We start from the raw sequence: 57671 nt of genomic DNA on the forward strand, positions 1-57671 counted from the left end.
CGTGCTCAGCCACCGTGCCTTGGCCGGAACGTTCATGAGGATGTCGCTGATCTGCGGCTTGGGCTGCTGCACAGGTGGCGGCTTGGGTGCCTCTCCACTGCCGCTGCTTTCCACACCCGCAGCAGCTGCCGCCATGACGCCTGGCTTGATGCGCAGCGCAATCGGCGGCGTGCGTGCGGCCACGTATTTCTTCTGCGTAGGACTGAAGTAGCTCAGCTCAAACGGTGGCAGCTCGGGATGCACTTTCTCCGGCACAAAGACCATCGAATATCCAATGCGGCGCTGCATCGCGGGCGTGAGATTGGGGTCGATCGGGCCGTCCACATTGTAACGCCGCGGAGGGTACGCCTTCCATCCCTCTGGGGGCATAAGGCCGGGTGCGTTGAGGGCGTCGAAATTGCCTGAGCCATCGATGGTGATGTCCACAGCCAGCGGATCACCCACGCTGAGTTCATTGGGGGTGGCGGTGGCGCTGATGCTGAAATCACCGACCGCACCGCTGAAGTTTGCGGGTTTGCCCTCGGTCGGAAGCGGCAGAACCTTGATCTTCACCTCCTGGCTTTTCACCACCTGCTTGCGTGGCTCTGCTCCACCCATGATCATGCCAAACGGCAGGCCCCGGCTCATCTGCCTCTGGGTGGCTTCGTCAAAAACCTCGTACAACAGTTCACAGGTGGCGGGGCCCACTTTCAGATCGCCCGCGTGGAGCGCGGAGAGCGTGCTCCGGTAAGTGATGACGATGTAGTCAATGTCGTTAATGCGCTGCGGGTTCTGGTCGGCCTGCTGAGGAAAGCGGGCGATGGCAAAATCACTCTTGTTCACTTCGATCAGGCCGACCCGGCGCAGCATCACACTGCCGCGCGGCACAAACAGGCTGGCACTGATGGGAACGACCTCGCCCTGATAAACCTCCGTCTTGCCCACTTCGATCTGAAACAGCGGTATGGTGGGATCTTCGGCTGCAGTGGGAGCGGCCGTTGGCGATTCACTGACGATCAGGCGAACCTCGTTGGTTTTGAGGATCTCACCATTAACAAGCACCTCCTGCGGTGGAATGACAAACTCGCCGGGTTCATTGCTGGCGACACCCCAGACGAACTGCGAGGAGATGATCTGCTGCGCACCTTGGATGTCGATTTTCTGCCGGGTGGAAAGAGCAGTGGTCAAGCCTACTTGCACCGGGAGTCGCAGTTCGGGCTCTTTTTGGATGATGCCGTTTTGCACGGTGATGACGTAACTGACTTCCTGCCCGGTGCGCGCATGGTCTGGCTGGAGATAAGCGCGCACCGTTGCTGCAGAGGCACTGGAAATGAGGAAAGTCAGGAAGAGCAGAGCCTGCATCAAGATGGAATGAGGGATGAGCTTCCAAGGACGAACTCCCGGAATACCGGTCATGACTGCGGACCGCGCCTGGATTGAGTGGGGATGGAGGCTTTGAATCATTCGAGCTTGGAAATTTCGTTCGTCATGGCCGAAGGCGGCTGCTCACCAGTCTTTTTTGTTCGGCGGCGGAGTGTGGTAGCGGCTGGTCGGCGGCGCAGTGATCTCGTCCATGTACTGACGGATGATCCCTTCCGCTTCGCCGGGGGTGTAACCGGTGCGCGGGTTGCGTTGGTCGGACAGACCTTCCTTGGCCGTTTTTTTCTGATCGTCTCCGCCAGGCTTTTCGCCTTCTTTGCCCTTCTGGCCTTCTTTGTCGCCAGGGTTGCTGCCTGCGGCCTGGAGCCGGCCTTCGGGCAATTCTTTGGCATCCTTGCCGCCGATGCCGTCATCAGCCTCCTTCTTTTCACCTTTGCCCTCTTTTTGTTCTTTGGGTTCACCTTCACCGTTCGGGTCGCTGCCTTCGTTGCCAGCATCTCCCTCTTCGCCCTCCTCACCTTGCTGGCCTTGACCCTTGTCGCCTTTTTGCCCCTTCTTGCCTTTGTCGCCTTTCTTGCCCTGCTTTTCTTCCATCTGCTTCATCACTTGGCGCAGTTGGGCCAGCATTTTGTCCACGTGTTCGCGGTTTTCGCGCAGTTCCTTGTTTTCAGGGTCGAGGTCTTGAGCCGCTTCCAGATGGCGCAGCGCGTCGGTCCAGCGTTGCAGCGTGATCTTCGGCTGCTGCTGCAGGCCCCGCACGCCTTGATCATACAGCGTCTGGCCGAGTCCGCAGTGCGCTCGTGCGCGCAGGGACTTGTCCTGCGTGTGGAGCACTTCGCTGAAATTCTTGACGCTGCCATCGTAGTTGGTGAGGTCATGCTCTGCCGTGGCCAGACCGTAGAGGAGTTCCTCCCGGGAATGCGCGTCGAAGTCCTCGCGTTCCAGCAGCGTTCCATAGAGGTCACGAGCTTTTTTGAATTCCCCGCCCTTGAGTGCCTTGAGCGCATCATCCGGTGTGGGCCCGCTCGTTGCAAAGAGAGCGGCCAGCACCCCTCCTGCTCCAGCGGCTTGCGCAGGTGGTGCAGGTGCAAAGGCGGCAACAGCCAGTGCCAGCACGACCGGGCGTGCGGCTGGGCGGGGCAGGGCGCTGATGATCCAGGCGAGCATGAGCAGGAATATACCCAGACTCAGCGGCCAGGCAAAGCGCTCAATCGGCCTCGAAGTCTGCCGGTTGGCGGACTCCTGCTCCGTCAGACGGTCGAGCACGGGCTGGATGGACTGTCGGCTGAGCGGACGGGTATCAAGTTTCAGGAAGCGTCCGCCGGTGGCGGTGGCCAGTTGTTGCAGCACACCGCTTTGCAGTTGTGACCGCACCACATTGCCGGCCTCGTCTCGGATGTAATCACCTTCCACCTCAGGGTTGGGAATGAGCGTGCCTGTTTCGGTGCCTACCCCCACGGTGACGACAACGATTCCCGCTGCGGTGAGTCGCTGGAGGTAAGGAACGAGGTTCGCATCGGCATCCCCACCGTCGCTGAAAATGACCAACGCGTAATTGCTCTTGGGCAGGCCTTTGATGGCACGCAGCGTTACCTCCAGCAGGTCAGCCAGATTGCTCCCACCCCATTCGATGATCGTGTGGTCGAAGGCCAGCAACGACTCAATGATGGCGTCATGGTCGGTCGTAAGCGGCGCCTGTAGGTAGGCTCGGCCGGCAAAGGCCAGCAGGCCCACTCGCTCTCCGCTGAGCTCCATCACAAGGTCATGCGCTGCCAGCCGTGCCCGCGTCAGGCGGTCAGGGGGGACATCGCGCGCGAGCATGGATCGTGAGGTGTCGATGGCGATGAAGATGTTGCGCCCCTTGTCAGGAACCTCGAGCTTTTCCTCCCCCCAGCGCGGTTGGGCCACAGCGACGACGAGGCAGGCCATGGCCATGATGTACAAACCATACACCAGCCATGAACGCCACAGCGAGCGGCCCATGACGAGCGCCGGGCGCAGACGCACCGCAGTGAAAAGGCGCTCTGCCTTGGAGGCATGTCCATCCACCAGCAGCTTCATTCCCACCAGCGCGGGAATGATCAGCAGGAACCAGAGCAGATGTTGATGGGCAAAACTCATGACAATCAGGTGGCGACTGGCTCAGGGGCCGAGTGCAAAACGGTCAAAGACAGCAGCAGCGCGAGAAACAACGCGATGGCGGAAACGGCGAGCGGCCAGGGAAACAGCTCTTCGGTTTCGATGATTTTGTGATGCTCGATTTTGGTTTTTTCGAGCTTGTCGATGGTGCCAAACACATCGCTGAGCGAACTCAGGTTTTGCGCCATGTAGAACTGTCCGTTGCCGATGGCCGCGACCTCTTTGAGCGTCCCTTCATCAAACAACTGCTGCCCCACCGGTGTGAACGTGCCGCGCCGGGGATCAGGAATGCTATGAATGCCCGGCGTACCGATGGCAATGGTGTAGATCTTGATGCCGAGCGTCGCCGCCAGCTTCGCTGCATCCTGCGGGCTGAGGCGCCCGGAATTGTTCGCGCCATCCGTCAGCAGCACGATGACTTTGCTCGGCGATTTTTCACGACGCATGCGGTTGGCGGCGGATGCGATGCCAGACCCGATGGCGGTGCCGTCGCCCACGCGCTGGGTCTGCACACGGTCGAGATTGTTGATCAGCCAGTCGCGGTCCAGCGTGAGCGGGCAGGGCAGGTAGGTTTCCCCGGCAAAGGCCACGATGCCGATTTTGTCACTGCGGCGCCCTTTGATGAAGTCCGACATCACGCGCTTGGCCGCTGTAAGTCGGTTCACGGGCTGCCCCCCGATGTAGAAGTCTTCGATCAGCATCGACAGCGAGACGTCCACCGTCAGCATGATCGAGATGCCATCCGCTTTCTCCTCTTCGTACGACAAGATTTTCTGCGGCCGCGACAGCGCCACGATGCCAAAGATCAGGCTGGTTAAAATCAGTCCAAAGATGAAGCCGCCAAGGCTGCTGCGCGCCGGCCTCCCGAGTTCACCCAGCAGGGAGGCTGTGGGAAATTTGATGGCAGCCCGTTTGCCGCGTGCACCACGCAGCATCGCCAGCAGTGGCACCAAGGGCAGCAACAGCAGCCACAGCGGGTGGAAAATCTGAAATGCAGGAAAGCCCGGAATGATCATGGTTTCTCCTCCTGCATGCGTGCGAGCGCTTGATCGATGAGCATCGTCGATTCCTCTTCCGTACGTGGGGCTGGCATGAAGGAAATCTCGTCACACAAATGAGCCACCGGCTCAAATCGTTCGCGCCACATTCCCTGGGATCGCGGCACCGGCATGCCGGGCTGCCTGTCTGTTTTGCCTTCAAAGAGTTCGCGTGTTGTGCGGGCTGGCGCGGGCACGGAGTAGCGTTCCTGCAGGTAGCGCCTCAGGATCTGCGAGATCCGGTGGCTCATGTCCTGCGGCGGGATGGTTTGAATGCGTGCGCGCAGTTCATTCAAGGCACGAAAGGCTGAGCTCCATGGCTGCCGCAGAGGCGCTGATGGCGTCTCTTTCGGGCGCACCAGCAGCCAGATGATCAGGGCGATCAAAAGACAAAGCAGCAGCACGGTCGCCCAGGGAATCCACCAGGGCGGCGGCAGTTGCACGCTGTCAGGCGGTGGCAGATCAGGATGCGGCAGCGGGGGCGGCCCCTGAAATTGCGCCAATAGAATAGGCAGGAAGTGCAGCGCTGGCTTCATCCGCGTTTCCTCCTTTTGCGCGAACGGAAATAGGCTTTCAGGGCAGGCGCGTAATCCTCGTCAGTGCGCACGGTGATGCGCTCGACGCCGCAGCGCCGCAGCAGGTGCACCAGCGCGTTCTGTCGTTCCGCCAGACGTTGTTCATACTGCTCGCGGACGGCCGGATGGGAGGTGTTGACGAGAAATTGCTCACCGGTCTCCGGGTCTTCGAGGCAGACGCGGCCTGCGTCCGGCAGCGTGATTTCACGCGGGTCCAGAATCTGCGCCGCCACCACGTCATGTTTGGCTGACACAGCCCGCAGGCTTTTCTCCCAAGCATGGTCAGGGGTGATAAAATCAGAAACCAGGATCACCAGTGCCCGATGGGCGATGCGTTCGAGCGCAAGATCAAGCGCGGGCTTGATGTCCGTGCCGTGCCTCTTGGGTTCATTGTTTAAAATGTCACGCAGGATGCGCAGGGCATGCGGCGCTCCTTTTCGTGCTGGCAGGTAGTGCTCGATGCCGTCGGAAAAGAGCGTGAGCCCCACCTTGTCCTGGTTCTGCACGGCGCTGAAGGCAAACACCGCCGCAATCTCCGCCGCACGTTCGCGCTTCGAGTCCTCCTGGCTGCCGTAGTCGCCCGACCCGCTGACATCGACGCAGATCATCACCGTCAGCTCACGTTCCTCGACATACTTGCGCACAAACGGATCGTTCATGCGCGCAGTCACATTCCAGTCAATGAAGCGCACATCGTCCCCGGGTTGGTACTCCCGGAAATCATCAAACTCAATGCCCTGGCCCTTGAATCGGGAGTGATACTGGCCGCCCAGCATCTCCTTCACCATGCCTCGCGTGAGCAGTTCGATGCGCCGCACGCGCTTGAGGATGCGCGTGAGTCTGGCGTCGTTATCGTTCTGCACAGTTTCCCCGTTCACAGTGTGGGCGGTGTTAAGGAACAGGCAGCTTGTCCAGGAGTGTCTTCACCACATCATCCGTGGTCACTCCCTCCGCCTCGGCTTCATAGGAAAGCAGAATACGGTGGCGCAGGATGTCTGGAGCGAGGTCTTTAATATCCTGTGGAATGACGTAGTTGCGGCCGTTCAGGAAGGCCAGCGCCTTGGCCGCCAGCGCCAGATTGATCGTGCCTCGCGGCGAGGCGCCGCAGCGGATGAGCAGCTTCAGGTGCGGGGCCAGTGCCTCAGGGTGGCGCGTCGCATGGATCAGGGCCACGATGTAATCGCGGATCTTTTCATCCATGAACAAGTCATTCACCACCACGCGGCTGGCGCTGATCGCCGTCACGTCGGTGACTTGGTTCACATCGAGTTTCGGCGCAGAAGTGGCCATCGCATCCAGCACCATGCGTTCTTCCACGGGGGTCGGATAGGTGACGCGGATTTTGAGCAGGAAGCGGTCGAGCTGGGCTTCTGGCAGCGTGTACGTCCCCTCCTGGTCGATCGGGTTCTGCGTGGCCAGCACCATGAAGGGGTCGGGCAGCTTGTGCGTGTTTTCACCGATGGTGACCTGCCGCTCCTGCATGGCTTCCAGCAGGGCGCTCTGCACCTTGGCCGGTGCGCGGTTGATTTCATCTGCCAGCACCAGATTGGCAAAGATCGGCCCCAGTCGCGGTGTGAAGGTGCCGTCTTTCGGATGGTACACCATGGTTCCAATGACATCCGCAGGCAGCAGGTCGGGAGTGAACTGAATGCGCTGGAACTTGGCCTTCAACGTTCCCGACAGCGTGCGCACCGCCAGTGTCTTGGCAATGCCCGGCACACCTTCCAGCAGCACGTGGCCGTTGGTCAGCAGTGCCACCAGCAGGCGGTCCACCAGGGCCGTCTGCCCGATCAGCACGCGGGCGATTTCGGTTCGGAGCGGAGCCACCCAGAGGGAGGCTTTGGCGATGGCTTCCTGATCAGGAACAGCAGGGGGGGCGACGGAGGCGGGCATGTGTTTGTGCGGTACTGGTCAACGGGGGTGTTCCCCACGTCAACTCTCAAGGATCAATGTATTAACGCCCCATGGGCCGGTTTATGTTGCTGGAATTGTAAGACGTTTGGGCTTTCTTGCCTTCAATGACCCTCCAAGACCTCCGCCAACAAGTCTGTGAAGCCAACCGTGCCCTGGAACCCAGCGGCCTCGTACGCCTCACCTGGGGCAACGTCAGCGGCATCGACCGTGCCTCCGGTCTTTGGGCCATCAAACCCAGCGGCGTGGACTATTTGGAGCTCAAGCCTGCCGACATCGTCGTTCTCGACCTGGATGGCCGGGTGGTGGAGGGCAGCCTCAGGCCCTCCTCCGACACGAAAACACATCTCGTCCTCTACCGTGAATTTCCCGATATCGGCGGCATCACACACACACACAGCCTGCATGCCACCATGTTTGCGCAGGCGGGGCGCGAGATCCCCTGCTTCGGCACCACGCACGCGGACCACTTTCACGGCACCGTTCCACTGGTGCGTGCGCTCACACCCGCTGAAGTGACCCAGGACTATGAACATTTCACCGGGGTCGCCATTGTCGAGCGCCTGCGCGAGCTGCAACTCAGCCCGCTCGAAATGCCCGCTGTGCTGCAAATCCATCACGCGCCATTCACCTTCGGCAAAAGCGCCATGGATTCGCTCAAGAACAGCATCGCCCTCGAAATGTGCGCTCACATGGCCCTCGGCTCTGCCACCCTGAATCCCGCCTTGGGTCCCATCCCCGGGCATATCCTGGAAAAGCATCATTTGCGCAAGCACGGCCCGGGCGCGTATTACGGACAGAAATAACCCAGCCTTCTTCACTGATGAAAACCCGCAAACCTCTCTCCCCCATTCGTTTTCAGCGCCTGCTTCTGCTCCCAGGGCTGCTGGCCGCTTATCTCCTGACTGGATGTTCCAGCGAAAGACGGGACAGGCTCTGGCAGACGATCGATCCAGCTGGTTATAAGCATGCTCACAGCGAAAGCTTCAATGGTGACAGGGCTCTGCGCAGGCCCGAGCCCAGCAGATTCTCGGAGTCCGGCGATATACCTTTGGAACTCAATTAATAAAAACGAGAATTGAAAGGGGCTGCGGCACTAAGCGGTTCGGTCGTACTAAATAAAGCATGGCTTAGTTGGGGGGCTTTGGAGCTGACCCTTATGTTTAGGGGTGATCACCCCCGTTTTGCCAAACCCAGTTCATTCGACGCCCTCACCTGACAAGGTGATTGGGTCAGGGCGCTTTGGTTCTGCTGCATTGAAAACCAGCACCTTTGCCGTGGCGTGGCTTGTGGTGGTTCTGACGGGAAGCTTGCTGATGGCTCAGTATTCCCAAACCGCCGGTGCCATAGGCGCTCCGCCTGTGCAATGGCCAAAAAACAGCCGGGCACATCGTCATTCAGGTCAGTCCCAGCTCGTGATGTTTCTTCATCCACGCTGCCCCTGCTCCCGCGCTACCCTCGGAGAACTGGAACAACTCGTGGCACACTGCCAGGGAAAGTTCAGTGCTCAAGTGTGGTTCATCCAGCCGCAGGGCATGGAGGACGAATGGGTGAAAACCGACCTGTGGCATGCTGCCGCAGCCATCCCTGGTGTTCAGGTAAATGTCGATCATGAAGGCAATGAAGCCCGCCTTTTTCAGGCGGTCACCTCAGGCCAGACACTGCTCTATGATTCCGCAGGCGGGCTGGTTTTCCAAGGCGGCATCACCCTTTCCCGCGGCCATGCCGGGGACAATCCCGGGCGGGATGCCGTCGAGAGTTTGTTGAAACAAAAAGTCCCCCCTGCCATCAGCCCCCCTGTTTTCGGCTGCGCTCTCGGACGGGTAAACAACCAAAAGGAATGCACAGTATGTCAGCCGTAGCCGCGAACAACCTGCCACAAGGTCTCCCCTTGAATCAAGCAACCGCATTGTTGCGTGTTTCCTCCAGCGGGGTGTGTCAGCAAACCAGCCCGCTGGTCGATGAAACTGCGGCCTCTCCATTGGCCAAGACAGACTCAGCACTGCAACAACGTGCGGCAGAGTTGTTTCGCGCCGCAGAGAATGACTTGCACCGGCACACCGATCAGCTGTTTGCGCGGCTGATGATCGTGCAATGGCTGGCGGGAATTGCAGCCGCCTTGTGGATTTCCCCCCTCACGTGGATTGGAGACTCCAGCCAGGTCCACGTCCATGTCTGGGCAGCCATTCTGCTCGGCGGAGCGATCAGCGGTTTTCCGGCATGGCTCGCCTGGCAGCATCCTGGCTTGGCCGTGACCCGTCATGTCATTGCCGTCGGCCAGGTGCTGACTTCTGCTCTGCTCATTCACCTGACGGGAGGCCGCATCGAAACGCACTTTCACATTTTCGGCTCCCTGGCCTTCCTAGCCTTTTACCGTGACTGGCGTGTGCTCGCCACGGCCACCATCGTGGTCGCCGCTGATCATCTGCTCCGCGACTTGTACTGGCCTCAGTCCGTGTTCGGTGTGCTGACCGCCAGTTCATGGCGCTGGGTCGAGCACGCAGGCTGGGTGCTGTTTGAAGACGCCATTCTGTTCGTCGCCATCCGCAGGATGCTCCAGGAAATGTCCGAGATTGCTCTGCGTCGCGCCACACTCGAAGGCAGCAACGAGGAAATCGAACGTCAGGTGGTGGAGCGCACGACGGAATTGAACACGACGCAGGCCGAATTGCTCGAAACCTCACGTCTCGCTGGCATGGCGGAGGTCGCCACCAGCGTGCTCCACAATGTGGGCAACGTCCTCAACAGCGTCGGTGTCTCGGCTGAGCTTGCGACCAGCAAGGTGCGCGAGTTCAGGACCGGAAGTCTGAAAAACGTGGCCGAGCTCTTGCAGCAGAATTCGGCAGACCTGCCTGCATTCCTCACCACTGACCCGCGTGGAAAAATGCTTCCGGACTACTTGCTCAAGCTGGCGGTGCATCTGGCAGAGCCTCGGCAGGCCATCCTGCAGGAAATGGAAATGCTGAAAAAAAACATCGATCACATCAAGGAGATCGTGGCCATGCAGCAGCGCTACGCACGTGGCACCGGCGTCGTCGAGGTGCTTTCCGTGGCCGACTTGATCGACGACAGCCTCCGCATCAACGCCGCCAGCTTCACTCGTCATGAAGTCAATGTGGTGTGTGAAATCGCTGAGGTGCCGCCATTGAAAACGGATCGGCATAAAGTGATGCAGATTCTGGTCAACCTGCTGAGCAATGCCAAGCACGCGCTGGATCAAAGTGAGGGTGACCGGCGCATGATGGTGCGCGTGACGCAAAACCAGGACGGCATGCTGGAAATTGCCGTCATCGACAACGGCACCGGCATCGCCCCCGAAAACCTCAGTCGCATTTTCTCCCACGGCTTCACCACCAAAAAACTGGGTCACGGTTTTGGTCTGCACAGCGGTGCGCTGGCGGCCAAGGAGCTGGGCGGAACTTTGAAAGCTCACAGTGATGGTCCGGGCCTGGGCGCCACCTTCACTTTGACACTGCCATTGGGAAATTAATCCAACCATGATAAATACAACCACGACAGCTGCGCATCGGCGCATTTTAGTCATCGATGACAACCGGTCCATTCATGATGACTTCCGCAAAATCCTGGCCCCGGTTAGTGCGGCAGATGATGCGCTGGAGGCTGCTGAGGCCGCCTTGTTTGGCTCCCCAGTTCAGGCGCAGACCGCCAGACAGACTTTCACCATCGACACCGCATCCCAGGGTGAGGAAGGACTGCAGATGGTCAAAAACGCGCAGGCGGAGGGGCTGCCCTATGCCATGGCTTTTGTCGATGTCCGCATGCCGCCGGGCTGGGACGGCATCGAGACCACTCGGCAGATCTGGCAGGTCTGCCCAGACATGCAGATCGTGATCTGCACCGCCTATGCGGACTGCTGCTGGAGCGAGGTGCAGGAGCAGATCAAGCCACGTGATCGCATGCTCATTTTGAAAAAGCCCTTCGACATCATCGAAGTGCTTCAGCTGGCCATTTCACTCACGGAAAAATCGCGGTTGCTGCTGGAGTCCAAATCTCACCTTCAGGACCTCGAACAGCGTGTGAAACTGCGCACGCAGGAGCTGGAGGCTTCCAAGCTGGCAGCCCACGAAAAAGCATCCCTGCTCGAACTCTCCAGAGATGCCATCTTGGTGTGTGGTCTCGATCATCGTATCACCTATTGGAACAAGAGCGCTGAACGCCTCTATGGCTGGACTGCGGCTGAGGCGATCGGACGCCTGGTGACCGAGATCAAAGACCAAAACTCGGAAGTTTTTCAGCAGGCATTCGGAAAAGTCATGCAGGCCGGGGAATGGGACGGTGAGCTTCAACAAGTGGGCAAAGATGGCCGCAAGCTGATCGTTGAAGGCCGGTGGACCCTGCTGCGTGATGCCGCAGGCCAGCCACGCAGCATTCTGGTCATCAATACCGACATCACCGAGCGCAAAAAAGTCGAAGAACAGCTTCTGCGCGCCCAGCGCATGGAAAGCCTCGGCACACTGGCTGGAGGCATCGCTCATGATCTCAACAACGCCCTGACTCCGATCATGATGTCCATCGAGCTGCTCAAACTGCATGAGCAGGATGCAATGCGGCTGGGCGTGCTCGCCACCATTGAAAACAGTGCCAGGCGCGGAGCGGACATGGTGCGCCAGGTCCTCTCATTTTCACGGGGCGTTGAAGGACAGCGCGTGGAGGTGCAGGCCGGGCATCTTCTCAAAGGCATTGAAAAAATCGCCAATGAAACCTTCCACAAGAATATCCGGGTCAGCAGTGACATTCCCGCAAATCTATGGATCGTTCTGGGAGATCCCACGCAGATTCACCAGATGCTGCTGAATTTGTGCGTCAACGCACGCGATGCCATGCCCAATGGCGGCACTTTACAGCTCAGCGCCGGCAATCTCATGCTGGATGAGCAATGTGCGGCGATGATCGCAGGTGCAAAGCCCGGTCCTTATCTCTTCATCGAGTTGGAAGATTCCGGCACAGGCATGCCGCCAAATGTGATAGATCGCATTTTTGAGCCGTTTTTCACCACCAAGGAGCTCGGCAAAGGCACTGGGCTGGGATTGTCCTCCGCTCTTGCCATCATTAAAAGCCATCAAGGTTTCATCCGAGTCTCCAGTGAATTGGATAAAGGCTCCAAATTTCAGGTGTACCTGCCGGCGCAGATCGTGGAAGGCGCGAGCATGCCGCCCCCGCTGCAAAATGAAATGCCTCATGGCAATGGCGAACTCGTGCTCCTGATTGATGACGAGGAACCCGTGCGGCACATCACCGGACAAACGCTGGAGTCCTTTGGCTATCGCGTGCTGCCGGCGGCTGACGGTGTCGAGGCCTCCACCTTGTACGCCACTCACAAAGACCAAATCTCAGTGGTGCTGACGGACATGATGATGCCGGTCATGGACGGGCCTGCGACGATTCAAGTGCTCATGCGCATGAATCCCAAGGTGCGCATCGTCGCCGCCAGCGGCCTCAGTGTGAAAGACATGGTGGCCAGGGCCGCAAACGCAGGCGTCACACACTTCATCCCCAAACCCTACACGGCGGAAACACTGCTGAAAATGCTTCACACAGTGCTGAACACACAGCGCACCACCTCTCTTTGACCGGATGAAACAAAATTCATTTTCATGCCAAAAATGGCGGTGCTCCAGCTTCGAAACCGCCATGAAGCATGACTGAATTTCACGCCTTCATTCCCGGTTCATTTCCCTCTTGCACCATGGCGCTGGGAGCTGGTTCGACATCGGTGCTGCGTCGCTTCAATTCCTCCGCTGCTTCAGCGCGGGCTCAGCCTGGAGGCGTGCGCTGCCACATGAGTTGGATCCTCATGCTTTTGTCGTTCCTTCTCATCTCTATGGATGTGTCGGGGCAGGAGTCTGCGATTCCTCACACCATCAGTGTGGTGACGGATGACAATTTCCCTCCCTATGTTTTCAGAGACAATGAGGGCCGTCTGCAGGGCATCATCATCGATCAATGGCGTGTATGGGAAAAGCGCACCGGAGTCACCGCTGAGATTCATGGCATGGACTTGAATGATGCCGTGCGCCGGATGAAAGAGGGCGAGTTTGATGTCATCGACGCGGTGTTTAAAACACCGGAGCGCACGGCTTATCTGGATTTCGGGAAGCAGTACTCCACCATCGAGGTTTCCATCTTTTTTCGTTCCTCGATCGCTGGCATCAACAATCTTTCCTCCCTGCATGGATTTCCTGTAGCTGCGAGGCTGGGAGACACAGTCGTCAAGCTGCTGCAGGAAAATGACATCACCCCCATGTTGTTGTACAACAACTACGAGGCCATCATCACGGCGGCCAACGAGCGCAAAGTGAACGTCTTCGTCATGGACAAGCCGCCGGCTCAGTACTTTCTTCAGAAGCTAGGCTTGGGATCTGAGTTCAGGATGTCCGACCCGGTCAGCATCGGAGAGTTCCACCGTGCGGTCCGCAAAGGAAATGCCAAACTTCTGCAGCTGGTTGAAAAAGGCTTCGAAGATGTGGGTCCGAAGGAGCTCGCCTGGATCGAAAAAAAATGGTTCGGGCAGACTCTGGATGGGCATCCCTATTTGCGCAGTCTGGGCTACGCCGCATTGGCCGCCGTCTCATTGGTGACGCTGCTGCTCGGATTGAACTGGATGCTGGCGGGCCAGGTCAGGGTGCGCACACGCGCTCTGCAGGAAAAAGAGGAGCAGCTGAGCCTCTGTGTTCAACACAGTCCGGCTGCCATCGCCATGCTGGATCGTGACATGAAGTATCTCGTGGTCAGTCTGCGCTGGATGCATGACTACCGTCTGGGTGAGCAGTCCGTCACGGGTCGCAGCCACTATGACGTCTTTCCCGAAGTGCCGGCCCACTGGATGGAGATCCACCGTCGTTGCTTGGCAGGTGCTGTCGAAAAAAGCGATGATGAAAAATTCGTTCGTGCGGATGGTTCCATTGACTGGATCCGCTGGGAAATCAGGCCATGGCATCAGGCTGACGGCACGATCGGTGGCATCATCATTTTTTCCGAGGACATCACGACGCGTAAGCAGGCCGAACTTGCCCTGCTGGCGAGCGAGGCCGAGTTCCGCACGCTCATTGAATCAGCCTCTGACGGCATCCTGGTCTCGAATACAGCCGGACGTCTGCTCGAGGCCAACGCCGCAGTCTGCCAGATGCTGGGCTACACTCGTGAGGAACTGAGACGGATGGGTTTTGTCGATATTGTTGCTTCCGGTGAGATGGTGCGAATCCTGCCCGAAGTGTCGCAGTTGAGTGAAGGTGAAGTGGTGCGCAGTGAATGGTTGTGCCGGCGTAAGGATGGTTCCCAGTTTCCCGCCGAAGTCGGCTCAACGATTCTTCCTGACGGTCGCCTGCAGTGCATCATGCGCGACATCACCCAGCGCAAAAGGGCCGAGGACAAAATTCGCGAGCAGGCCTCCCTCCTGGACAAGGCGCGTGATGCCATCATCGTCTGCAGCCCGGAAGAGCATCGCATCCTGTACTGGAACCGCAGTGCGGAGCGGCTTTATGGCTGGCAGGCTGGTGAAGTGCTGGACCATTCGCAAATGGAACTGCTCAATCGAGATCCGGTGCAGTTTCTTGCCGTCGTGAAAGCCGTCATGGCACAGGGAGAGTGGGCCGGTGAAATGCAGCAGTATGACAAAGAGGGGCGGCTGGTGATCGTCGAGTCACGGTGGACTTTGATCAAGGATGCTCAGGGGCGCCCCAAGTCCATCCTCTCGATCAACACAGACATCACCGAGCGCAAAAAGCTCGAGCAGCAGTTTTTGCGCTCTCAGCGCATGGAAAGCATCGGCACTCTTGCTGGCGGCATTGCGCACGATCTCAACAATGTGCTGGCCCCCATCATGATGTCCATCGAACTCCTGAAGCTTCAGGAGCGGAGTGCTCAAAAGCATGAAATTCTTGATACCATTGAGTGCAGCGCCAAACGCGGCGCGGATTTGGTCAAGCAAGTCCTCTCTTTTGCCAGAGGCGTTGAAGGCAGGCAGTTGGCTGTGCAGGTCGGGCATCTGCTCAAGGAAGTCGAAAAGATCACCAATGAGACCTTCCTGAAAAGCATCCAGGTTCGCTGCACCATTCCCGCACCCTTGTGGGTCGTGCAGGGGGACCCCACCCAAATTCACCAGGTGCTGCTCAATCTTTGTGTCAATGCTCGTGATGCCATGCCCAACGGTGGCCAGTTGAAACTTTCTGCCAGGAACATGCTGTTGGATGGACAATGCGCGTCAATGATGCCCGGTGCCAAACCCGGGCAGTACCTCCACATTCAGGTGGAAGACAATGGCACTGGCATGCCACCAGAGGTGATTGACCGCATATTCGAACCGTTTTTTACCACGAAGGAGCTTGGAAAAGGCACAGGGCTTGGACTCTCATCGGTCATGGCCATCGTCAAAAGCCACCATGGCTTCCTTCGGGTGGAGAGTGAACTTGGGAAAGGCACCATCTTTCATATCTATCTGCCCGCGCACATGTCCGAAAATGCGGAAATTGAAGCGGCCATCCCGGGAGAACTGCCGCGTGGAAATCGTGAACTGATCCTCGTCGTCGACGATGAGGCCGCCGTGCAGCAGATCACCAAGCAGACTTTGGAAACCTTTGGCTACCGTGTTTTGCTGGCTGCGGACGGTGCCGAGGCGGTCTCCCTCTATTCCAAACATCGCTCGGAAGTCGCTTTGGTGCTTACAGACATGATGATGCCGGTGATGGACGGACCGGCAACGATTCAGGTGCTGATGCGGATGAATCCGGAGATCTGCGTCGTTGCTGCCAGCGGAATGAATGCCGCAGGCATGGAGGAAAAAGCCGCCAATGCGGGAGTCAAATATTTCATCCCCAAGCCCTACACAGCAGAAACTCTCCTCAAAACATTGGATGCGGTGCTGCATGCTCAGGTCGCCGCATGATGGAATCCGCTCCTTCATCACTAAAAGAATGCCTGTAATCTTCATCGCTTTGATGCTCAAAGCGGTAGACTCTGCGGATTCGATAGGGTAATTTAACTGTCATGAATTTTCACACGCTCTAACATACATGAATTATGTTGGAAACGCCCTTCATTGTTCTCAACTCGGATGGGGCTTGTGCAATGGAACAAGCGAAGTGCCCGACCTCAGGACTCAATTTTTTGGAGACATTGAGTGAATGGTCGGGGGGCTGTGCAGGCATGAAGAAAATCACCGCCGCCAAACGTGGTTTGCACCGCATTCGCGGACTCATTGTCGCCTTGTTAATCGCCTGTATTTGCACCTCCGTCTCTGGTCAGCTGCCTGCTCTGCCAGGTAAGATCAGCGTGGTCATGGACGACAATTATCCACCCTATGTTTTCAGGGATGGCGCCGGATTGTTGCAGGGCATCATCATCGATCAGTGGCAGGCTTGGGAAAAAAAGACGGGCGTCACCGCCGAGATCCACGGCATGGATTGGGGCGATGCCATTGAGAGGATGAAAGCAGGCGAGTTTGATGTCATTGACACCGTCTTCGTGACTGCCGAGCGCGCCACATATCTGGATTTTTCGCGACCTTACGCCACTCTCCAAGTCCCCATCTTTTTTCGAACGACGATTTCAGGCATCACCGGCCTGGCCTCCCTGAAGGGGTTTCCCGTGGCGGCCAAAGCCGGCGATGCAAGCGCTCAGCTCCTTCAGGTCAATGGCGTAGGCCCGCTCCTGCTCTACAAAAACTATGAGGCTATCATTACCGCTGCCAATGAGCGCAAAGTGAATGTCTTCGTCGCGGACAAACCGCCGGCTCTTTATTTTCTCCACAAGCAGGGCTTGGAGGCAGAGTTCAGGATGACGGAGCCGGTCAGCGTCGGTGAGTTTCATCGTGCCGTTCGCAAGGGGAATGCCGGTCTGCTGCAGTTGATTGAGAAGGGGTTCGCTGATGTGGGGCAGGTGGAGTTTTCCCGGATCGAAAAGAAGTGGTTTGGGCAGACATTGGGCACCACCCGGTATCTGCGCTATCTCGGCTACGGCGCCCTGGGGGGCGCGGTACTGCTGGCGCTGCTCGTCGGCTGGAATTGGTTTCTGGCCGGGCAGGTGAAAAAGCGCACACGTGCTTTGCGGGAGCGTGAAGAACAGCTGCGCCTGTACACAGAGCACAGTCCGGCGGCCATCGCCATGCTGGATCGTGACATGAAATATCTCGTCGTCAGTCAGCGCTGGATGCAGGATTACCGCCTCGGATCTCAGTCCATCGTGGGGCGCAGTCACTACGAGGTCTTTCCTGAATCGCCGCCACACTGGTATGCAATCCATCAGCGCTGTCTGACCGGACAGGTCGAAAAATGCGATGAAGAGGCTTTTTTGCGTGCCGACGGACGTACCGACTGGATTCGCTGGGAGATCCAGCCATGGCGTCAGGCGGATGACTCGATTGGCGGCATCATCATGTTCACTGAAGACATCACGGCACGCAAGCAGGCCATGGAGATGCTTCGTGAAGGCGAAACACGGCTGATCAAGGCGTTTCGCAGCAGTCCGGTTGCTTTGACCATTAGCCGCAGGCGCGATCAACGAATCGTGGAGGTCAATGACGCTTTCTCCAGCCTCGTTGGTTGGACGCGCGAAGAGGCGGTGGAGCGTTCCATGATAGAGCTGGCCGTGCTTGATGAACCTGTGGCCGCCATGCTCCGCAAGACTCTCGATGAACATCGTTCGGTTCGCGACATGGAACTTGCTCTGCGTGCGCGCAACGGCGGTGTTCTTCATGCCATCGCCAGCATGGAAGCCATCGAGTTCCAGGGTGAGCCCCATGTGGTCGCCACTTTCGTGGACATCAGTGATCGCAAACGCACCGAGGCCGCCCTGACCCAGGTTAGCGCAGATCTTGGCCGCGCCCAGTCCATCAGCCACATTGGCAGCTGGGAATACACGGTGGCGGATGGCAGCATCAAATGGTCGGACGAGCTCTACCGGATTTTCGGGCTGCAGCCACAGTCTGTCGTACTCTCCTATGACCGGGTGCAGGAAATGGTGCACCCGGACGACCGAGGGCGCCATGACGCCTATCTTGCACAGCTTATAAACGCGAGGCCTGGCGCAGTCATCGAGCCGTTTGAATACCGTGTGCTGCGTGCGGACGGGCTGGAGGCTCAGGCGCTCGTGAAGGTGGAGTTGCTCTTCGATGATCAGGGCAGGTCCTCGCGGTGTTTTGGCACGGTGCAGGACATCACCGAACGCAAACGGGCGGAGGAGGCGTTGCGTGAAAGCGAGGCCACCTTCGCCACTGCCTTCGAGAATGCCCCCATCGGCAAGGCGCTCGTCGCTCCCGACGGGCGCTTTTTACGCGTCAATCGGGCACTGTGTGAAATTGTCGGCTACACCGAATCCGAAATGCTTTCCGTCAATTTTCAGCAGATCACCCATGCGGACGATCTCGAAATGGATGTTGCCAATGTGCAGAAAATGCTCCGTCACGAGATCAAGAATTTTGAGATGGAGAAGCGCTATCTCCATAAGAACGGCGGTGTGGTGTGGGTGCTGCTCACTGTTTCGATGGTGGACGACGAGCAGGGGAATCCCGCATTTTTTGTTTCCCAGATGCAGGACATCACTGACCGCAAAAAAGCTGATCAGCGCATCCGGCAGCTCAACCGTCTTTATGCCATGTTGAGCGGCATCAATGAGACCATTGTGCGTGAAAAAAATCAGGAGGCCATGCTGTCGACGGCCTGCCGCATCGCGGTTGAAAAAGGCCTGTTTGGCCTCGCATGGATTGGTCTGCTGGATCCTGACACCGGCCAGCTGCAAATCGCCGCACACATCGGTGCCACGCAGGAAACCCTGGCAATGCTCGAGGCCGTCATCAGTGGTGCGCAGTCCGGCTCTGGCTGTGCCATGACAGCGCGTGCATTGCAGTCCGGCCAGCACTCGGTTTGCAATGACATTGAGCATGATCCTGACGCCGCCTGCTGGCGTGCCGATGCCCTGTGCCGGAGTTATCTCTCCATGGCTTCGCTGCCGTTGAAATCAGGGGACAAAACCATCGGCGTGTTCAATTTGTATGCCGATACGACGGAGTTCTTCGACGCAGATGAACTGGCCTTGCTGGATGAACTGGCTGCGGACATCGGTTTTGCTCTCGACATCAGCCGGCGTGAGGCAGAATTGCGCGAGGCGGACAAACGCTTCATCAAGCAGCGCAAGACCTTGATCGAACTGACACGCCATTGGGCGGGGGATGCTGAAGATGCCTTGTTGCTGCTGCGTAAAATCGCCGAAGGTGCGGCTCAGACCCTGAACGTCTCCCGCGTCAGCATCTGGCGCTATAACAGCGACCGCTCCGCCATAAATTGCGTGGATTTGTTTGAGTGGGAGGAGGGCAGGCACTCGTCTGGCATGGAGCTTTCAGCAGCCACCTATCCGGCCTATTTCCGCGCCCTCATCGAACAGGAGATGATCATTGCGGATGATGCCGCCCAGAACCCAAACACCAGTGAATTCGTGGAAGGCTGTCTGCAGCCTCACGGCATCCGGTCCATCCTGGATGTGCCCATCATCGTGGGCGGGTTTCGCACCGGTGTGCTCTGCCTTGAACATGTTCGCACGTTGCGGGAATGGACAGCGGATGAGAAAACCTTTGCACTTGCGATGTCCAATCTGGTCTCTCTGGCGCTGGAAGGCGTGGAGCGCAGGCAGGCGGAGACCTCCCTGCGCGAGAGTGAAAAGCGCTTCCGTCAGTTTGCTGAAAGCATCGAGGAGGTGTTCTGGATGACCGATCCCACCGGCAGCGAAATGATCTACGTCAGTCCGGCGTATGAAAAAATCTGGCACCGCACCTGCGCCAGCCTGTATGCAAATCCGCTCAGCTGGCTGGGCTCAGTGCATCCCGAGGATAGGGAACGCATTGAGCAGGCGGCGGCGGCCAAGCGGGCACGCGGAGAGTATGACGAGCGCTACCGCATTTTGCGTGCTGACGGCACTCAGCGGTGGATTCATGACCGGGCTTTTCCCGTGCGCGATTCACACGGTGCCGTGCTGCGCATCGTCGGCACGGCGGAGGACATTACCGAGAGCAAACAAGTGGAGGCCCAGTTGCTGCGTTCGCAGCGCATGGAGAGCATCGGCACGCTGGCCGGAGGCATCGCGCACGATCTCAACAACGTGCTCACCCCCATCATGATGTCCATTGAACTGCTCAAGCTGCAGGAAACCAATGAACGGCGGCTGAATATATTCTCAACCATCGAGACCAGCGCCAGACGCGGAGCGGACATGGTGCAGCAGGTGCTCTCTTTTGCGCGGGGCGTGGAAGGGCGGCAGCTCGCCGTTGAAATGGGACGCCTGCTCAAGGAGATCGAAAAAATCGCCAACGAAACCTTTCTCAAGAACATCCAGGTGCGCAGCAGGATCCAGACGGATTTGTGGGGCGTTCAGGGAGATCCCACTCAATTGCATCAGGTTTTGCTCAATCTCTGCGTCAATGCACGTGATGCCATGCCCAATGGCGGCATGCTCAAGCTCTCTGCCAGCAACGTGGTGCTGGACGAGCAATGCGTGGCGCTGAGCCCCGAGGCTAAGCCCGGACGGCATGTATTGGTCGAGGTTGAAGACAGCGGCTCTGGCATGCCCCCCGATGTGTTGGAGCGCATTTTTGAGCCGTTTTTTACCACAAAGGAAACCGGCAAAGGCACAGGCCTGGGTCTGTCCACCACACTCGCCATCATCAAAGGGCACCAAGGCTTCCTGCGGGTGCAAAGCGAGATCGGGGAAGGTTCGAAATTCCAGGTTTATTTGCCTGCAAATGATTCAGCAGACATGCAACCGGACGTTCCTGTTGAGACGACGCTCCCGCGTGGCAACGGCGAGTTGGTGCTGGTTGTCGATGATGAAGACACGGTTCGTCAGATCATCAGTCAGACGCTGGAAGCTTTTGGCTACCGTGTGCTGCTGGCGGCGGATGGTGTCGAAGCCTCGACGGTGTTCACCGCCCACCAGGAAGAAATAGCCGTGGTGCTCACCGATATGATGATGCCAGTCATGGACGGTCTGGCAACCATCCAGGTGATCATGCGCATCAATCCTCAGGTGCGCATCATCGCCGCCAGCGGCTTGGGCGTCAAAGACATGGTGGCCAGGGCCATGGGGGCCGGCGTGAAACACTTCATCCCAAAACCCTACTCGGCCGAAACTCTCTTGAAGACCCTGGCCGAGGTCTTGCTGGCCTAGCCGAACTACTTCTGCTTGGCTTCGTAGCCGGGGAGGGGTTTGCCATCTTCGCCAAGCTTGCCACAGGTCCAGAGCAGGCCCCGGGCGACGAGGTCGAGATAAACGGGTGACTGCATCGTCTCGTTGCCATGGCCCAGCGTGGTGCCGAAGACCTTGGCTTTGCCATACTCGTTCACCCAGATCACGTTGTGGTCCATCTTCGTGTCCTCGCCATAGGCCTTGGCCAGCGGGACAAAGTGCTCCCAGAGCTTTTCGTTCTTGTACAGTTCGTCCTTGGCGTCGAGCCATTCCGCCGGGAAGCCTTTCATGACCGGATGGCCCTCCGCGATGTTCTTCACGTTCAAATCACGGTTCTTTTCATGGCTCATCGAGGTCTGGCCCACGCACTTGCGCCACTCGTCGGTCTTGGCCGTGCGGTAGCTGTGGGTGGAGCAGTGCAGCATCACCGCCGGGACACCGTTATGGTGTGCCTTGGCGATGCGTTCCACAAACGCCACGTCATCGACTCCGCCGAAGCATTCGTTGTGCAGGACCACATCATAGCCCTCGGCCCAGTTGTCCTTTTCATAGATCGAGATCTTGTGGCTTTTGTCCTTTTTACCTTCCGGCCCTTCTTCATGCACGATGGTGAATTCCACATTCGCCCGGGCGCTGAGGCCCTCGCTGAGGATGAGCTTCTGGTTCTCATAGTCATGGCAGCAGCCGCCGGTGATCATGAGAACCTTGAGCGGTTTCACCTCCTCCTTCGGAGCGGCGACGGCAAACAGACAGGCGATGGACAGCAGGGAAATGAGAAGGGGACGCATGGCGGCGGATGAAGTTGGGAGGTCGAGTATGCGCGGAATGCATCGGTTGTCTTTCATGAATCTCGATTGCTTGCGGTTCTATCTTGTCCTCGGCATAGGAGATTTGGTAAAAGAGCTCGTAAATTTCTTTTATGAAAATCCGGTTTCTTTTCCTCGCCTCAGCCATGGCATGTTTCGGACAGACCACTCCGCCGGGGGCCGACGCGGAAAAATATCACCAGATGCTTCTCAAGCGTCCTCAGGCTGGTCTGGTCTATGACAGATTCTACTCAGCGTGGATGGAGGCAGGCACGGCGGACTCCCTGGCCGAATTTTTGCGCCAGCGCACCAGCACCACCGCCGATCTGCTCGTGCTGGCAATTTTTCACGACCAGCGTGGCAACGAAGCCGAAGCTTTGAAAGCTTACACCGCGGCCCTGGAGCGCGAGGGGACAAACGCACGGGCTTGGTTCCAACGGGCCAAACTCGAGGCGCGCATGATGAATTTCGAAGCGGCCCTAAAATCGCTCACTGCAGCGGAAAAAGGCGGCGCGGATGGAGCACTGGGCCGTGAGATCGGCCAGATGCGCGGACGCTGGCTGCTGCGCACAGGCAAGCCCGAAGCCGCCCTGCAGGCATGGCGGGATCTGGTGAAAGCCAACGCGGATGACGAAGATCTGGTGGAGGAGGTGGTCGAACTCCAGCTCGACGAAGGCCTCTTCGCTGAGGCGGAGGCACAGATGCTGGCGTTGATTGCCGGCACCAAAGACCCCTACGCCAAAGCCGTGCGCCAGCTCCGACTGGCCGAAATCCAGCTGCGTGCCACCAAGAAGGACGCCGCTCTCGCCCTCCTGACCTCCACCCTGGCAGACACCGGCCAGGGCACTTGGATCGAAGGCGAAGTGCTCGCGCAGATCGAAACGATGTTTCGTCGCGACGAGAACCTCACCGGGCTGGTCAAGGAGCTGGAAAAGCTGCAGGCCGCCCATCCACAGCGCACCTCGCTGGAGCGGCAGCGCGCTCGAGTTTTGGCAGAGCTGGGTGATAAAAACAAGGCACTGGCCATCTACGCAGCACTGCTGCAAAAAACACCAGGCCAGCGGGAGCTGCGCGAGAGCTACCTGGATTTGCTGGCGCGCTTTGAGCAGTTCAAGGAGGCCATCGCTCAAACCAACGTCCTGCTTGAGCAGTCACCCGATGATCGTGAACTCCTCATCCGGCTGGCAACACTGCAAGAACGGGCGAAGGACAAAGTGGCAGCCAAAACCACGCTGGATAAGTTTCTAGCCGCGAAAGACACCGCTGAGTTTGACCACCTCCGCGTGGCGCGGCTCTACGAAAGCTGGGAGCGTGGTGACGATGCCACTCTGGCCTATGAACGCATGGTCACGGCCTTTCCTGAGAGCAGTGCAGCCAAAGAAGCACAGGCCCATTACCTTCACCGCAGTGGCAAACGTGATGCCGCGCTGGCCATCTGGCGTGATCTCGCCAAAAACGGCGATCTCTCCCAGTTGATGGCCGTGGGCCAGGCGCTCATGGCACGTCTCGAACCGCAGGCGGCTTTGGAAGTGCTGCAGGCACGTCACGCAGAGTTTGCAGGCGATGAGCGCTTTCTTGGGCTGCTGATCAACTCAGCGCTCAGCGCCAAGAAACCCGTGGAGGCCATTCCATGGGCGCTCGCTCGCGTGCGGGCTACCACAGACGTCAGCTTTATGGATGATGCGCTGCGGCAGGTCGTGGCATGTCTCAAGGCAGATGAGCCAAAGTTTGCCGAAACCATGGCCGCTTTGCAAAAGAGCACCCCGACTGTGCAGGAGCGCATTCTCCTCGCCACGCTCCTCGAAGAAAAACAGGACCACCTGGGCGCTGAGAAAACCCTGCGCGAAATTCCATCGGAGCATGCACTGGCGGCGCAGACACGGCTGCTTAAGCTGATGGAATCCCGCCAGGACTGGCTGCGCGCGACGCAGGAGGCGGAAAAACTCATGGCCATGCCCCAGGGCAGAAATTCCACCAACATTCAGCGTCTGGTGGACTTGTCCGAGCGCTCGGGAAAACCAGATCAGGCGCTCAAATGGGTGGCGGAATGGAAGACACTTTCTCCCGGCTCCGCTTCTCCTTGGCTGCGCGAGGCCAAGCTTCTTCAGCTCAGCGGCAAAGGACGCGAAGCTCTGAAGGTGCTTCAGGCCGCCACTCGTAAATTTGAAGACGATGAGTCCGTCGCGGACGCACTGGCCTCCGGCTACATCGAGCAAGGCCAGATGAGCGACGCAGAGCGGGTTTATCTCTCACTGTTTGAAAAGGAGGAAAAGCCGGAGGACAAAATGCGCTGGGTCGGCATCCTCGCGCGTCTGGCCGGCGAGCGCGGCCAGTTGAAGGCCCTCACGGATAAGTTCCTCGAACGGCAGCGCACCAATCGTGCAGATGCGGCGCCATGGCTGGCCCTCGCAGAAATCTACCGGGTGGCAGGCAGCACCACAGAGCAGGAGCGTGCGCTGCGCGAGGCCATGCGCCTGCGGCCTGACGATGTCACCCTCGCCATGCAGGTAGCTCATATGGATTTAGAGATGGGCCAGTCGAAGCGTGCTATCGAGGAACTCCAGCGCCTCGCCGGTCGCTCCAAAGGTGGGCGCGTGCAGCAGATGATCGCATCGATCGAAATCGAATACGGCGATGCAAACACCGGCTACCGCATGCTCTATGAGCTGGCCGGCGGCGCGCAGATGGATGCGGATGACGCTCTCACCTTGGCCAAAAGCATGACGGCCCATCAGGACTGGAAGCGAGTGATGAGCTTTCTTGAGCCGCTGCTGCGGCGCTTCCCCGAGGACTATCGGCTGGGCTATCTGCAGGCGGTGGCGCTTGAGGAGGAGGGCAAAACGGACGCTGCCATGTCTCTGTTCATTCGCCTCATGGCCCAATCCCAGGAACTGCCCGCAGTCCTTGCGGCCACAAAAACTCCCTCCAGCACAGGCAATTATCTGGAGGAGTTGGAAAAGCGCACGCCCAAGGGCTATGCAGACCTGATTCGACTCACTTCCGGATCTTCCTACCAGGCTTACAATTATCGTTCGAATTCCATCCGCTTCTCAGGGCAGAACGCCAGCAAGGCGGTGATGGTGCCCTCCGGCCTGAACAGCCTGCACTCGATGTCGGTGGCGCATGCCATCACCCTCATGAAGGGCGAGATGGCGCAAAAAAAGGCGGCATGGAAAGCAGAGGCTGTCAGTGCGGGTGCGCTTGCCGCGCGTTATCTCGACGCTCTCGATATCGATCAATACTACCGCATACGCAAAAGCGCGGACGCCTTGGAGAAATATCCAGATGATGAAGTGGTGCTGGCCTATTCTATCAGCAACGGGGAAAACATTTCATTCGAGACCGCTGCAAGTGCGTTTGAACATTTTAAATCCAAATACCCCGATCTTGCCTTTCAGGCCGCCAGATATGCCGTGGCGGATGGCGGTGAAAAAGGAGTGCCTTTGCTCACCGAGGCCGTGGACCTGCTCGAAAAAATGTCGCCGGATGAAATGCGCAGATCCTACGCAGGGCGTTATTACTTGGGATACCTGATCGGCGGCAATCAGAGCATGGAGCAGAGACCTCCATCTTATTCGCTGCCTGAGCCGCTGTGCCGCCGCATGCTTTCCTTGCTGCTGCTTCAACTCGACCAGACCGACCCCAGCCTGCCGGCCCAGCTTTACAGCACAGGCGTGCCCAATGCAGCCAACGCCTGCCGCACGCAGAAAGCATGGAAGGAGTTCGTCGCTCTCATGGAGCGCGAGGTGCGGATCTGGGCTGAAGACGCACCCACTCGTCAATCATGGGCGGCTTTCGCCACGCAGTTCAACCGCCGAACTCAGACTCCCTCCGGCCACATGCTTGCCCGCCTGCCTTTCCCCGGTGGGACCACGTTGCCCCACACTCTGGTGCTCTACTTCGGTCGCAAGGACATCTACAATCCGCGTGAGGACGACAAGTTGGAGCCTGAGCCTGAGGATTACGCAGGCGTGAAGCCCTTCATTGATGGCGTCAAGTCTCCGGCGCTGCGTGCCCTGCTGGCCTACAAGGCCGGTGAACGCGAGCGTGTGGAGCGGGAGGTGGCCCAGCTCCTTGCCGCACCGAATCCTGCTGTGGATGACCTCCTGCTCGCGGCCTCATGGCTCAGCATCGAGGACAAGTATGACCGTGTGGCCGAGCTGCTCGTCCGCGCGTCCAGCATGAACATTCCCGCCAGTGTCCGTCCGGCTTTTGACGCCGCCCTGGCGCATGCGGCTTTGAAGCTGAAACCACAGCCAGGCAGCCCCCTGCTGGAGCCCGCGCAGATGGCGCTGCGCCGCCTTCGCAGCGCTCGTGTCACGGCTGAACAAAAGGACGAATTGCTCGCTGCCATGAAAAGCCTGCAGATGGGAGATGAGGCGGAGCAGTGGTCCCGCATCGCCATGGTGGCTCCGTCGTCGAGTCAGCGTTCCACCAGCTATGTCAGCAGCACCAGCATCGACACGAAAAAGCTGCTCACGTTGGTCGCCGGCAAGGATGAAGATGCCATCGTGAAGGAGGCCGTCATCCAGCTCAAACGCGCCCTGACGTATGCCAGCAACGGCAATCAAAGCTACGCCGCCAGCCGTGCCAAGGAGATCAGGCGCCTCTTGAGCAAGCCCGGCCTGTTTGAAAAAGTCCAGGCAGTCTTTGACCCCGGGGAAAATGCCACTGTGTCCAAAATGTACGATCAGGCGCAGTTCTTGATCCTCATCGACCACAAGCCCGACGCCACCAAGGTGCTGGAGAAAATCGTGGAGATGAACCCCAAGCACTTCCAGGCGCGTCTGCACCTTTGCTCGCTGATCGCCGGCGCTGACTCCGCTCGCGCTGTGAAGATGATGAACGATGTCCCTCTTTCCGCCTACCAGCAGAGCGGCGTGGGCAGCCTCATCGCCGAAGTCATTAGCCGGGATGACTCCCTGCCGTTTGAGGGCAGGATGAACATCGTCGATGCGCTGGCTGGTATGCTGGAAGCCGCTCCGGCTGGGGCGGCGGTCAAAGGTCTGGATTGGATGATCGATCTGCCGGCCATGGTCGCGAACCAAACGTATCGGTCTCCCCGTCTGGCACATCTCTATGCCCGGCCGGGAGCCAGCCATGAGGATGATGAAGGCTACCTCTCTTCGACATCACCCGAGGCGCTGAAACGACGCGAAGTGCATGACCGCATGTGCCAGGCCCTCATGAAGCACCCCGCGCTTGCAGAGGAAGGCTTCCGCCGCTTTGCGTGTTTGACGATCCATGAGGGCAAAAAAATGGATGAACTGGCCGCCACAGCCCGGCGGCTGCTTGAGTCGGCCAGGTCGGCCCCTCGCATCCAGCGTGGCAGCATCACACGCCGCTACGGCTTTTATGAGGAGGTGACCGGCCTGTGGGCACCCACGCCGGCGGAGTTTCTCATCTGGAAAGGCTGGAAGGAGAATCAGCTGGAGCAGGTGCAAAAGGACATCATGCCTCTGGTTGCCGCCGCTCTGGACAGCATGCAGCAGAGCGTTCTGCGCGCGCAGTTGGCTATATGGTCCTGCCCGCCCGAAGCCTTCGTGCACCATGCCAAAACCTACCTCACCACCGCCAGTCGTGGCGGTTCAAGCTACGGGGATGAACCGCATCTGGTATGGCTGGTCGACCGCTGGGTGGAGCGCGGCATCGAAGGCCTGCCGCTGGATGAAATAGTCGCTGGCAGCATGAAACAAAACCGCAGCTTCAGCGAAGGCTATGCCATCTCCCACTATCTGGGATTGCGCCAGCAGCTGCGCCCCGAAGCCGGTATGGAGCCCTTCTTCGCCCGGATTATTTCCGGGGCACTTGGCAACGATCAAAACACCTGGGCCAAGACCATGAAAAGCACGATCGACGCACGCTACGGGCGTGGCGGCTCTTATAATAACGCCGCCGCTTATTCGCTGCTGCGTGTCATGGACAGCATGATCCGAAAGCCCGCTACATTTGGCGCCGGATTGCAGATGGCTTCACTCGTAGGGGCCACGAGCGATCCCAACTGGATGAGCAACAGCAGCTACAGCATGAACGCAGTGATGAAGTCCCCTCAGCATGCTCTTGCCGCACTCGGCACCATGGGCTGGCTGGGAGCTGCCGAGCATGTCAGCCTCCCTGAAGATCCCAACTGCCTGCAGGTTTTGTTCTTCAAAAAGCTGCGGGAAAACCGTGACACCATGCGTGACCTGCGTCCGAAACTTGCAGACATGAAGCAGCGCACCTTTGGGGTGGAGTTCTGTGAGGCCCTCCTGCAGGACGCTCCGGCAGGTCCGCTTTCCGCCATGTTGAAACGCCGTGCTGCGGATGTGGAGAAGATCCCGGTAAAGAGTGGCCCCGCTTTTATGGCCCTCCTCAAGTCGCAGATCACCGCGCTCAACCAGCCTGCCACTGCGGACCCCGCTCTCGTGAAGGTTCTCGCTCCGTTCCTCGGCGCTGAACAAAAGAAGGCCATGGACGAGATCGATCGCTGGATCGCCACCGAGAGAGTTGAAGACGTGAATGCAACTGCCAGCAGCTATGCGGACAAGCTCAAAGACACTCTGAAAACTCTCATCCCGGGGGATGTCGACAAGGCTCAGAAGCTCTTTCTCCATGGCTGTGAATTGATGGAGGCCCGGGCCTCATCCCAAACATGGAGCAGCTATGCAGGAGCGAACGGCTGGTTCACCCGGTCCGACATCCTGGACGAACTCAAGAAAGAGTGGCCCAAGCCGGAGACCATGGCCTTTGTCATGCGCCTCTTTCACGAGGACACCACAGGCAATCTGTCTCCGGACGGCTGGGCGGTTAACAGCGGCTATGGCCAGACCTTGATCGAAATCTGGCGCAACAACGGCGGCAATGCGGCCATGGGGCGTGGAGTTGATGCCATGCTCAAGCGCGCAGCGGAAGTCATGCAGGACACGCCTCACACGCTCATGCCTCTGGCCTTCCATGACTTCTATTTCAAGCTGCCGCAAAGTCAGCGCGTTCCCGCCATGAAGTACGCTGCCAAAATGCCCGCGACACATCCTCAGGCGGCTTTGGGTCGTGAACTCGATTACGCGGGCCGCTTCTTCCTCAGCACGGATAATCAGGCTCGTCAGAATGTCGCTACCCAAAAAGCCATCGAGGAACTGGGAGGCATGCAGCCCGTGTGGGAGTATCATCGTGCGTTGCTGCGCGCGGACAAGGCCATCCCCCAGGTGCGTCAGTCCCTCGTGCATTTTCTCTCCTACTGGGCCCATGACGACATCGACCCGGAATGCGCGAAGCTGGGCGCTGCCGCAGCACTGGTATCCATGAAGGAGAAGCGCTGCATCCACGGTTATCAATACGGCTGGATCATGCGCGCCTTCAATCTCCTGCCTGTCGATGCCGCATGGCAGACCGCCGCGCAGGAGCACTGGGACGCATGGCTGGCTCGTCTCGCCAATGGCGGCCTGAGCAAATACCAGCCCTGCGACTGGGTCATCAACAGCATGCTGCGCATGACTGCCCGGGCGAACAACGATGACTGGATGCGCGCCATGCTGCGCCAGCATCACCACACGCTCAGCAATGAGCAGTCAGGCATCGTCAGCCTCATGCTCGGCGGTCAGCCACAGCTCGCCGCAGAGCATTTCAAGGCCGAGTGGCGCGGCTTTTTGCAGGACCCGCAAAAAGAACTGCTCTGGAGCAAAGAGATCATCGAAAACCTGCCTGCCTTCAAAGCCGCCTGTGGCGACCCCGGCCTGGCTTTGCTGGGAGAGATCTACGTCTCCTACATCAAAGACCCCTCCAAGTCCGAACAGGCCGCCATTCAGGGCTTCAAGAACCGCGAGGATCGTTTCAAAGACCTCGCGAAACGCTTCAAGGAAACCAAGTTCTCAGATGATGAGATGCGCAAAGACTGCGTCGAGATCATCTGCAATTTCTACGATGCCGCAGACCTGATCCGCGATGCCGTCGATGAAGTCGCAGCCCAGACCAATATCGAGGCGCTCGCAGCCATGGATCAAACCTGGGAGCACTGGCGCCAGCTCAAGCCCCTGCAGTTCTCTTATGGCTGGAAGGCCGCGCATGGAGATGTGAAGCCCAACATCGCTGCCTATGATCGTGCGCTGGCCGCCCGCTACAGCCAGAGCTACTACCAGCGCTCGGCGGTCAAGGAAACCGGCTGGGGCCCGACTTGGGTTGGCGGTTGGTTCTGGTCCCGCGAGTCCGAAGCAGGACGTGCCCCGGACGTCCGCCCCGTCATGCCTTTCCTGGATTACGTCATCACCAAAACCCCCACCGAACTGCGGGAAATGCATGTGGCCGACTGCGTGACTCAGAAATGGCTCATCCACCTCATCCTCAACGAGCCCGCTGCCTTTGATTCATGGCGCAAAGGCTTGAAGGAGGAGGACCGGCGTGATTTCAAAAAGCGCGTTCTGGAGCGCTGGGAGATGTGGACCTGCATCCGCCAGTTCTCAGGCACGCAGAAAAAGATGCGCCTCACGCCTGAGCAACGCGCCCAGCTTGTCGTCGCAGTGGCCGGGGATGAATGGTGCGCCGCCATGTATCCCGCCGCCGGCCCTGGCATCCCCAATCTCATCAACGACATCGTGCAAAAAAGCACCGTCTTCAAACCTGACGAATTCGCTCCCGTGGCAGCCCAAATCGCCACCGCACTTCCCCGCATGGGGCGCACCGCCGGCGAGGCCGCAGACCTGCTGGCAGCGAACGGAAAAAACGACGCCGCAGCACCGCTGTTCGCGCTCGCCTTTGAGCAGGCCCGCAAAGAAAACGAGAAGGACTACGGTCTCGCCGCCGGCTATGCCGTGAAGCAGGCCGAGATTCTCGAACGCACCGGCAAAAAGCCGGAAGCGCTGCAAGTGCTTAAATCACTCGACGAGAAGCGCTTGGGCGGTGGTGTTAAAAAATCCGTCGAATCCGCCATCACGCGTCTTTCCAAATAGTCCCAAGCAAAGTCTTGTCCCGCACGTCCCTCTCTGGTAAAACCCTCGCAATTCCGCACGCAATGCCTGCTCACGATCGAATCCTCGCGTTTCTGTCAGCTGTGAAAGCACGTTTAGATCTCGCCTGGCTCGTCCGGGCGTTCTGCGGCTCTCTACTCGTCATCGGCTCCGCTCTTTGCCTGTGGTGTTTGGTTTGGGTGCTCCGTGGTTACGCGGTGCCCGCCAGCGGTTACATCGCGGCGGCAGTCGCCCTGCCCATCATGGCCTTGGCCGCCTGGTTGTTTGGCCGCGCTTCACAGCGCAAAGCCGCCCGGATTGCCGATGAACACTTCGATCTCAAAGACGCCATCAGTTCCCATCTGGGGTTCAGTGACGAGCATCGCGAGGGCGAATTCATCGCCCTGCAGGCCGAGGCCACCGCTGTGCGCGTGCAGGCGCTTTCCCCTCGCAGCATTCCAGTGCAGTGGCCGCGGCGCATGCTCACCATCGCTGGTGTCCTGCTTCTGTCCTGCTTCGTCATGGGCTTCAAAAAAGATTCCCCCATCGTGGTCGAACGCCTCGCGCTGGAAACCGAGACCCTCAGCAAGAGCGAAGAGATCAACAAGGAGCTCGAAAAGGAGGTCGAGGAACTTCTCAAAACCGCCAGCGATGAAGAAAAGGAACTCCTGCATCCCGACGAGTGGCGCCACTGGGTCAAGGAACTGCGCGAGACCAAAGACCGCAAAGAGGCGATGCGTCAGTACGCCGAACTTGAGCGCAAGCTCACCGAAGCCGCCCAAAAACTCAGCCAGCGCGACACCGAGCAGCTTCTCGCCAAGGCCGCGCAGGAAATGAAACAGACCGCCGAGCTCAAGCCCATCTCCAAATCGCTCGAAGAACAAAACTACCGGCATGCCGCCGAGCAGCTGCGCCAGATGAAGCTCCAGGCCGATGTCCGCAAACCCGACGAAGCCCAGAAGGAACTCGCCCGGCTCAAGTCCGCCTCCCAGCGCATGGCCGCCGCCGCGCGCAACTTCCAGCAGCGCACCGGCCAGCAGGGCAATCAAGGCAAAGGCAATCAGTCCCAGTCCAGCCAGAACCAGAACGCGCAGCAAAGCGGTCAAAACCAGCAGCAGTCCCAAGGCCAGCAAGGCAGCCAGGGGCAGCAGAGTATGGATCAGCAGATGACCGCCCTGGAGCAGTCCGTGCAGAATCTGGAGCAGCAGCTCCAGCAACAGCAGCAGAACCCCAGTCAAAATCAAAGCCAGTGTCAGTCCTGCCAGAACCAGGCCAATCAAGCTCTGCAGAACCTTACGCAAAGCATGTGCCAGTCCTCCGCCAAGCGCGACATGATGAAGAAACTCCTCTCGCTCGGCCAGTGCACCAGCAAATGCCAGGGCTTCATGTGCGACAAGGAATGCCAGAGCCTAAGTCAGTGCATCAAACCCGGCGGCAAAAAGGCCGGTTCCGGCACCGTCGAAAGCCGCCGTGCTGAAAGCGACGCCACTCAGGACAATGGCAATCGCGATCAGCTCACCGGCCAGAAAGGCAGCGGCCCCAGCAACACCAGCATCGAGTCCGCCGACAGCGGCAGCGGCCGCGCCACCCGCACCGCCACGCTTCAGGAAAAAGCCTTCCAGCGCCAGGTCGAAAGTTTCATCCAGCGCGAAGACGTGCCCTCCGAAGTCAAAGAAGGCGTCAAAGAATACTTCAAAGGCATCCAGCAGGTCGGCAACGAAACGACCCCTCCAGCCGCCAAGTGAAGTAGTTCATATCCGTTGGCCATTGGCTCACCACCCACTCACCACACTCTAATCTCATGCCCGAAACTCCCGTTGCTGTTGTTCACTTCAAGGAAACGTTCGAGAAACTCAGAGCTGAAGTTGCAAAATTCATCGTCGGACAGCAGGACATCATTGAGCAGGTGCTCAGTGCCGTCATCTGCGGTGGCCATGTCCTGCTCGAAGGCGTTCCCGGCCTCGGCAAAACCGCGTTGGTGAACACGCTCGCCAAGGCACTTCACCTCAAATTCCAACGCATCCAGTTCACGCCTGACTTGTTGCCCGCAGATATCGTCGGCACTCAAATCCTCGTCGAACGCGGCGGGCAAAAAGTCTTCGAGTTCCAGCAGGGCCCCGTCTTTTGCAACGTGCTGCTCGCCGACGAAATCAACCGCGCCACGCCCAAGACGCAGTCAGCCCTGCTCGAAACCATGCAGGAAAAACGCGTCACTGTAGCCGGCACTTCGCACAATCTAGGCTCTCCCTTCTTCGTCCTTGCCACGCAGAACCCCATCGAGCAGGACGGCACCTACCCGCTTCCCGAAGCCCAGCTCGACCGCTTCTTCTTCAAACTTTACGTGCCCGTCCCCAGCCATGGTGACTTCATCGAAATCCTCAACCGCACCGGCGGCAAATCCTCCCCGGAAATCAACGCCGTCGCTACCGGCGATGACATCCTGCAAATGGGCCAGGTCGTTCGCGAAGTTCCTCTCGAGGCCAGCGTGCAGGACTACCTCGTCAAAATCGTTCGCGCCACCCATCCCACCGATGTGAATGCCACCGATCGCGTGAAAAAATACGTGCGCCACGGCTCCTCGCCACGCGGTGCCCAGACCATCCTCGCCGCCGCCCGCGTGCGCGCTCTCCTCGATGGCCGCTACCACGTCGCCCGTGAAGACATCGCCAAAGCCGCCACTCCCGCTCTCCGTCACCGCATACTCCTCTCCTTCGAAGGCGAGGCCGAAGGCGTGAAGACCGACGAAGTCATCGCTGACGTGATCGAAAAGGTGAAGGCATGACCCTGACCGATCCAGCCTTCATCCGCCGCCTCGAATCCCTCTACTTGCTAGCACGCAAGATCCTGGGCGGTTCGTTGCAGTCGGATCGTCGCAGCACGAAAAAAGGCGCAGGCATCACCTTCGCCGATTACGCCCAGTACTCCCTCGGCGATGACTACCGCAGCATCGACTGGCGCGTTTATGCCAAGTTCGAGTCACTGCTCATCAAGCTCTTCGAACTGGAGGAAGACGCCACCATCTACCTCCTCATCGATTGCAGCCCCTCCATGGCCTCCAAGCACGCCTACGCCAAGCAGCTCGCCGCCGCTCTGGGTTACATCGCGCTCAACACCCTGGACCGTCTCGCCGTTTACGGTCTCGCAGACCGCTTGCAGCCCTTGTTCGAACTCTCGCGCGGCCGCAATCAAGTCATCCCACTTTTGCGCTCATTGGAGGCTGCGCAAACCTTCGGCGGCAAGACCGATCTCAACGCCTGCGCCCGCGAATTCGAAGCCCGTCACCGTCGCAAAGGCCTCGTCTGCGTCATCTCGGACTTCCTTCTCCCCGGTGGCTATGAGGAAGGCCTCAGCCGCCTGCAATGGCACAAGCACGAAGTCTTCTGCCTGCAAACACTCGACGACAACGACCTCCGCTGCGAGTGGAAAGGGGACGTCACTCTCGAATGCGTCGAAACCGGCCGCAGCGAACGCGTCACCATCTCCCCGCGCGAAGCCAAGCTTTACGAAGACGCCGTGGCCGAATGGAACCTCGGTCTGAAGCAGGCCTGCGCCAAACGCGGCCTCGGCTTTCTCTCTACCAACACCGACGTGTCGTTTGAGTCCGTCATCACAGACCTGCTGCGTCGCGGAGGTCTCGTCACATGACCTTCCTCGCCCCGGCATTTCTCTGGACCCTGGCGGCCCTCGCACCGCTCGCGGCCATCTATTTCCTCAAAGTTCGACCGCGCAAAAAGCCGGTCACCGCCTTCTTCCTCTGGCAGAAGATTTTCACCGAGAAGAAAGCCTCCGCTCTCTTCAAACGCCTGCGCGATGTCTTCTCCCTGCTGCTCATGGCCCTCGCCTTTGCCGCCATCGCTTTCGCCTTGGCGGAGCCAGACTTCGCCGGAGATGAACGCAAGGACCTCCTCATCGTCGTGGATCATTCCGCCTCCATGTCCGCCAAAGACGGCACCACCACGCGCCTCGAAAAAGCCAAGCAGCGCGCACGTGATCTCATCGCCGGCATGAACGGAACCCAGCGCGCCGCAGTCGCTTCTTTTGCCGAAGTGACGCGCATGCTCGAACATCCAACGCGTCATCGCAAAGCCCTGCTGGAAGCCGTGGACTCCATCCAGCCCACCGAACTCCCATCCCGCGTCGAAGCCCTGCGCGCGCTCCAACCCGGCGACGAATGGATGAAGGACACTCGCGTGCTGCTCATCACCGACGGCTGCCTCGATGCCCCCGACCGTCTTCCCAACGTCGAAGTGCTGCGCATCACCGACGCCGCAAAAAACATCGGCATCGCTCGCGCTGATCTCCGCAGCGTACCCGGCGGCCCCGCTCGTCTCGGCCTCTTCATCCTGCCCGTCTCCTCCTTCACCGAGCCTGTGAAAACCGACATCACCCTCATGCATGTCGATTCCAACAAGCTGGTCAAAATCATCCCAGTGACCTTGCTACCCGGAGAAAACGCCGCCGTCACCCTCACTCTCGACGATGCCCCCTCCGGCCGCTGGAAAGCCACGCTCGGTCTGGACGATGCCCTGGAAAGCGACAACTCTGCCTTCCTCTACGTCCCACCTCGCCAGCCCGTGCCCGTCGGTGTCATGGCAGACGATCCCTTCTTCTTCCAAAACGCCGTCAGCGCCTTCGAGCGCAGCGATCAACTCCTCTCCCTCGCGCAGGACACCAAGACCGCCCAGCTCATGCTCAGCAAAGGCAAAGTTCCCGCCGAGATCAGCACCGTGGTGTTCCAGCCTGCCGGCGAATCCACCGTATGGTCCAAAGTCGGCAACGAAATCGCCGCACCCGTCCCCAAGGTCCTCGCCAAAGATCATCCTCTGCTCCGCTATCTGGACGCCGAAACCATGACCTTCGCCGGTGCCCGTCAAATCACCGCCCCCACCGGTGCAGTCGTTCTCGTCGCTGACGAATCCGGCCCACCCTTGATCTATCTCATGCGCCAGGGCGCTCAAACCGTCTGCGTCGTAAATCTCGATCCACTCGCCGCTCAATTCTATCTCAGCGCCTGGTTCCCCGTCCTCATTCACAACGCCGCCGCGCATCTCACCCATCGCGAAGACATGCCTCCTGCCACGCTGCCCACCGGCTCCAGCGCACGCGTCCCCGGTCGCGCCGATCCCACCCCTTACGGCCCCATGCTGACCTCCGGTTTCCACGAAACCGACTCATGGACCTTCGCCACCTCACTCGTCTCACCCGAAGAAAGCCTCCTCAAAAACGACACTCTCAAAGAAAGCGTCAAGCCCATCGCCAGCGGTGAAGCCCCCAGCTACTGGCTCCTCGTCCTCGCCCTCGGCGTCCTCGTCGGCGAGTCCATCCTTTACGACAGGAGGAAGGTCGGATGAGCTTCACCACCTTCACCCCTCTCCTCTGGCTCCTCCTGCTCCTCATCGCAGGCTACGGATACTGGCGCTCCCTCGTTGATCGCCCCTCAGGCCTGAAGATCACCTCCTTCGCCCTCCGCGTCCTCGGCGTCATCCTCCTCGCCCTCGCCCTATGTCAGCCGTACGCAGGCGAGGAGACGGACGAAGCCCACGTCGTCTTCCTCGTGGACGTCTCCCAATCCGTCGATCTTGAATCAGCCAAAGACGCTCTCAAACAAATCGAGGCCGGCTTGAAAGCTCTGCGTCCTCAAGACACCCACTCCCTCTTCGCCATGGCCAACGGCCTGCGCGACAAAAAGTTCCCCGACTTCACCAAGATGCTCGACGACTGGACCAAAGGCGTCGCAGACGATGCCTTCCGTTCTCACACCCGCCTCGGTGATTCCTTGCTCGCCGCCCGACTCGCATTTCCAGCAGGCAAAGCCAAACGCCTCATCATCTTCAGCGACGGCATCGACACCGAGAACGGCGTTGACGCAGCCCTCGAACAACTCCGCCACGAAGACGTGGACGTAAAATTCGCCACCCTCAAAACCCTCAGCGAACCCGAAGCCGCTCTCGTCAGTCTCGAAAGCACCTCTCCCTTCGCATTCCATGGCGAAGTCCTGCGCCTCACCGCGCGCGTCATGGCCAATCAGCCCATGAATTCCCGCGTCCGCCTCCTCAACAAAGGCGTCGCCGTGCAGGAGAAAACCGTCGCTCTCAAGCCCGGCGAAGATGCCAAAGTCTGGTTCGACACCGAAATGACCACTCCAGGCCCCAGCGTCTGGAGCGCCGAAATCATCCCCGAGCGCGATCACTTCCCCATCAACAATCAGGCCACCACCACCATCACCGTCCGTGGCAAGCCCCGCATCCTCGTCATCCATCAGGACGAGAAAAAGATGCGCCCCTTCATCCGCGCCCTCAAAGAGCAGGACTTCGATGTCGATCTTCGCGGCAAGCGCGGTCTCCCTGAAGGCATGGAAGACATGCTCTCCTTCGATGCCATTGTTCTGGCAAACATGTCCGCCACCGACATGACCCCACGCCAGATGAGCCTGCTTCGCAGTTACGTCTCCGACTTCGGCGGCGGCCTTGTGATGACCGGCAGCGAGAACAGCTTCGGTCTCGGCGGCTACTACAAATCCCCCGTCGAAGAAGTCCTCCCACTCGTCTCACGTTTCGAAAAAGAAAAAGAGAAGCCCTCTCTCGCCATGGCCCTCGTCATCGACAAAAGCGGCTCCATGTCCGGCCTGCCACTTCAAATGGCCCGCCAGGCCGCCAAGAGCGCCGCCGAACTCCTCGGCCCTCAGGATCAGATCGCAGTCGTAGCCTTCGATGGCGATGCCCAAATTGTCTGCGAAATGACCCCCGCCTCACAGCAGGGAACCATCCAGGCCGCCATCGACTCCATCGCCGAAGGCGGCGGCACCTTCATGTACACCGGCATGGTGGCGGCAAAGGACATGCTGGAGCGCACCACCGCCAAAGTAAAACACATGATCTGCCTCACCGATGGCCAAACTCAAGAAGCAGACCACATGGGCCTCGTGCAGCAGCTCGTGGACAGCGGCGTCACCGTCTCCACCGTTGGCCTCGGCGAAGGCGCTGCGCGTGAACTGCTCGCGCAAATCGCCGAAGCCGGCAAAGGCCGCTATTACGAAAGCAACGATCCCGCAACACTCCCGCAGATCTTCACCAAAGAGACCACTCAAGCCTCCAAGAGCGCCGTGCAGGAAGGCGTCTTCACCCACATCGGCATCACCGAGCATCCCATGCTCGCAGGCTACGAAGCCGAAGGCCTCCCCGTCGTGCTCGGCTACGTCATGACGGAAGCCAAGCCCGCAGCCCAGGTGCTCCTCGGCGCAGAAAATGGCGATCCCCTCCTCGCCGTCGGCCGCTTCGGCCTCGGCATCGGTCTCGCCTACACCGGTGACCTCACCGAAATCTGGGGCGGCGAATGGCTCGCCTGGGACGGCTGCGGCCGCTTCTGGGCCCAGGTGCTGCGCGGAGCTCTTCGCAAAGCTGATGTCGAAGGCATGGAATCACGCGGCGAAATCCGCGACGGCGCATGGATCATGAAAATAGACCGCCGTGGCGACGACGGCGCTCCCGTCTCCGGCATCCATTGGAATGCCCAATCGCTCGATGAAAACGGCAACACCCAGGACGTCACCATCCGCGAAACCGGCCTCGGTCGCTATGAAGCCCGCATCCCCATCGGCACGCGCAAGCACCTCAGCCTCCGCATGCATGACCGCGATCACGACAAGCTCGAAGTAAAGCACTACCAGGCACCCTATCCCGCCGAATACCGCCTCAATGGCAAAACGCCGGAAAGCCTGCTCGCCCTCGCCAAATACGACACCGCCACCATCACCGCCGGACTCGCGCCCGCAAAACAGCTCCAGCCTGTCGGCCACTGGTTCGCCTGGAGCGCTCTGGGAATGCTGCTCGGCGGCATTCTCCTGCGGCGAATTTGAGTGGAGCACCGCCAAATCGTCGGCATAGGGTCTCCCGCTCATGAAAATCGTTCTTCTCGACGCCCACACCGCAAACCCTGGCGACCTCTCCTGGCAGCCCCTCGAAGCCATCGCCGCCTGCGAGGTGCATCCACGCACACCGCTGGATCAAACCATCGCCCGCTGCGCCGGAGCCGAGATCGTCATCACCAACAAAGCCCCTCTCACCCGCGAAATCATCGCGGCGCTGCCAGATTTGAAATACATCGGCGTCACCGCCACCGGCTTCAACATCGTCGATGTCGTCGCAGCCAAAGAGCACGGCATCGTCGTCACCAATGTCCCCGGCTACAGCACCCCCGCCGTCGCACAGCACGTCATCGCCCTCATGCTGGAAATGACCAATCACGTCGGCCACGCATCAAAGAGCGTGGAAGCCGGCGGCTGGGTCAAATGCCCCGATTTCGCGTATTGGGATCACCCCATCATCGAACTCTCCGGCCGCACCCTCGGCATCATCGGCTACGGAGAAATCGGCAGCGCCGTCGCGCGCATCGCCGTCGCCTTCGGCATGAAGGTCCTCGCCTCCAAGCGCACTTGGAAAGAAACCCCTCCTGCCGGTGTCACCGCCGCCGAAATCGACGACATCTTCCGCCAGTCCGACGTCATCAGCCTTCACTGCCCGCTGACCGATGCCACCAAGCACCTCGTCGGCGAGCGCACGCTCAATCTGATGAAACGCGAAGCCATGATCATCAACACCGGTCGCGGCCCTCTCGTCGATGAACCCGCATTGGCAAAAGCCCTCAACGAAAGCCGCATCGCCGGTGCCGGACTCGACGTCCTCTCCGTTGAACCCGCCAAAGCTGACAACCCGCTCCTCACCGCCAAAAACTGCCTCATCACTCCTCACGTCGCCTGGGCCAGCCGCGAATCCCGCGCCCGCCTCATCGACATCACCGCCGCAAACCTGAAATCCTTCCTCGCTGGCAAGCCTGTAAACGTGGTGAATGGATAGCAGCGCTGGCGTGCGGTGGATCTTGACCCTGATCACTGGAACGAGTATTCTCAACCATGACCCAGCTTGCCGTCAACGTGCCTGTGGAACTCGGCGATTTCATCCAAGCGTCCGTCGCTGCGGGTGATTTTGCCGGGCCAAATGAACTTGTTGCCCAGGCTCTCTATTCGTTTCGCGATCAGCACGAGCTTGATCGCATCAAACTCGAGCGCCTCCGCAAGGACATCCAGGTTGGCATAGATCAAATCGAACGAGGCGAGGTCGTGACTGACTTTGATGTCGATCATTTCCTGAGTGAAATGAAATCTCGGCGTCAACTCTCACAGGCCACTGCGTAATGCCACTGCAGGCCATCCGCTCGCACCAGAGCATCCTCGATTTGGAGGAAATCTGGAGTTACATCGCGCAGGACAGTGAATTGCATGCAGATCGCTGGATTATCAAACTCAATGAACACATGCTGCATCTCGCAGCTCACAATGGTCTCGGGCGTCCACGCCCCGAGCTTGCTGCCGGATTACGCAGTTCGCCGCTCAAGGATTATGTTGTCTTCTACCGGTCTCTTGGCGAGACCGGTATTGAAGTCATTCGTGTACTGCATTCCTCGCGCGACATCCGGCCGGAATTCTTCGGCGGATAATCACCTCAAAGCGCCGCAATAATCGCTTCGCCAATCTCCTTCGTGTTCACCTTCTTCGTGCCAGGAGCACCGCTGAAGATGTCACCAGTGCGCAGGCCGCTGTCGATGACCTTCTTCACCGCCGACTCAATGCTCGAAGCCTCGGCTTCCAGCCCAAGCGAGAAGCGCAGCAGCAGCGCCACCGAAAGAATCTGCGCGATCGGATTCGCAATGCCCATGCCCGCGATGTCCGGAGCTGTACCACCGGAAGGCTCAAACAGACCGAAGTAAAGCCCGTCACCCTTTGGCTTGCCAAGGCTTGCACTGGCCAGCATCCCAAGCGAGCCGGCGATCATCGCCATCTCATCGCTGAGGATGTCACCAAACAGGTTTTCCGTCACCAGCACGTCAAAGCTCCGCGGAGCCTTGATCAGCTGCATCGCGGCATTGTCCACATAGAGGTGGGCCAGCGTCACATCCGGATATTCCTTGGCCACTTCCACCATCGTCTCGCGCCAGAGCACGGAGTTGGTCAGCACGTTGGCCTTATCCACGCTGGTCACATGCTTGCGGCGCAGTTGCGCCGCCTTGAAAGCCACATGAGCGATCCGCACGATCTCGCTCTTCTTATAAACCATCGTGTCGATCACCTCGATGTCGCCATCTGGCAGCGTCGTGCGGCTCTTCGGCTGGCCAAAGTACATGCCGCCGGTCAGCTCACGCACACAGAGCACATCGAATCCACCTTCCACCAGATCCGGACGGATTGGCGAAGAAGAAGTCAGGGCAGGGTAGCAGATCCCAGGTCGCAGGTTGGCAAAGAGGCCAAAATGCTTGCGCAGCGGCAGCAGCGCACCGCGCTCAGGCTGCTCATTGGGCGGCAACTTTTCCCATTTAGGACCCCCGACAGAGCCAAACAGGATGGCGTCGCTCGCTTCACATGCGGCGATGGTTTCGGGTGGAAGAGCCTTGCCCACGGCATCAATGGCCGCACCACCGACAAGCTGGTGGTTGTAGTTAAATTGAAGGCCGGAGCGGGCTGCGACGGCGTCGAGGACTTTGAGTGCCTCGGCCATGACTTCAGGGCCGATGCCATCTCCGGGGAGGACTGCGAGGTTGTACGTACGTGACATGAATGGTGGGGAAGGGGGGCTTTTAGTGGATGCGAATCCCCCCGCTGGCAAGTGGCCTGAAAATACCTGCCGCCAAATTCTGGAGTTTGGAGCCCCCTCCCAGCTCCGGCCAACCACCGTCAATAATCGTTAACCACTGTAAACAACCGTAAACTCCCCCGGCAAACCGCAAACTTCCCCATCTTCCCTCAAACTTCCTCTTGCCAAAAAGAGCGTTTATGGTTCCTTCGCGGCCCCACATCCCAGATTATCCCACCGCCTGACAAGTTGTCCGGCCATTAAAACGAACCATGAGCGAAGCAACCACCATCGATTCCACCTCCTTCAAGATCCACGAAAAAGACACCGGCAGCGCCGACGTCCAGGTGGCCCTCTTGACGAAGCGAATCAACGATTTGACGCAGCACCTTGGCACGCATCAGAAAGATCACTCCACACGTCGCGGTCTTCTTCAGATGGTCGCACGTCGTCGCAAGCTGCTTGATTACCTCAAGCTGACCGCCAACGAGCGCTACCAGAAGCTGCTCAAGAGCCTCAGTCTCCGCCGCTAACAGAATTTCACGAGGGGGTGATGTCACGAACATCGCCCCCTTTTTTCTGTTGCAGGCTTCTACACGCATGTCGGCACAGCCGATGTTCATGCTGCATGGTACGCATTGCCGTACCACCGTCGGGCTGAAGCCTGGATGATATTTTCACCCAAACCAAACAAACAACACAAGCCAACCTATGGCCATTCATACACAAAAAATCCAGCTCGGTGCTGGTACCCTCGAAATCGAAACCGGCAAGTTTGCCAAGCTTGCTGACGGCGCCGTTACCGTGCGTCTCGGCGATACCATCGTCCTCGTCACCGCTGTCTCCGCGACGAAAGTCAAAGAAGGCCAGGACTTCTTCCCTCTCTCCGTTGAGTACAAGGAAAAAGCCTCCGCAGCAGGCCGCTTCCCCGGCGGTTACTTCAAGCGCGAAGGCCGCCCTACGGAAAAGGAAATCCTCACCTGCCGCATGACGGATCGCCCATTGCGTCCGCTCTTCCCGAAAGGCTACTACTACGACACCCAGGTCGTCGCCATCCTCCTCAGCGCTGACGGCGAAAACGATCCGGACATCTGCGCCATGAACGGCGCTTCCGCCGCTCTTTGCGTGTCGGACATCCCCTTCGCAGGCCCGGTCGGTGCCGTCCGTATCGGCCGCATCAATGGTGAGTTCGTCGTGAACCCCACCCAGAGCCAGCGCCTCGACAGCGACCTCGACCTCGTCTACGTCGGCAACAAGACCGAAGTCGTCATGATCGAAGGCGCCGCCAACGAACTCCCAGAAGCCGAGTTCGTCAAAGCCCTCCACTTCGCCCAGGCTGAAGTCGCCAAGCTCGTCGTCGCCCAGGAAGAACTCACCAAGCTCGCCGGTAAGGCCAAGCGCGAAGTTCCTCTGATGCTCGTCAAAGACGAACTCCTCGAAATCGCCTACGCAGTCGCTGGCGATCGCATCGAAGGCGCTCTCTACACCCCTTCCAAAGTGGCTCGCGGCAAAGCCGTCGGCGCTCTCAAGGACGAAGTCGCTGAAGCCATCAAGGCCAAGTTCCCGGAAGCCACCGGCTTCGAAGTCAGCCAGGCTTTTGACTACCTCCAGAAGAAAGCCTTCCGCATCTCCATCCTCGACAAGAAGAACCGTTGCGACGGCCGCGGCATCGATCAGCTCCGCCAGCTTTCCGGCGAAGCCTCCGTGCTTCCCCGCACTCACGGTTCCGCCAGCTTCACCCGTGGCGAAACGATGGCTCTCTCCATCGCCACCCTCGCTCCAGCAGACGAAGCCCAGGAAATGGACACCTACGCAGGTGGCCCGGAATCCAAGCGCTTCATCCTTCACTACAACTTTCCTCCGTTCTCCGTCGGTGAAACCGGCCGCTTCGGTGGTCAGAACCGTCGTGAAATCGGCCACGGTGCCCTCGCAGAGCGCTCCATCGAGCCTGTCATCCCAGCCAAGGAAGTCTTCCCCTACGCCATCCGCGTGAGCAGCGAAGTCATGGAGTCCAACGGCTCCACCTCCATGGCCTCCGTTTGCTCCGGCGTCATGGCCCTCCTCGATGCAGGCGTGCCGCTCAAGCGCCCCGTCGGTGGTATCAGCGTCGGTCTCGTCACCGAGTTCGAAGGCGACAACATGAAGCGCTACCTCACGATGCTCGACATCATCGGCAGCGAAGACCACTTCGGCGACATGGACTTCAAGCTTTGCGGCACCTCCGAAGGCGTCACCGGCTACCAGCTTGACCTCAAGCTCCCCGGCCTCCCTCTGAGCATCCTCGAAGAAGCCATCGTCAAGGCCAAGGAAGGCCGCACACAGGTTCTCTCCGCCATGGCCCAGGCCATCGCTGAAGTGAAGCCTCTCAGCCCGTATGCCCCGCGCATCGAGATCATCAAGATCAACCCTGACAAGATCGGTGAGCTCATCGGCCCTGGCGGCAAGAACATCAAGGCCATCCAGGCCGAGTCCGGTGCTGAGATCAGCATCGAGGACGACGGCACGGTGTACGTCTATGCCAGCCGCAAGGAAGGCATCGAGCGCGCGGTCGAAATGATCAGCGGCACCTCCCAGGAAATTGAAGTCGGCAAGCTCTACACGGGCCGCGTCGTCAGCACCACAAACTTCGGTGCCTTCATGAACCTCGGTGGCAAGAAGGACGGCCTCATCCACATCAGCGAACTCGCCGACTTCCGCGTCAACAAGACCGAAGACGTCGTCAAGACCGGCGACATCGTCACCGCCAAGTGCATCGGCATCGACGACAAGGGCCGCATCAAGATGAGCCGCAAGGCCGCCATGAAGGAGAAGGACGCCGCCGCCGCCGCTGGCGACGCCGCCCCTGCTGAAGACGTGGGCTAAGCCTCATCCGCAACAATCAAAACCACGAAGAGGCCGCAGCAATGCGGCCTCTTTTTTTGGAGCGCGGAATTTATTCCGCAGCACCCCGCAAGCCCCCCTCGCTCTTCCCCGCGCCAGAGCGAAAGATCACCGCCCGCCTCGCACTCCAGTAGCAACCGCATCCCCCCATCTCCTTGAAGAAACCCCGACATGCAGCAGCATGGCAGCAGTTCTGGCGGCCTCTTCCTCGTCGGCGGCGCCAAGTTTAAAGAAATGATTGCGTGCCGTTGATCATTCTGACAGAACTGCACTCAACCAGCCCTCACCATGACCTCACGCCGCCAGTTCATCTCCCGGTCCGCGCTCGCCTTCACCGCCCTGTCAGCCAGTCGCGTGCTCGGAGCCAATGACACCATCCGCATCGCATCCATCGGCCTCGGTGGCCAGGGCTTGGGCAATGCCGGCCGCATGGCCAAGGTCCCCGGCGTGGAAATCGCTTACCTCTGCGATCCCGACACAGCAGCTTTGGATAAAGCCAAGAAAGTTTTCCCAAATGCCAAGACCACCCAGGACCTCCGCAAGGTCATGGAGGACAAGAGCATCGACGCCGTCGTCGTCTCCACCGGCAATCACTGGCACGTCCTCGCCTCCATCTGGGCCATGCAGGCAGGCAAGGATGTGTATGTCGAGAAGCCCGTCTCTCACAACATCTGGGAAGGCCGCAAGCTCGTCGAAGCCGCACGCAAGTACAACCGCATCGTGCAAGGCGGCACCCAGCAGCGCAGCGATCCTCTGCAGGAGGAAATCAAAGCCTTCCTCGATGCCGAAACCATGGGGAAGATCAAATACGTGCGCTGCAATCACTACAGCATGCGTGCTTCCATCGGCAAACGCGCAGAGCCTCTCGCGCCGCCCGCCACGGTGGACTACGACCTCTGGCTTGGCCCTGCAAAAGATGAGCCCATCTACCGCGAAAAATTCCACTACGACTGGCATTGGAACTGGAACACCGGCAACGGCGAGATGGGCAACTGGGGCCCCCACATCCTCGATGACCTCCGCAATGTCGTCTTCCGTGACAAGGTCGCTCTGCCCAAGCGCGTCATCGCCGGCGGCGGACGTTTTGCCTGGGATGATGCCGGCGAGACTCCCAACACCCACTTCGCCTACATGGACACCGGCAGCATTCCGGTCATCGTGGATTTCCACAACCTGCCACGCCAAAAAGGAGTGAAGGCTCCCGACGTGTATCTGCGCCGCCGCACCGGCGCCTTCCTCATCATCGAATGCGAAGGCGGCTACTACACCGGCAGCCGCGGCGGCGGCACCGCCTTCGACTCCGAAGGCAAAAAGCTCCACATCTTCAAAGGCGACGGCGGCAAAAACCACGCCGCCAATTTCATCGACGCCATCCGCAGCCGCAAATCCGAGGACCTGAAAGGCGAAGTGGAAAAAATCCACTTCTCCAGCGCCTGGTGCCACCTCGCCAACAATTCCTACCGCCTCGGTCAGAAGTACAATCGCGAACAAGCCGAGGCTGCCGTGAAAGACTTCCAGCCCTGGAATGACGTCATCGCCGATTTCCACCAGCACCTCATCAAAAACGAACTCGATGCCTCCAAGCTCGACATCAAGATGGGCCCCATGCTGGAAATCGATGTCGCCAAGGAAACCTTCATCGGTGACACCGCCACCCCCGAAGCCCTCGCCCTCCTCACCCGCGAATATCGCCCAGGCTTCGAAGTCCCGAAGGCCGTGTGATCCTCGGCTGTTTTTGAAGAGCTCTTTGCATACATAGATCTTCTGAAAAGCGCGCCATGACAGTGGCCGCTCCGCTTCACACCAGCACCAAAGGTGCTGCGGAACATAGCCCAGGGTCAGCTGAGCCTCAGCGAGGCGATCCTGGGTTTCCGCCATCAGATCCGGGAAGCAAATCCAGCACTCCGCCGCACTCCACGGCAACCAGCAGCGCTTGCAAGGCACCCCGCTTCACCACAGCGGCGGCCCTAGACTGGCCCAGTCCATCCCCACAAAAAAGAGCGTCAGGAGAAATCCCCTGACGCTCTCGCTTGATTCATGCTGAAATGACGATCATTTCGGCACCGCAGGCGCTGCCGGCGGCGTGGCCGGTGCAGCAGGAGGTGTTGGCGCAGCCGGGACTGCAGGAGCCGCAGGAGCAGCCGGTGCCGGTGCCGGTGCCGGTGCCGGTGTCAGCGCCGCCTTCGCTTTCGCAGCCGCTTCTTCCACGGCCTTCGCTGCTTCAGCAGCTTTCTTTTCCGCAGCCTGCTTGAGGGCTGCGGCTTCTTTTTCTGCGGCCACCTTCAATTCGGCAGCCTTCTTTTCAGCCGCAGCTTTGGCCAGTTCCAAGTCCTTGGCTGCAGCGTCAGCGTTCGATTTGACCGCCTCCTTCACCGCTTCTGCCGCCTTCTTCGTATCCTCGGCGGCTTTCGTTCCTTCCGGAGTCTTTTTGCAGGATGTCATGCTGCCCGCGAGCAGCCCGATCAGTATGAGATGGGTGTGTTTCATAATTTGGAAGCATATCGTCTGTGATGCGGCATGCATTACAAGTCGAATGCTGCAAAAGCCTAAATCGGAGCACTAATTCGCATCCAGCGTCAATTCGGTCAGGGCATTCGCTTTGACCTCCACTTCCTTTTCTGCTTTTTTATCACCTTCGCTGCGCGTCACCAGCACCTTGCCTGCGGGAATGAAAAGCTTGGCGTTCGCATCGTAGGAATAGGTGAGCTTCTTGCGGTTCCCCTCGGCATCCTTCGCGCCAAAAATCTCCCAGGTTCCGGGCGTGCTGGAGCTGAGGCTCAGGGTGCCCGCGTTCAGGATCAAGGCTTGGGTGCTCATCTTGCCCGCCAGCACTTCCATCTCAGTCTGGGCCGTCGCAGCACCACGTGTCACCACCACGAGGTATTTGCCGGCTTTAAGGTGGATCTTGGGCTGGGCATCGTAGCTGTAGCTGGCTTTGGGCCGTTCTCCCTCTGCATTCGCTTCGCCAAACACCTCCCAGTTGAGCCCCTCAGGTGCCGGGTCGGCACCTTCGGCCATCTTGGCGCTGAGGGCCAGCGTTCCCGCATTGATGATGATCGGGACCTCCTTGAGCTTGCCCGCAGTGACTTCAATCTCCTGCTTCGCCTTGGCGCTGCCCCATTCCATCTGCACCTCGTATTTCCCGGCAGGCAGGCTCACCACGGGCTGCGGATCATAGCTGTAGGCTGCCTTGGTCCGGTTGCCTTCGGCATCAGCAGCGCCAAAAATCTCCCACGTCACATCTTTGGAAAGCGCTTCCGCACCTTCCGTGGTGAGTGCGGAAAGCTTGACCCTTCCAGCCCCCAGCGACACCACCTTTTCCACCGTGGCTCCGGCCTTGATCTCCACCTGCGCCTTGCCCTTCGCATTGCCCACCACCACTTCCACCTCATACTTGCCTGCAGGCAGCGCCAGTGTGGGCTGGGCCTCATAGCTGTAGGCGGCCTTGGGGCGGTTGCCCTCCGCATCCGCTTCGCCAAACACATCCCAGCTCACATCCTTCGCCACAGGCGTGCCGCCTTCCTCCATGACGACCGAAAGTTTCACTTTGCCGCTGCCCAGCAGGACCACAACGTCCTGCGTCTCTCCTGCTTTGACTTCGATCTCTTTTTGCCCCTTGGCGTTGCCGTAAGTGGCCACGACAAGGCACGGGCCGGAGGGCAGGGTCATCTTGGGCTGGGCCTTGTAGCTATAGCCCAGCTTCTTGCGCTGGCCCTCGGCATCGGGTGGGGAGAAAAGGTCCCAGCTCACATCTTTGGCGATGGGCGGCTGGCCTTCGGCGCTGATGGCGCTGAGTTTGAGATTGCCGCTGCCAAGAATGACCTTCACCTCCTGCGCAGGGCCTTCTTTCACTTCCACGTTCACGCTGGCCGTGGCATTGCCACGCACCGCAGTCAGCAGGTAGGTGCCGGGAGCCACCTTTAGGAAAGGCTTCGCCTCATAGCTGAACGAAACCTTGGCGCGACTTCCCTCAGCGTCCGCCGGCCCGAAGAGATCCCAGCTCACCTCCCTTTCAAACGCCACGCCACCCTCTTTGTCATAGGCCACCGCCTTCAATCCGGTCTCGGCAAACACCACTTCCTTGGTCACGGTTTCGCCATCCTTCACTGACAGATTAAGTTCGAGCGACTTCGCCCCCAGCTTGGCGCTCAGGGTGTACTTGCCCGCCTTCGGCAGCTCGGTGCTCCAATGCCCCCCGCTCCCCTTGGCGATCGCGTTTTCACCGCCGCCCTCCGCAAAGACCTGAAAATTCACGCCTTCGATCAAGGCCCCGCCCGAGGACTTCTTCGCCTCCACCACCAGCGTCGTCACCGGCTTCGCCACCTGCTTCATCGCGGCTTCCAGCGAAGTCTTCAGCGACGCCGCATCCTTGGCCGCAAGGTACATGCCGCCGGTCTTTTTCGCCAGACACTCCAGCCCGGATGACTCACCTGGCTTGAGGTCAAACCCGATCACATGACAGGTGAAATCGATCCCCAGGCGCTCCAGTTCCTCCGCGGCCATGCAGGGATCTTTGTCACAGGTCTCCACCCCGTCGCTGACCAGGATCACGGACACCTTGGCCTCCTCAAATTTCAAATACTTCGCCGCCTGGATCACCGCTGCCGTGAGCGGCGTTTTGCCTTTCGGTTCCAAACCGGCCACCGCTTTCAAGATCGCCGCCGAACTCCCGGGCTGCGGCGGCACCAGCAGTTCAATGTCCTCGCAGTCACCTTTTTTCCGATGTCCATAGGCCATCAGCCCCAGCTCCATGTTCGGATCAATCGAGCCCACAATGTCGCTCACCACCTTCTTCGCGATGTCGATCTTCACTCCGCCCGGCACTTGGCCGTACATGCTCCCCGATGCATCAAAGACGATGATCGCTCTGGAGGCAGGCGCTGGTTGCTGCGCCAAAACACCCGAAGTTCCGATGAGCAACGCCCATCCCGTCAACATACTCGTAAGGCAGCGATTCATGCGATGATCTCCTTGGTTTCGTGAAACAGACCCCAAGGAATCGCAGGCCGTTCACAAAATGACGTCCCAAACTTAAAAAAAAACGGGGGCCTCCTCCGGCTCAAATCAAAGCCTGCAGCTGCTGCAATGCCTCGGCGCTGGCTGCAAAAGTCCCATGCTCCGTCACCAGGCCAGTCACCAAGGCCGCTGGCGTCACGTCAAAGCCATCATTGCGCGCCTGAGTTCCCGCCGGGGTGATCAGCACCTCCTCACGCACCCCTGCCGCATTCAATCCAGGCATGTGCGTCACCTCCCGGGCGCTGCGCTGCTCGATGGGGATGTCTCGAATGCCGTCGGTGATCGTCCAGTCGATGGTGCTGACCGGCGTGGCCACGTAAAACGGTACATCATGCGCTTTCGCCGCCAGCGCCTTGAGGTAGGTGCCGATCTTGTTCGCCACATCCCCATGCGCCGTCACACGGTCCGTGCCCACGATGACCACATCCACCAGCCCGCGTTGCAGCAGATGCCCCGCATTGTTATCGACAATTAAAGTATAAGGCACCCCATGCTCTTTGAGTTCAAAGGCCGTCAGCGAAGCCCCCTGGCCGCGTGGGCGCGTCTCACTCACCCACACATGAACGTTCATTCCCGCATCATGTGCCTGATAAATGGGCGAGATCGCCGTGCCCCAGTCCACCGTCGCCAGCCAGCCCGCATTGCAGTGCGTCATCACATTCAGCGGCGCAGAGGCATCGGCCTTCTTCGCTTGAATCGCTCGAAACAATTCCAGCCCATGTTTGCCGATGGCGTAATTCGTCCGCACGTCATCCTCACAGATGGCCAGCGCCTCATTCCACGCCGCTTCGGCACGTTGTCCAACATCGAGCGGTGCCACAGCACGCTTCACCCGGTCCAGCGCCCAGCGCAGATTGATCGCCGTGGGTCGCGTGGCATGCAGCACTTCATACGCCCGTTGCAGCGCCGCATCCGTGGCATCATCGCGCAGCGGAAAGTACAGGCCAAACGCAGCCGTCGCACCAATCAGTGGCGCACCACGCACCCGCATCACTTGGATGGCCTCGGCCGCATCCTCCATCGTCTGCAGATCACGCCATTCCACTTGGTGCGGCAGAAAGGTTTGATCGATGATGCGTGCGCTCCGTGTCGAGTGCTCGGCTTCAATGGAGCGGTGAGGCTGTCCGTGAATGTTCATGCAATGGATATTTCGGCGAAGGAGGTGATGGCAGGATGGTCGTGCTGCGGCACCGGTTTGTTTCCAGGCCGTATCGCGAGCGCCGTGAACATGCCTGCGTTTCGCGCCGCATTCAATTCTTCCACCACATCGCTGATGAAGAGAATCTGCTCCGCCTGCAGGCCGCAATCCGCCGCGATCGCTTCGTAGCTCGCGCTTTCGCGTTTGGAACCTGTCGTGGTGTCGTAGTAGCCTGTGAAGTGCATGGTGAGATCCCCGCGCTTCGTGTGCGCAAAGAAGAGCTTCTGCGCCTGGATGCTGCCGGAGGAGTAGATGCGAATATCCAGCCCCTTCTGACACCACCCTGCCAGCGCCAGCGGCACATCATCAAAGATTCGGCTTCGCAGCTCCCCATTGCGAAATCCCTCCTCCCAGATCATGCCCTGCAGCTGCTTCAAACCGGTCACCTTGGCGTCCGCTTCCATCAGCCGATGCACCGCCGCCTCAGCCTCGGCAGGTGAAGCAAAGGCGGCCACACCTGCATCACGTGCCAGTTGTGCGATCAGCACCGTCCCCCAATACCTGACGAGGTAACTGCCCGCATGCTGCCGCGCATACGGAAACATCACGTCATGCACAAATGCCAGTGGCGAGACGGTGCCCTCGATGTCCAGCAGGATCAGTTTGCCCCCAAACGTGATCATGCGGCGATGGCCGCAGCCTGCTCAATACGGAAACCTTTGGCGGCGATGGGATTGGGCCCAAAGCACAGCGGTTGATACCCGCTGGCAATCGCGTCACCGGTATACAGCGGCGTCCATCCAGCCTTTTCGCGGAAGAGCCGTATCGCACGGATGGTGCGGTCGGCACACAGGTCAAACCAGTGCTTCGTGCCCGCAGGCACATTGATGAGATCACCCTCTTCGATCTCGATGGAAAACACCGGGTCCCCATTTTCCGGATTGATGTAAAAGATGCCGTGCCCTTTCACAATGAAGCGCACCTCATCCTCCGCATGGCGGTGCTCCTGGTTAAACTTGTTCAGCATCTCCTGCAGATTCGGCACATCCGGGGTCACGTTCACCACATCCGCCGCGATGTAGCCGCCGCTCTTTTTCAGGGCCTCCACCTCAGGTGCATACGCCGTCAGGATTTCCTCCTGCGTGGCGTCGCGGTCGATCCGCCCCGCCACCGGCCAGCGTTCGTAATGAATGCCGTGGGGCAGAAGAAAACGGCGGATGCTGTCCGCATCCTCGATCACTCGGTCTGCGGAAGGAATGCGGAGGTAGGCCATGGGACAAGTGCTCCTCAAAACGAGCCGAAGAGCAAACGCTTCTGTGTGACGACTTCGAAGAGAAACTCCAGCACCTCGATCTGCCGCCGCGCCGCCGCGAGGTTCTCCCCCCAGGTGTAAAGGCCGTGGCCCGCCATCAGAAAGCCATGGCGCAGCACGCCCGCAGGATCTTGCAGTCGTGCATCAATCACCGTCGCCAGCGCCGCAATGTCCTGCGTGTTGGGGAAAATCTCGATCCATGCCTCAGACTCATGCGTGCCGATTCCCGCAAGCCCTTTCAGCATTTCATAGCCCGCAATCCGCAGCCCGCCGTCCTTCAGAAAATGCTCGCTCAGCACCGTGGCGGCCACCGAATGGGTGTGCAGCACCGCGCCCGCGCCGTGTTTCGCCAGCACCGTGTGCAGCAGCGCCTCGGCGGAAGGCTTCGGAAAATCCCCCTCCAATGACTGCGCGTTTTCATCCACCATGACAAACTGGTCGGGCTGCAGGCGTCCTTTGTCGAAACCACTGCCAGTCATCAGCAGCGTCAGCGGTTCACGGTCAGTCACCACGCTGTAATTGCTGCTCGTGCCCAGCGACCAGCCGCGATGATGAAAATCCCGCCCGCACTCGATGAGTTCACGGGTCAAAAATTCAATCGCCTCGGTGGCAGTAGGCTGAGCTTTTTCAGCGGGCATGGGTGAGTGGATGATTCGGACAGTGGCAGACATGTCAAATTCGCTCACGTAGCAGAATCTTCACATCCCACCTGGAGTTGACGCACGAGCAGCGGCAAAACATCTGGCTCTCGTGGAAACGATGTCCTTGAGGTCGCTTCCGTCCTTTTTGTCCTTCAGAAGCGACACTGCGTTGTCATTGGCCTTTCATGTTCAAGCCCTGCATCCACCAAGCCGCTATCACTGCACACTGGACTTCACAAACGCCGTTGGTTATTTTTCCCTATGAACACTCCCACCAATGGCGATCACGATCTGGACATAGCCAAGGTCAACCAGCGCGCGCAGGAGATCGAGAGCAAGCTGCCCAAGCTCAAAAAAGTCTTCGAGCAAACGAAGATCATGCTCAGCATGGTGAAGGACTACTGGGCGGGTTCCTATCGCGAGATCCCGTACTGGGCCATCAGCGCAGTCTCCCTGGCTCTGCTTTACGTGCTCAATCCTGCCGACGTCGTCCCAGACGTCATTGTCGGCGTCGGCTATCTCGACGATGCCACCATCGTCGCCTTCTGTTTGAAACTCGTGCAGCGCGAACTGGAGCGCTACCAGGAATGGCAGGCCGCCCAAGCCCAGGCCGGCAAAGTCGTGGATGTCTAATACCATGATCTGTTGAATACAGGTCCGTAGCTCCGCACGTCACCCCCCTCTGTTTGAAACCACGTGGAGGCAGTTTCACCTCCAAGGAAGCACCCGGCGCATCCTTGCCATGCAAGACAAGCGCATGCCGCAGCGCTGGTAGGGAACCGCTGTGCGGGTCCGAAGATTCGGGTCTATGGCATCGCGGGCGCTCAAAAAGGTGCGCCGTCCCTGGAGTGTGGAAAGGCAAGCGCAGTGGTTGGGCCGACTGCCACCATGTCCCAATCCGACGGACGCAGCTCTGTTTTACCGCCCCTCAGCTCGGGTCCGCACAGACCCCTTTTCAGTTGCTGATGGTCTAAAACCCAGCGCACGTACTGTAGTCCCGGCTTCACCCAGTTTCGGAAAAGCACCGCAATCCCCACGCCTCCCCACACCACAAAAAAACCGCCGTGCAGCAGCGCTGCACGGCGGTTCTAATTCAATCAGTTCTGTCAGACCAGCTTACTTGGCAGGCGTGCCATAGACCTGAACTTCACAGTAGTGGTTCATGTCGTTGCTGGTGTTGCCATTGCTCCAGAGGCGCACATAGCGGGCCTTGATGCCCTTGGCGTCAATCACGCGGCCATGGTTGGTTTCCACGTAGGCAGGGTCATTGCCCTTGCCCATGGCGGAAGAGTCGTCGTGGTCGGAGTTCCACAGAGTGGTCACGCCTTTCTTGAACTCAGGATCGTCGGACACCTGCACTTCCACGTCGATGTAGGCCTGGGCCTGCTTGTGGTAGTGCCACATGGCGATCTTGTAGATGTTCGACTCGGCGCCGAGATCGATCTGCACCCACTGTTTGCCGGGCATCAGTTCCACGAAGGAGCCGTCAGCACCGTCGGCGTCGCCGTCGGTCACGAGGCTGAGTTCACCGATGATCGGCGCACTGTCAGAACTGGTGACTGGCTTGCCTTTGGCAAGGTTGGTGGTGCCTTTCGGGACCATGATGGATTTCACGACCTTGCTTGGGTCGGCCTTCTCAAGGTTCGGCAGCTCAGCAGGCACCGGGGTGCCGATGAACATGGGCTTCGGGAACTCGAGCGCGATCTCGACAAGATCACCAGCAGGAGCGGCTGGGGCTGCGGCGGCGGCTTTCGTTTCTTCTTTCTTGCCGCAGGAGGCAAGGCTGAGGGCGAGCGCGAGGCCCGTGAGGATGTGGAGGGTGTTTTTCATGGGGAACTTGGCTGGAGGTTGAGTGAATGTTGAATTTCCGCGGCAGATCACGCCTGGAAGTCTTCGGGCTTGAAGATGTACTTGCCGCCCGCAGCGGTGGCCTCGTAGGCCTTGAGCACCGTGACGCAGGACCGGAAGGCGGCTTCGACGTTGCAAGTCAGGTGCGCGGGGTCTTTGGCCTGCACAGCTTCGATGAAGTTCGCGATATGCGGCGTGTGCGGCTTGACCTTGAGCTTGCGGGCCAGCTCCCATTGGGAGAGGGCCTTGCTCTCGCGCACGTCGGCCACGCTGACGGCACCGTAAGACGGCGGTTTCGGCTTTTCCCAGTCACGGGGATGTTCCCAGAACTTGTTCTTCGCCTTGTCCGCCGCCTTCATGATGGGCGGGTTCTCACCCAGGGCGTATGACTCCCAGTCCTGGCCGGGTTCGGCGTAGAGCTGGTTGCCGTTCGTGTCGAGTTCGGAGATGATCGCCGTGCCACCGATGCCCATGTGCTTTTCATACGCACCTTGGGAACCCGTGGTGGTCAGCACCTGATAGTAGGCGCGCAGAGCACCGGCAGGGGTCTTGAATTCGTAGATGCACATCATGTTGTCGGGCAGCTCGAATTTCGGGCGGCCTTCCGTGCCATCGAAGTAATCCACGCCGCCTGAGGCGATGACCGACACCGGAGTGGACTCATACATCCAGTTGAACATGTCGATCTGATGCGCGCCGAGGTCGGAGAGAGGACCACCGCCATACTTCTTGAAGAAGCGCCAGTTGCGGAACTCCTCAAGACTGCCGTAGCCGTTCTTCGTCAGCACATCCTGAGGAATCTCATAGCCCTTCACCGCACCCTGCGGGGCGCTGCCGGAGACACCACGGTTCCACTGCGCATAGGCATGGGTGATGCGGCCGAGCATCTTGCCGGGCTTGATCACGTTGTCGCGCAGGTTGATGTAGCGCGGATTGGAGTGGCGCTGGTGGCCGATCTGGAAGATCCCGGGGTTCGCCTTGCCGGCGCGCACCATGTCGCGTGCTCCCTCGATCGTGTTGCTCATCATCTTCTCGCAATACACGTGCTTGCCCTTCTCAAGGCAGAGGCGCGAATACGGGGCATGCATGAAGTCCGGCGTGGCAATGAAGACGGCCTCAATGGACGGCTCCTTGTCGAGCATCTCGTTGATGTCTTCGTAGATTTTGATCTCGCCTTCCACCTGATGCTTGTTCTCACCCAGGAAGCCGCCACGCGTCTTCGCGATGGAGAACTTCCAGATGTCGCACATGGCCACCCACTGGATGCCAGGAACGTCTTTGGAGGCCACGCGGAGCGCGTTGCCCTGCGCACCGCAGCCGACGAGCGCGCACTTGATCGTGCGGCCTTTTTCAGTCGCTTGCGCGATCGCGCTCTTGCTGGTGGCGAGATAGATTCCGCTGCTCGTCAGAGCACTGGTGCGGAGGAAGCCGCGACGGTCCATGAAACGGGACAGTGGCGCTGGGGAAGGGGAGGGAGGCTGGGAATTCATAGGTGCAATCAGGCGTGTGGGTTCACTGCCAATGACGACGTGAAGTCGTGGTTATGCCTTCTTGCGGCCAAGGATGCCGTCGATCGAGAAGGTTTTCGCCTTCGAGGTCACCAGCGCGGCGGCCACGATCAGGATGGAAAGACCGATGTTGCTCACCACTTCCGTGTCATCCGGCAGGGCGGCAAGTCCCAGACCCAGGGAAAGGAAGACCAGACCGGCGGCCAGCAGGCCAAACTCAGTGCAAATGCCAATCGCCACCCAGATGCCGACGGGCACAAGAATGTAGCCGATGGTGGCTGCGAATGCGTCACATGCCCACTGCGGCATGAAGCTGTTGTCGCTCATCAGCTTGGCCAGCGGCCCGGTTTTCTTCGAATAATTGTCCAGACCAAAGCTCACCGTTGGTCCGTTGCCCCAGCGAAACTTGTCAAGGCCTGCCATGAACAGGCGCATGCCGACCCAAAGACGGAGCAGAAGATGTGCAAAATCGTAACTGAGGCTGCCGCAGCATTTGGAGGAGGAAGAGTCGGACATGGATAGGGTCTGGGTGGCTGGTTGAAGTGAGGCGTTGATTCTGAACCGGGGCCCTTGGAAATCCAGCAAAATTTAGGATGTACATACTTCGCAGATGTGAACGACCACAGTGGGTGAAAAAGCTGGATCGCGCCCTTTCCGTCAAATGTCACAATTTCAGTGTTGCAGGGGGGGATTCCGTGGCTTCTCGCTCAGCGTGCTTGCCATTCTGGGCATCTCCGCTTAAAAAAGACCGCTTAATTCATCCCATTCACTCTCTATGAGCTCCCTCTCGTCTCCCAAGCTTCCAGCCCAAGGCATCCTCGAACCTCTTGGTGATGAGGATCGCGACATTCTCAGCGGCTACGGTGAATTCCTTCCAGTGCAGCCGGGTCAGCACCTGATTGAGGAAGGCCAGCAGCAAAACAGCCTCTTTTTCGTCGTCTCCGGCAAGTTCCACGCCACCGCCATGCGCGGCGGCCACAAAGTCCTCCTCGGCTCCATCCAAAAGGGGGAAACCATCGGCGAAATCAACCTGCTCGACCCCAATGTTGCCAGCGCCAGCGTGACCGCTGTCGAGTTTTCCCAGGTCTGGCGCATCGATGGCACCACCCTCGAAAGTTACATCAACGAATACCCGCGTGCCGCCGCCTGGCTGCTCATCGGTGTCGGCCGCACCATTTCCCACCGTCTCCGCGCGGTGAATGAGAAGATCGCCGCCTTCTACAGCGCCTGATTCGTGCACGTGAGGCGGATTGTTTTGCGCTCGAGTGAATCGTGCGTTGCAGTCCGCCCTTCACGATGGAAAACTTCCACATGTCTGGCCTGCTGCCCTTTCCTCCTCACACTTGGCTGGAAGCCATCCAGGTCATTTTCCTCCTGTTTGCCGGTCATGCGGTGATGGACTATCCATTGCAGGGCGAATTCCTCTCCACCTGCAAAAACCGCCACCTGCTCTACAAACTGCAGGATCCCTCCCGCCCGGTGCAGATCTGGCCCTGGTGCATGACCGCCCATTGTCTGATCCATGCCGCCGCCGTCTGGGCCATCACCGGCTGTTTCATTCTCGGCTCCATCGAGTTCGTCCTGCACTGGCTCATTGATTTCGCCAAATGCGAAAACAAAACCACGTTCGTTCAGGATCAGGCGCTGCACTTCATCTGCAAAATCGCCTACGTCGTCGCCGCGATGCTCTACTGAGGTTTCCAGTTCTCCGTTCGCAGTTCACGGTTCCCATGCTAACAACAGGGAACTAAAAACCGAGAACAGCGAAACTTCG

Annotated in this window: 38 protein-coding genes (1 of these 38 only partly in view); 20 read left to right on the forward strand and 18 right to left on the reverse strand. The window is 59.3% G+C overall.

Going from position 1 to position 57671, the window contains the following annotated elements:
• From AC24GY_RS03175 to AC24GY_RS03200, 6 genes are all read right to left on the reverse strand, one after another.
• Positions 1-1395, reverse strand: partial view of a hypothetical protein gene (locus tag AC24GY_RS03175; RefSeq protein WP_487680220.1) — the 5' portion only. Its footprint begins 1173 nt before the window's first position; 1395 of the gene's 2568 nt are visible here — the first part of the coding sequence; the start codon lies at positions 1393-1395; its stop codon lies beyond the left edge, outside the window.
• A gap of 90 nt (positions 1396-1485) precedes the next feature.
• Positions 1486-3480 (reverse strand): VWA domain-containing protein, encoded by a 1995-nt coding sequence (locus AC24GY_RS03180; RefSeq protein ID WP_487680222.1) that lies wholly within the window; start codon positions 3478-3480, stop codon positions 1486-1488.
• A gap of 5 nt (positions 3481-3485) precedes the next feature.
• Positions 3486-4514: a VWA domain-containing protein gene (locus AC24GY_RS03185; RefSeq protein ID WP_487680224.1), complete on the reverse strand. Its 1029-nt coding sequence runs from the start codon at positions 4512-4514 to the stop codon at positions 3486-3488.
• On the reverse strand, positions 4511-5071 hold the full coding sequence (locus AC24GY_RS03190) for a DUF4381 family protein (RefSeq protein WP_487680226.1): 561 nt from the start codon (positions 5069-5071) through the stop codon (positions 4511-4513). Before AC24GY_RS03190 ends, AC24GY_RS03185 begins: the two co-directional genes overlap by 4 nt.
• Entirely contained in the window at positions 5068-5973 is a 906-nt protein-coding gene (locus tag AC24GY_RS03195) for a DUF58 domain-containing protein (RefSeq protein ID WP_487680228.1), read from the reverse strand. Before AC24GY_RS03195 ends, AC24GY_RS03190 begins: the two co-directional genes overlap by 4 nt.
• Positions 5974-6001: 28 nt before the next feature.
• Complete coding sequence (locus AC24GY_RS03200) at positions 6002-7003, reverse strand: AAA family ATPase (protein ID WP_397383846.1); 1002 nt, start codon at positions 7001-7003, stop codon at positions 6002-6004.
• 125 nt (positions 7004-7128) lie between these two features.
• On the opposite strand from AC24GY_RS03200, the gene araD reads away from it, so the two are divergent.
• From araD to AC24GY_RS03230, 6 genes are all read left to right on the forward strand, one after another.
• Positions 7129-7827 carry an L-ribulose-5-phosphate 4-epimerase AraD gene (gene araD / locus AC24GY_RS03205; protein ID WP_487680231.1) on the forward strand — a complete coding sequence of 233 codons (699 nt, stop codon included), beginning with the start codon at positions 7129-7131 and terminating at the stop codon, positions 7825-7827.
• 612 nt (positions 7828-8439) lie between these two features.
• Positions 8440-8883 (forward strand): thioredoxin domain-containing protein, encoded by a 444-nt coding sequence (locus AC24GY_RS03210; protein ID WP_487680233.1) that lies wholly within the window; start codon positions 8440-8442, stop codon positions 8881-8883.
• Positions 8871-10511, forward strand: a complete 1641-nt coding sequence (locus AC24GY_RS03215) for a sensor histidine kinase (RefSeq protein WP_487680235.1) — start codon at positions 8871-8873, stop codon at positions 10509-10511. The genes AC24GY_RS03210 and AC24GY_RS03215 overlap by 13 nt, the downstream gene beginning before the upstream one ends.
• Before the next feature lie 7 nt (positions 10512-10518).
• Positions 10519-12612 carry an ATP-binding response regulator gene (locus tag AC24GY_RS03220; protein WP_487680237.1) on the forward strand — a complete coding sequence of 698 codons (2094 nt, stop codon included), beginning with the start codon at positions 10519-10521 and terminating at the stop codon, positions 12610-12612.
• A 209-nt stretch (positions 12613-12821) separates the two neighbouring features.
• A complete protein-coding gene (locus tag AC24GY_RS03225) occupies positions 12822-15923 on the forward strand; it encodes a PAS domain S-box protein (RefSeq protein ID WP_487680239.1) in 3102 nt (1033 codons plus the stop codon).
• A 260-nt stretch (positions 15924-16183) separates the two neighbouring features.
• On the forward strand, positions 16184-21190 hold the full coding sequence (locus AC24GY_RS03230) for a PAS domain S-box protein (RefSeq protein ID WP_487680241.1): 5007 nt from the start codon (positions 16184-16186) through the stop codon (positions 21188-21190).
• A gap of 5 nt (positions 21191-21195) precedes the next feature.
• On the opposite strand, the gene AC24GY_RS03235 is transcribed toward AC24GY_RS03230, so the two are convergent.
• Complete coding sequence (locus AC24GY_RS03235) at positions 21196-21996, reverse strand: ThuA domain-containing protein (RefSeq protein ID WP_422321967.1); 801 nt, start codon at positions 21994-21996, stop codon at positions 21196-21198.
• Positions 21997-22160: 164 nt separating this feature from the next.
• Between AC24GY_RS03235 and AC24GY_RS03240 the strand changes: the two genes are divergently transcribed.
• The 7 genes from AC24GY_RS03240 to AC24GY_RS03270 all read left to right on the forward strand — a co-directional run bounded on the left by AC24GY_RS03240 (position 22161) and on the right by AC24GY_RS03270 (position 39784).
• The gene (locus tag AC24GY_RS03240; protein WP_487680243.1) at positions 22161-30935 is read left to right on the forward strand and encodes a hypothetical protein; all 8775 of its coding nucleotides are present in this window, start codon (positions 22161-22163) and stop codon (positions 30933-30935) included.
• 101 nt (positions 30936-31036) lie between these two features.
• Entirely contained in the window at positions 31037-32677 is a 1641-nt protein-coding gene (locus tag AC24GY_RS03245; RefSeq protein ID WP_487680245.1) for a hypothetical protein, read from the forward strand.
• A gap of 56 nt (positions 32678-32733) precedes the next feature.
• Positions 32734-33714, forward strand: coding sequence for an AAA family ATPase (locus AC24GY_RS03250; protein WP_487680247.1), 981 nt, complete (start codon positions 32734-32736; stop codon positions 33712-33714).
• On the forward strand, positions 33711-34577 hold the full coding sequence (locus AC24GY_RS03255) for a DUF58 domain-containing protein (RefSeq protein WP_487680249.1): 867 nt from the start codon (positions 33711-33713) through the stop codon (positions 34575-34577). The genes AC24GY_RS03250 and AC24GY_RS03255 overlap by 4 nt, the downstream gene beginning before the upstream one ends.
• Positions 34574-36283, forward strand: coding sequence for a vWA domain-containing protein (locus tag AC24GY_RS03260; RefSeq protein WP_487680251.1), 1710 nt, complete (start codon positions 34574-34576; stop codon positions 36281-36283). The genes AC24GY_RS03255 and AC24GY_RS03260 overlap by 4 nt, the downstream gene beginning before the upstream one ends.
• A complete protein-coding gene (locus AC24GY_RS03265) occupies positions 36280-38787 on the forward strand; it encodes a VWA domain-containing protein (RefSeq protein WP_487680253.1) in 2508 nt (835 codons plus the stop codon). Before AC24GY_RS03260 ends, AC24GY_RS03265 begins: the two co-directional genes overlap by 4 nt.
• A gap of 40 nt (positions 38788-38827) precedes the next feature.
• A complete protein-coding gene (locus AC24GY_RS03270) occupies positions 38828-39784 on the forward strand; it encodes a D-2-hydroxyacid dehydrogenase (RefSeq protein ID WP_487680255.1) in 957 nt (318 codons plus the stop codon).
• A 50-nt stretch (positions 39785-39834) separates the two neighbouring features.
• Here the strand turns inward: AC24GY_RS03270 and AC24GY_RS03275 are convergent, their stop codons facing one another.
• Positions 39835-40071 (reverse strand): hypothetical protein, encoded by a 237-nt coding sequence (locus tag AC24GY_RS03275; protein WP_422321975.1) that lies wholly within the window; start codon positions 40069-40071, stop codon positions 39835-39837.
• 50 nt (positions 40072-40121) lie between these two features.
• Here AC24GY_RS03275 and AC24GY_RS03280 point away from each other — a divergent pair, with 50 nt between their 5' ends.
• A complete protein-coding gene (locus tag AC24GY_RS03280; protein WP_487680257.1) occupies positions 40122-40424 on the forward strand; it encodes a type II toxin-antitoxin system RelE/ParE family toxin in 303 nt (100 codons plus the stop codon).
• A 5-nt stretch (positions 40425-40429) separates the two neighbouring features.
• Here AC24GY_RS03280 and leuB read toward each other — a convergent pair whose 3' ends face one another.
• Positions 40430-41536 (reverse strand): 3-isopropylmalate dehydrogenase, encoded by a 1107-nt coding sequence (leuB, locus tag AC24GY_RS03285; protein WP_487680259.1) that lies wholly within the window; start codon positions 41534-41536, stop codon positions 40430-40432.
• 290 nt (positions 41537-41826) lie between these two features.
• On the opposite strand from leuB, the gene rpsO reads away from it, so the two are divergent.
• The 3 genes from rpsO to AC24GY_RS03300 all read left to right on the forward strand — a co-directional run bounded on the left by rpsO (position 41827) and on the right by AC24GY_RS03300 (position 46156).
• The gene (gene rpsO / locus AC24GY_RS03290; RefSeq protein WP_397382009.1) at positions 41827-42087 is read left to right on the forward strand and encodes a 30S ribosomal protein S15; all 261 of its coding nucleotides are present in this window, start codon (positions 41827-41829) and stop codon (positions 42085-42087) included.
• A gap of 178 nt (positions 42088-42265) precedes the next feature.
• Positions 42266-44416, forward strand: coding sequence for a polyribonucleotide nucleotidyltransferase (locus AC24GY_RS03295; protein ID WP_422321978.1), 2151 nt, complete (start codon positions 42266-42268; stop codon positions 44414-44416).
• A 306-nt stretch (positions 44417-44722) separates the two neighbouring features.
• Positions 44723-46156, forward strand: coding sequence for a Gfo/Idh/MocA family protein (locus AC24GY_RS03300; protein WP_487680262.1), 1434 nt, complete (start codon positions 44723-44725; stop codon positions 46154-46156).
• A gap of 330 nt (positions 46157-46486) precedes the next feature.
• On the opposite strand, the gene AC24GY_RS03305 is transcribed toward AC24GY_RS03300, so the two are convergent.
• The 6 genes from AC24GY_RS03305 to mtnB all read right to left on the reverse strand — a co-directional run bounded on the left by AC24GY_RS03305 (position 46487) and on the right by mtnB (position 52571).
• On the reverse strand, positions 46487-46921 hold the full coding sequence (locus AC24GY_RS03305; RefSeq protein ID WP_487680264.1) for a hypothetical protein: 435 nt from the start codon (positions 46919-46921) through the stop codon (positions 46487-46489).
• 72 nt (positions 46922-46993) lie between these two features.
• A complete protein-coding gene (locus AC24GY_RS03310) occupies positions 46994-49393 on the reverse strand; it encodes a vWA domain-containing protein (RefSeq protein ID WP_487680266.1) in 2400 nt (799 codons plus the stop codon).
• 100 nt (positions 49394-49493) lie between these two features.
• Positions 49494-50588 carry an S-methyl-5-thioribose-1-phosphate isomerase gene (mtnA, locus tag AC24GY_RS03315; protein ID WP_487680268.1) on the reverse strand — a complete coding sequence of 365 codons (1095 nt, stop codon included), beginning with the start codon at positions 50586-50588 and terminating at the stop codon, positions 49494-49496.
• Positions 50585-51271 (reverse strand): acireductone synthase, encoded by a 687-nt coding sequence (mtnC, locus tag AC24GY_RS03320; RefSeq protein WP_487680270.1) that lies wholly within the window; start codon positions 51269-51271, stop codon positions 50585-50587. Before mtnC ends, mtnA begins: the two co-directional genes overlap by 4 nt.
• Complete coding sequence (locus AC24GY_RS03325; protein WP_487680272.1) at positions 51268-51861, reverse strand: 1,2-dihydroxy-3-keto-5-methylthiopentene dioxygenase; 594 nt, start codon at positions 51859-51861, stop codon at positions 51268-51270. Before AC24GY_RS03325 ends, mtnC begins: the two co-directional genes overlap by 4 nt.
• A gap of 14 nt (positions 51862-51875) precedes the next feature.
• Positions 51876-52571, reverse strand: a complete 696-nt coding sequence (gene mtnB, locus AC24GY_RS03330; protein WP_487680274.1) for a methylthioribulose 1-phosphate dehydratase — start codon at positions 52569-52571, stop codon at positions 51876-51878.
• A gap of 231 nt (positions 52572-52802) precedes the next feature.
• On the opposite strand from mtnB, the gene AC24GY_RS03335 reads away from it, so the two are divergent.
• Complete coding sequence (locus AC24GY_RS03335; RefSeq protein WP_422316517.1) at positions 52803-53174, forward strand: YkvA family protein; 372 nt, start codon at positions 52803-52805, stop codon at positions 53172-53174.
• A 483-nt stretch (positions 53175-53657) separates the two neighbouring features.
• On the opposite strand, the gene AC24GY_RS03340 is transcribed toward AC24GY_RS03335, so the two are convergent.
• The 3 genes from AC24GY_RS03340 to AC24GY_RS03350 all read right to left on the reverse strand — a co-directional run bounded on the left by AC24GY_RS03340 (position 53658) and on the right by AC24GY_RS03350 (position 56413).
• A complete protein-coding gene (locus AC24GY_RS03340; RefSeq protein ID WP_487680276.1) occupies positions 53658-54371 on the reverse strand; it encodes a discoidin domain-containing protein in 714 nt (237 codons plus the stop codon).
• 47 nt (positions 54372-54418) lie between these two features.
• Positions 54419-55831: a Gfo/Idh/MocA family protein gene (locus AC24GY_RS03345; protein WP_487680278.1), complete on the reverse strand. Its 1413-nt coding sequence runs from the start codon at positions 55829-55831 to the stop codon at positions 54419-54421.
• Between the two features lie 99 nt (positions 55832-55930).
• Positions 55931-56413, reverse strand: a complete 483-nt coding sequence (locus AC24GY_RS03350; RefSeq protein ID WP_422322893.1) for a hypothetical protein — start codon at positions 56411-56413, stop codon at positions 55931-55933.
• 259 nt (positions 56414-56672) lie between these two features.
• Here AC24GY_RS03350 and AC24GY_RS03355 point away from each other — a divergent pair, with 259 nt between their 5' ends.
• Together AC24GY_RS03355 and AC24GY_RS03360 are read left to right on the forward strand one after the other, a co-directional pair.
• The gene (locus AC24GY_RS03355) at positions 56673-57128 is read left to right on the forward strand and encodes a Crp/Fnr family transcriptional regulator (RefSeq protein WP_422322895.1); all 456 of its coding nucleotides are present in this window, start codon (positions 56673-56675) and stop codon (positions 57126-57128) included.
• 80 nt (positions 57129-57208) lie between these two features.
• Complete coding sequence (locus AC24GY_RS03360) at positions 57209-57592, forward strand: DUF3307 domain-containing protein (protein ID WP_422322897.1); 384 nt, start codon at positions 57209-57211, stop codon at positions 57590-57592.
• The last annotated feature ends 79 nt before the right edge of the window (positions 57593-57671 follow it).

It is taken from the genome of Prosthecobacter sp. Pr1, assembly GCF_057652315.1.

What these genes read in the sequence shown, in the direction of transcription:
- AC24GY_RS03360 (WP_422322897.1), top strand. Translation starts at nt 57,209, where the DNA reads ATGTCTGGCCTGCTGCCCTTTCCTCCTCACACTTGGCTGGAAGCCATC.
- AC24GY_RS03265 (WP_487680253.1), top strand. Translation starts at nt 36,280, where the DNA reads ATGAGCTTCACCACCTTCACCCCTCTCCTCTGGCTCCTCCTGCTCCTC.
- AC24GY_RS03270 (WP_487680255.1), top strand. Translation starts at nt 38,828, where the DNA reads ATGAAAATCGTTCTTCTCGACGCCCACACCGCAAACCCTGGCGACCTC.
- AC24GY_RS03305 (WP_487680264.1), bottom strand. Translation starts at nt 46,921, where the DNA reads ATGAAACACACCCATCTCATACTGATCGGGCTGCTCGCGGGCAGCATG.
- AC24GY_RS03240 (WP_487680243.1), top strand. Translation starts at nt 22,161, where the DNA reads ATGGCATGTTTCGGACAGACCACTCCGCCGGGGGCCGACGCGGAAAAA.
- AC24GY_RS03300 (WP_487680262.1), top strand. Translation starts at nt 44,723, where the DNA reads ATGACCTCACGCCGCCAGTTCATCTCCCGGTCCGCGCTCGCCTTCACC.
- mtnC (WP_487680270.1), bottom strand. Translation starts at nt 51,271, where the DNA reads ATGATCACGTTTGGGGGCAAACTGATCCTGCTGGACATCGAGGGCACC.
- leuB (WP_487680259.1), bottom strand. Translation starts at nt 41,536, where the DNA reads ATGTCACGTACGTACAACCTCGCAGTCCTCCCCGGAGATGGCATCGGC.
- AC24GY_RS03340 (WP_487680276.1), bottom strand. Translation starts at nt 54,371, where the DNA reads ATGAAAAACACCCTCCACATCCTCACGGGCCTCGCGCTCGCCCTCAGC.
- AC24GY_RS03200 (WP_397383846.1), bottom strand. Translation starts at nt 7,003, where the DNA reads ATGCCCGCCTCCGTCGCCCCCCCTGCTGTTCCTGATCAGGAAGCCATC.
- AC24GY_RS03275 (WP_422321975.1), bottom strand. Translation starts at nt 40,071, where the DNA reads ATGATCGACATCAAAGTCAGTCACGACCTCGCCTCGTTCGATTTGATC.
- AC24GY_RS03220 (WP_487680237.1), top strand. Translation starts at nt 10,519, where the DNA reads ATGATAAATACAACCACGACAGCTGCGCATCGGCGCATTTTAGTCATC.
- AC24GY_RS03295 (WP_422321978.1), top strand. Translation starts at nt 42,266, where the DNA reads ATGGCCATTCATACACAAAAAATCCAGCTCGGTGCTGGTACCCTCGAA.
- AC24GY_RS03255 (WP_487680249.1), top strand. Translation starts at nt 33,711, where the DNA reads ATGACCCTGACCGATCCAGCCTTCATCCGCCGCCTCGAATCCCTCTAC.
- AC24GY_RS03230 (WP_487680241.1), top strand. Translation starts at nt 16,184, where the DNA reads ATGAAGAAAATCACCGCCGCCAAACGTGGTTTGCACCGCATTCGCGGA.
- AC24GY_RS03225 (WP_487680239.1), top strand. Translation starts at nt 12,822, where the DNA reads ATGAGTTGGATCCTCATGCTTTTGTCGTTCCTTCTCATCTCTATGGAT.
- AC24GY_RS03235 (WP_422321967.1), bottom strand. Translation starts at nt 21,996, where the DNA reads ATGCGTCCCCTTCTCATTTCCCTGCTGTCCATCGCCTGTCTGTTTGCC.
- mtnA (WP_487680268.1), bottom strand. Translation starts at nt 50,588, where the DNA reads ATGAACATTCACGGACAGCCTCACCGCTCCATTGAAGCCGAGCACTCG.
- AC24GY_RS03250 (WP_487680247.1), top strand. Translation starts at nt 32,734, where the DNA reads ATGCCCGAAACTCCCGTTGCTGTTGTTCACTTCAAGGAAACGTTCGAG.
- AC24GY_RS03325 (WP_487680272.1), bottom strand. Translation starts at nt 51,861, where the DNA reads ATGGCCTACCTCCGCATTCCTTCCGCAGACCGAGTGATCGAGGATGCG.
- AC24GY_RS03185 (WP_487680224.1), bottom strand. Translation starts at nt 4,514, where the DNA reads ATGATCATTCCGGGCTTTCCTGCATTTCAGATTTTCCACCCGCTGTGG.
- mtnB (WP_487680274.1), bottom strand. Translation starts at nt 52,571, where the DNA reads ATGTCTGCCACTGTCCGAATCATCCACTCACCCATGCCCGCTGAAAAA.
- AC24GY_RS03355 (WP_422322895.1), top strand. Translation starts at nt 56,673, where the DNA reads ATGAGCTCCCTCTCGTCTCCCAAGCTTCCAGCCCAAGGCATCCTCGAA.
- AC24GY_RS03210 (WP_487680233.1), top strand. Translation starts at nt 8,440, where the DNA reads ATGTTTCTTCATCCACGCTGCCCCTGCTCCCGCGCTACCCTCGGAGAA.
- AC24GY_RS03345 (WP_487680278.1), bottom strand. Translation starts at nt 55,831, where the DNA reads ATGGACCGTCGCGGCTTCCTCCGCACCAGTGCTCTGACGAGCAGCGGA.
- rpsO (WP_397382009.1), top strand. Translation starts at nt 41,827, where the DNA reads ATGAGCGAAGCAACCACCATCGATTCCACCTCCTTCAAGATCCACGAA.
- AC24GY_RS03260 (WP_487680251.1), top strand. Translation starts at nt 34,574, where the DNA reads ATGACCTTCCTCGCCCCGGCATTTCTCTGGACCCTGGCGGCCCTCGCA.
- AC24GY_RS03350 (WP_422322893.1), bottom strand. Translation starts at nt 56,413, where the DNA reads ATGTCCGACTCTTCCTCCTCCAAATGCTGCGGCAGCCTCAGTTACGAT.
- AC24GY_RS03190 (WP_487680226.1), bottom strand. Translation starts at nt 5,071, where the DNA reads ATGAAGCCAGCGCTGCACTTCCTGCCTATTCTATTGGCGCAATTTCAG.
- AC24GY_RS03310 (WP_487680266.1), bottom strand. Translation starts at nt 49,393, where the DNA reads ATGAATCGCTGCCTTACGAGTATGTTGACGGGATGGGCGTTGCTCATC.
- AC24GY_RS03180 (WP_487680222.1), bottom strand. Translation starts at nt 3,480, where the DNA reads ATGAGTTTTGCCCATCAACATCTGCTCTGGTTCCTGCTGATCATTCCC.
- araD (WP_487680231.1), top strand. Translation starts at nt 7,129, where the DNA reads ATGACCCTCCAAGACCTCCGCCAACAAGTCTGTGAAGCCAACCGTGCC.
- AC24GY_RS03215 (WP_487680235.1), top strand. Translation starts at nt 8,871, where the DNA reads ATGTCAGCCGTAGCCGCGAACAACCTGCCACAAGGTCTCCCCTTGAAT.
- AC24GY_RS03335 (WP_422316517.1), top strand. Translation starts at nt 52,803, where the DNA reads ATGAACACTCCCACCAATGGCGATCACGATCTGGACATAGCCAAGGTC.
- AC24GY_RS03280 (WP_487680257.1), top strand. Translation starts at nt 40,122, where the DNA reads ATGCCACTGCAGGCCATCCGCTCGCACCAGAGCATCCTCGATTTGGAG.